Source organism: Candidatus Margulisiibacteriota bacterium (assembly GCA_041661965.1).
Classification (GTDB): domain Bacteria; phylum Margulisbacteria; class WOR-1; order O2-12-FULL-45-9; family XYB2-FULL-48-7; genus XYB2-FULL-45-9.
Map to the genome: position 1 here is coordinate 200833 of JBAZTH010000003.1, position 56417 is coordinate 257249.

Sequence of the window (56417 nt, forward strand, 5' to 3'; positions counted from 1 at the left end):
GCACGGCTTTCTCCCCCGCTCGAAAAGCGCCGCCATCCAAAAGGCCGGGTACAACATTGTCATGTGGTCGGTCAACGCCGACGATTTTTACCATGCCAGCAGCGGGATCCGCAGCCCGACCTCGATCGCCCAGCGGGTCTTAGGACGGATCCACGGCGGCGATATCGTCCTGATGCATGATAATAGCCGCCAGACGGTTGATTCCCTGCCGTATATCATTAAAGCCTTAAAAAGAAAAGGCTACCAATTCGTGACCGTTTCGGAAATAATGAGGCGCGGCGGGGGGCATCAGATCAAGCCGGAGGCATTTTATCGGGAGAGCCCAGATTACGGTTTGCCGCGGTCAGATTTTTTATAAGCGGGTCTGGCCGCGGAGATAGGTGACGTAATCGGCGACCGCCGCTTCCAGCCTGGTTGGCGTATATGTAATACCGGCTCTGGCGAGTTTTCCCATTTCCGCCTGGGTGAAGTATTGGTACTTATCCCGAAGATAATCGGGCATTTCAATGTATTCGATATTCGGTTTCAGTTCCAGGGCGGAAAAGAGGGCGGCGGCCAGATCGTTCCAGCTCCTGGCTTCGCCGGTCCCAAGATTAAAGATCCCTCTGGCCTTGCTGTTTAGGAGCTGGTACATTACTTCAACGACGTCTTTGACGTAAATGAAATCCCGTTTTTGTTCGCCGTCCTGGTATTCCGGACGGTATGATTTGAAGAGGCGGAGCTTCCCTTCTTTTTTGAGCTGTTCGTACCCCTTGAGGACTACGCTGCTCATCTCTCCTTTGTGGTATTCGTTCGGGCCGAAGACGTTGAAGTATTTCAGGCCGACCACTTTGTGGACCAGGTTGTTGCGGATCAGCCACTGGTCGAAAAGATATTTGGAATAACCGTAGATGTTGAGCGGCGCGAGTTTCAGCGAGACCGCGTCGTCGTCCGAATAGCCGAGCGAGCCGTCGCCGTAAGTCGCGGCGGAACTGGCGTAAATGAACGGAATGTTCTTGGCCAGCGCCCACTGGGCGAGGCGTTTGGAGTAGTGATAATTATTTTCCAGCATGTAGCTGGCGTTGGTTTCGGTCGTCGAGGAACAAGCGCCGATGTGGAAGATCCCTTTGAACAGGCTGCCGAATTTGCCGGCCAAAAGCTCTTCGAGAAAAACGTCCTTTTCCAGATAGTCGGCGAAAACTTTGCCGTTAAGATTTTGCCATTTTTCCGAGTTGCCCAGATGATCGACGACCAGGATGTCTTTTTCCCCGGCCTGGTTCAGTTTCCAGACCATCGCGCTGCCGATGAACCCGGCGCCGCCGGTAACGATGAACTTCATTTATTTGCCTCCGAAAATTTCGTTCTCGATCAGCCCGCAGACGATGTGGCCGATGGTGATGTGGCTTTCCTGGATCCGGGCCGTGACCCGGGAAGGGATGGTGATCGCCGTATCGACGATCTCGGCGATCCGGCCGCCATCGCAGCCGAGGAAGCCGATCGTCTTACAGCCGAGCTCCTTGGCTTTTTCCAGGGCGACGATCACGTTGCGGGAGTTGCCGGAAGTGGAGAGGCCGACCGCGACATCGCCGTTTTTAGCCAAGCCTTCGATCTGTTTGGCGAAGACCACCTCGTAGCCGTAATCGTTAGAGATCGAAGTGATGATCGAAGTATCGGTCGTCAGCGCAATGGCGGAGAGGGCGCGGCGGTCTTTGCGGTAGCGGCCGATCAGTTCGGCCGCCAGGTGCTGGGCGTCGGCGGCCGAGCCGCCGTTGCCGAAAAAGAAGATCTTATTCCCGGCTTTCAGCGCCTCGATCATCAGTTTGGCCGCTTGTTCGATCTGGGGGACCAGACCTTTGATGACCTGATTTTTGGTTTCGATGCTTTCTTTCAGTTCAGCGATTATCGTGTTCTTCATGCTCTTCTCCTTTAACAATTTTAATCAGGACGACCCGGGTGCTCCGTTCCCGCTCTGAAAGCTTCAGACCGATGGAGCGGGCGTTCTTTTCCAGTTCCGGAATAACGACGTATTCCAAGGCATTGACCCGCCGCCGGGTCTCGTTCACCTGCGCCGCCAGGAGCCGCATCGCTTTGTTAAGCGCGGCGTAAGCGACCAGATCGGGCAGGATGGCGGCAAAGGCGTCCGCCGCCTCCTTATATTCTACCGTAGTTTTGAGGTCGGAGTACAGTGGTTCTCCCGCGACGGTCAGCGTGTAGGAGGGGAGCTTGACCCCCATCATATTCTTGACCTTGATCGCGACCGAGGCGCGGCTCGGCTTGATGAGCGCCCCGGGTTGGGAGAGAGCGGAGCCCAGGATCGCTTTGGTAAAGATTGCCGCCAGCCGTTTTTCCAGGTTGGCGTGGAGGGCCAGATAATTCTTCTTAGTCGTCAAAAATTGCTGCATCAGTCCGTCAAGCTTGTCTTTAAGCAGTTTGTGGCCGCGCCTGGCCAGTTGGACCCTCCGCCGCAGGCGGAGGAGCTCCATTCGGGTGGGGTTAACTTTGATCCGCATATTTGGCGATTATCTCGTCTTTGATCCGTTTCAGTTCCGTTCGCGGCAGGATCTTGAGCAGCTGCCAGCCGAGGGTCAGAGTTTCGATGATCGTCCGGTTCTCATTTTCCGCCTGGCGGATAAAGCGTTTTTCAAATTCATCGGCGAAGAGGAGATATTTGGTGTCGATCTCCGAAAGGGCGGCCTCGCCGAGAATGACGACCAATTCCCGGACCTCGCGGCCGCGGGCGTAAGCGGCGAAAAGCTGGTTGGCAATGCCCGCGTGGTCTTCCCTGGTTTTACCGGCGCCGATCGCTTTGTCGCGCAGGCGGGAGAGGGAAGGGAGCGGGTCGATCGGCGGGTAGATCCCTTTCCGTTCCAGGTCCCGGCCGAGAATGATCTGCCCTTCGGTGATATAGCCGGTCAGGTCGGGAATAGGGTGGGTCTTATCGTCGTCCGGCATGGTCAGGATCGGCAGGAGGGTGATCGACCCTTTCCGTTCTTTGATCCGGCCGGCCCGTTCGTAAAGGTTCGCCAGGTCGGTGTAGAGGTAACCGGGATAGCCGCGGCGTCCTGGGATCTCCCGCCGGGCGGCCGAGACTTCCCGCAGGCTTTCGCAATAATTGGTCATGTCGGTAATGATGACCAGGACGTGCATTTCCAGGTCGAAGGCCAGGTATTCGGCGGCGGTCAGCGCCAGCCGGGGAGTGGCGATCCGTTCGATCGCCGGGTCGGAAGCGAGATTGATGAACATCACCGAATTTTCGATCGCGCCGGTCCGGCGGAAATTGGAAATAAAGAATTCCGATTCTTCGTAGGTAATGCCGAGCGCGCCGAAGACGACGGCGAACTGGTCGTTTTTGTTGAGGACGCTGGCCTGGCGGGCGATCTGGGCGGCGATGCGCGAGTGGGGCAGGCCGGAACCGGAGAAGATCGGCAGCTTTTGGCCGCGCGATAAGGTGTTGAGCGCGTCGATCGTGGAAATACCGGTCTGGATGAAGTCGTCGGGATAGTCCCGGGCGAACGGATTGATCGGCAGGCCGTTGACGTCGAGCTTTTTCTCGGGCAGGACCGGCGGGGCGCCGTCTAGCGGCCGGCCCAGGCCGGAAAAGATCCGTCCCAGAATATCGCGGGAAACCGGTAGCTCCAGACCCCGGCCGCGGAAGCGGAATTCAAGGCGATTGATTTCCAGCCCTTCGGTCCCTTCGAAGACCTGGATCAGCGCGCGATCGCCATTGACTTCGAGCACTTTGCCGGAGCGGAGTTCGCCGTCGGCTAATTTAATTTCGACCAGCTCGTCGTACCCGACTCCCTGAACTCCTTCGACCAGCACTAATGGTCCGGCGATCTCTTTAACTTGATACATTTGTGCTCCTTAATCCGGCGAACTCGTCCTTGAGCTGCCGCTCGATCTCCGCCACTTCGTTTTCCGTTGAAAATCTGGCCCGGGCGATCCGGCCCATGACTTCAAGCCGTCTGATCGCGTCGATCTCGACCCCGTCGTTCAAGGCTTTTTCCCCCAAGCGATGGAGAGCCAGAATGATCTTGAGGATCAATTGCTGTTTGTTCAGCGAGGAGTATTGATCGACCGGATCGAAGGCACTCTGGTAGAGGAAATCTTCCCGGAGCGATTTAGCGACGAAAAGGACCAGTTGCTCTTTGGGAGAGATCGACTCCAGTCCGACCAAGCGGACGATCTCTTCCAGATCGGCTTCCTGGGAAAGGAGCTTCAGCGCCGTTTCGCGCTGGCGGCCGAACTCTTCAGCGATCGCTTCAGGATAGCGCAGGTTTTCGGCGTACAGAGAATAGGAGAGAAGCCAATTGATCGCCGGAAAATGGCGTTTGTGCGCCAGGGTCTCGTCCAAGCCCCAAAAAACTTTGGCGACCCGCAGGGTGTTTTGGACGACCGGCTCCGACAGGTCTCCGCCGGGAGGAGAGACCGAGCCGATGATGGTCAGGGAGCCTTCCCGTTCGGGGGTTCCTTGGCAAGTGCCGTAGCCGGAACGTTCATAAAAATCGGCCAGCCGCGATCCCAGGTAGGCCGGATAGCCTTCTTCTCCCGGCATCTCTTCCAGGCGGCCCGACATTTCGCGCAAAGCTTCCGCCCAGCGCGAAGTTGAGTCGGCAAAGAGGGCGACGTGGTAGCCCATGTCGCGGTAATATTCGGCGATCGCCGCGCCGGTGTAGACCGAAGCTTCGCGGGCGGCAATCGGCATGTTCGAGGTGTTGGCGATCAGGATGGTCCGCTCCATCAGCGGCCGGCCGGATTTTGGGTCTTTTAGTTCCGGGAATTCTTTAAGGACGTCGGTCATTTCATTGCCGCGTTCGCCGCAGCCGACGTAAACAATGAGGTCGGCATCGGACCACTTGGCGAACTGGTGCTGGATCACGGTCTTGCCGGCGCCAAAAGGTCCCGGGACGCAAGCCGCTCCCCCTTTGCCGATCGGAAAGAGGGTGTCGACGACCCGCTGGCCCGTGACCAGCGGGACGGAAACCGGTTTTTTCTTGGCCAGCTGGCGTCTTTTGCGGACCGGCCATTTTTGTAACAGCGTAATTTGCCGGCCGGCGACCACGGCGATCGTTTCTTCGAGGGTGAACTGGCCGCTTTTGATCTCGTCAACCTGGCCGGCGACTCCCGGCGGGACCATGATCTTAAGAGTGACGAGCGGCGTTTCTTGGACCGTCCCCAAAATATCGCCTTCACGGACCTGTTCTCCTTTGGCGACGACCGGGCTGAATTCCCAGCGGCGGTCGCGGGCGAGCGGCAAGACGTTTATCCCCCGGGGAATAAAAGCGCCGGCCTGTTCTTTGATCTTATCGAGAGGGCGCTGGATCCCGTCGAAAATTGCGCCGATCATGCCGGGGCCGAGTTCGACCGACAGCGGGGCGCCGGTCGATTCGACCGGGTCGCCGACCTTAAGGCCGGCGGTCTCTTCATAGACTTGAATGGAAGCTTTTTTCCCCCGCAGTTCGATGACTTCGCCGATCAGGCGCTGGGGACCGACCAAAACCAGGTCGGCTTTTTTGACGTTCTCCATCTCGGCGATCACTAAGGGACCGGCAACTTTTATTATCATATTAATCCTTCCGCTAATTCTAGCCCCAGACTTCCCCGGTGGTCGGGGAGCAAGACGACATTGAGCCCTTTCTTTTCCGCTGTTTCGATCAGGGTGGTCATTTCCCGGGCCAGCCGTTCGGTCACGAAAATAATGTCGTGCTCGCCGCCGGCGGTCAATTTTTCCAAGTCCCGGCAGGAATGATCGAGCGAACTGCAGGGGAAAATGTCGATCCCGCTTAAAGCGAGCGGTTCGAGCATTTCCTTAGGGCCGATAAAGGCGATCTTAGACATAAATCAGTCTCTCCTTGATCAATTGCGAAGGAATCTTCTGCAGTTTGGCCGTCATGATCAGGCGGATCATTTTTTGTTCCTGCTCCCTGGCGAATAAAAAGCCGAGGAGAGGCTCGATCCCGAAAGTCAGATATTTCGCTTCTTTCATGATCGAAAAAAGGTGATTGTCGGTCTCCCGCTCCAGCGCGAAGAGACTGCCGCTGCGCCGGTACTCTTCAAGTCCGGCGGTGACCGGCCGAGCGAAAGCGGTGAACCGGTAGTGTTCGATTATTTGGTCGGGATCGCTTTTTTCTTTCAACAGGGAGAGCTTTAATCGGTTAAGGGTCGCGTAAGCGAGAACATATCGGCGGAAGAGCGGGCTTTGGACCCGGCCGGCGGTTTTTTCCAGCTGGACGAGATAATCACCGAGCGACAGATCGGAGTATTTCAGCCACATCGCGGCCAGGCTTTCCTCTCCAGGGGCGAGCGAGTCGAGCAGGGCTTTGGTCGAGGACAGTTCCTGGCGGAGCAGGGCTTCGAAATCAAAAGAGTGCTCCAGTTTATCGATCTCGGCGGCGTGGAAAGGATTTTCCCGCAAGATCAGGAACGCGCTGTCTTGGTCCGGCGCTTCCGTCAGGCGGAGGAGGTGGCTGGCGTCGAGCAGTTGCGTTTCGAGCGAACGGATCCGGCCGATAGCGTAAGCGAATTTAACCATAAAGAAGTTTGATAACCTCGCTCTCTTTGTTTTCCCTGACCGCGTCGCTTAGGCCGGCGAAAACCTGATCGATCAGCCGGTGCTTTTCTTCCAGCAATTTTTGTTTGGCCAGAAGCCTGGCTGGAACGACGATCGCTTTTCGCTCTTCCTCGCTTTGGAGACGGGCCGCTGCCAGGATCGACTGGCGTCGCGTTTCGGCTTGTTGGGTTGCCGCCGCGCCGATCTTGGCGCTTTCCCGAGTCCCATCCTCTCTGATCGCCAGGGCTTTGGCCCTGGCTTCGGCGAGGATCTTTTCTTCTATCTCTTTCAACCCCATCTTAGATCTTGATCCAGGAGACCATTAAGATTGTGGCCAAAAGTCCCAAGACCGCGTAAGTTTCGACCATTGCCGGGAGGATGATCGCTTTACCGAGTTCATCGGGGCGTTTGGCGATAAAGAAAATACTGGCGGCTGATGCTCGTCCCTGGTAGTAGGCGGAGACGAAACCAGCCAGGCCGACCGGGATCCCGGCGGCGAGAAGCTGTAAACCGGCCGAAAGTGGAATGGGGGCGCCGCCGCCCACGATATAGACCTTTAACATTATATAAAAAGCGCCCAGAAAGCCGTAAAAACCCTGGGTGCCAGGGAGAGCGAGCAGGACCAGGACCTTGCCGAATTTTTCCGGGTCTTCGCTCAAAACACCGCCGGCCGCTTCGGCCGCGATCGAGATCCCCCAGGCGGAACCCATCGCTCCAAAAACTGCCGCGAATGTCGCGCCAAACAATGCCAGGGCCAAACCAATAGTCATGATTCTTCCTCCTTGTTTATTTGGGACTTATTATAGTATACGCGGTTTCGCGACGAAAGGGCTTAAACGCTTTGCCGCCCCCTTCGTAGAACTTGCCGAAAAACTCGACCAGCTGGAGCCTGGCGGAATGGACAAACGCCCCCAGGACCGAGATGACCAGGTTGAAGAGATGCCCAACGAGCAAGACCGCGGCCATTATAATGTAACCGAGGATCGGGACGCTCCCCCGGGTCAGGTCGGCGATGATATTAATGACCATGCCGATGATCGAAGTCGTCATCATCAGCGCCAGCAGACGGGAGTAGGAGAGGGTGTCGCCGAGAAAGCTGGTTGTTCGATAAAGGCTCAAGATCCCGCTGACTGCTTTTTTCAAGAGACCGCGTTCGTTCCGGCCCTGGGTCAGGACCAACCCCGTTGCGCCGGCGATCGCCAGGCGGCTGAACAACAGACTTGTTTCCCGGCCGAGGGCGGTGGTTACCCCGTACAAGACCAGGGCGAGCAGGAAAAAGATCCAGAGGCCGTAATCGAAGAGCCCGTTTAAGTACTCGCCGTTTTTTAGCTTCCAGTAGAGGCCGAGCGCCAGGCCGGTGATGATCTGGACCAGGCCGAGGAGCAAAGAGATGATCAGCATGTTCAAAGGGTTCTTGACCGGGTCGATCAGCTGGACGCTTTTTAGCGGGCCGCCGATCGACGGCGGGAGGGAATCAAGGCTGACGGCAAAATAACTGCCGGTGATGACGCCGGCAAAGACGGTCGCGATCCCGCCCCAGAAGAGAAGGTTGAGCAGATTCTTTCCTCCTTCGCTCAAGGTCAGGGTCCTTTGGTAGTAGACGGCGATCCCGGCCAGGATCAGGCCGTAGCCGACATCGGAGAGGCAAAGGGCGAAAAATAAAATAAAGAAAAAGGCGAGCGGCCCGGACGGGTCCATATCGCCGGGGGAGGGGGAGCCGAATATTTTAGTGATCAGTTCGAACGGGGTGAAGATCCCGGGATTTTCAATCAGCGAGGGGGGCTGTTCTTTCGGGTCCGGTCCGATCTCCCGCACGGCGATCAGTTTGTCACGTTGCTCGAGATCGGCTTTGAGTTTCGGCAGTTGTTTTTTCGGCAGCCAGCCGGTCAGGATGAAAGTCCGTTCGGTGTGGGCCAGTTGTTCCCCGGCCAGCCGTTCGCCGTTCTTTTGAAGATAATAGTCGTAAACATAGGTCAGCCGCTTCTTGTGTTTGATCAAACCGGCCAGTTCATGGTTGAAAGCGTTCCTTTCGGCGGCGGTTTTTTTAAGCAGGCCGTCGAGCTGTTTGGTCTCGTCCGCCGGGGTTAATTTAGAACTGGGGAGAGAGATCTTTTCCAGCTTAAATTCGTCGAATAAAGCGTTAACCGCTCCAGCTTCCTGATCGGTCGCGATCAGGAAAAGATAAATGGTTTTATCGCCGCCGACAACTTCCAGGTGTCCGGCGGCCAGCTTTTTGACCGCCCCGGTCAAATCGTCCAGGACTTTGGCGCGGCAGCTGCCGGCTAAAATAATTATTTGCTCGCGGCTGCGGAGCGAATCGAGCGGCACCCGGACCTTGGTAAATGGCAGAAGAAGCCGGCGGTCGGCCAAAAGTTTTCCTTCCAGGTTCTTGAGGTTGGCCAGTTCATTGCCGATCCGATTGAGGCCGGCGATCACCTCCCGCCAATTGAATTCTTTGGCGGTTTGGCGGAGAAATTCGCCGCTGATCGTTTCTTTGTACGGAGCGAAACTTTCGATGAAACTTTTTTTGACTCCCGCCGCTGTGTCCAGCGCGGCAATGGCCGCTTTTAGTTCCAATAAGTAAAGTTCGAAATTTTCTGTGGCGGTGGTCGACTGGCCCAATGGGAGCGGGGCGATCTGCATGACCCCGGCTTCCTGGAGAAAATTAAGGAGCGGTTCGCGGCGGTCAAGGTGGCCGATGACCGCCACTTTTTGCATCGCGATCAGCGACATAATTCCCTGGCCGCCTCAATTTTGGGGGCGGTGAGCTGGTTTAACTGTTCGATCTGCCGGCGGTTTTCGGCTTCGAGCGCCGCTTTTTCCGCCCGGGCGGCTTCTTTCGCGTTTTCGATCAAGGTGGCCGCTTCTTTTTTAGCGGCGGCTTCGGTTTCGAGGAGGAGCTGTTCGGCCTGCTTCTGCGCGTGAATAACGGCGAGAATTTTGGCTTTTTCAGCCGCAGTGACGATCTCCGCTGCTTGCGTTTCGATCGAGGTCAATTGTTCAAAAAGAGCTTGGGGCATGATGGGTGAATTGTAACATATTGTGTTCACCTTGTGTCATTGTTCCGCTTAAGATATAATGTACTTCCAGAATGCATATATTTCTACCGAGCTTTCTGGTTGCTCTAATAATAACCATAATTTGCACCCCCATAGTCCGAAAAGTCGCCTTAAAGATAGGCGCCGTCGACCGTCCCAATGCCCGCAAGATCCATACGGAAAATATTCCGCGTATCGGCGGGGTCGCTATTTATACCGGTTTCCTGATAGCGATAACCTTTGGCCTGATCACCGCTTATTTTACCGGCGTCCATCTCAATCCCCGGCCGATCATCGGCCTTTTGGCCGGCGGGACGATCGTTTTCCTGTCCGGTTTGAAGGATGACCTGATGGGGTCCCGTCCTTTAACTAAGCTGATCTGGCAAACCGTCGGAGCGGCGGTCGCGATCTATTTTGGGGTCGAGATCTCCTTCTTTTCCAATCCCTTTAACGGAATCATCCCGCTCGGTTTTGTCGCCATCCCGCTGACCATTCTCTGGCTGGTCGGGATGACCAACGCGATCAACCTGATCGACGGCTTAGACGGCCTGGCGACCGGGGTGATCGCCATTTCGGCCGGGACCCTCTTCTTTGTCGCTTTGCGGACCCACCAAATGGAGGCGGCCCTTTTTATTGTCGCCATTGCCGGCGCGGCGCTCGGTTTTTTAAAATACAACTTTTTTCCCGCTTCGATCTTCTTGGGCGATTCGGGGAGTTATTTTCTCGGTTTTATCGTCGCCGCCGCTTCGATCATCGGGGTTTTTAAGACCACGCTGGTCGTGGCGCTGATCGTCCCGCTCCTGATCCTCGGAGTGCCGATCTTTGACACGACTTTCGCCATTCTCCGCCGGTTAAAGGAGAAGAAAAATCCTTTTGCCGCGGACAATAAACACATCCATCATCTTCTGGTCCGGGCCGGTCTGACCCAGCGTGAAGCGGTCATGTCGATCTATATCGTTTGTTTTTTGTTAAGCGCGACCGCGTTGATCATGTCGTTGCAGAGATAAAAGAAGCTTAAAGCTGTAAGCTGGAGAATAATATATGAACAAGAAAAAAGTAATGTTTGTGTTCGGGACCAGGCCGGAAGCCATTAAAATGGCGCCGGTGATCAAGGAATGCGGCAAATACCAGGATTTTTTAGAGATCCTGGTGGTCGTGACCGGTCAGCATCGCCAGATGCTCGATCAGGTCCTGCGGCTTTTTGAGATCGATCCCGATTACGATCTCGGCATTATGGAAGCCAACCAAACGCTGACCAGTATCGTGACCAAAACCCTGAAGGGGACCGAGGAGATCATCCTCAACGAACGGCCGGACCTGATCCTGGTGCAAGGGGACACCTCAACCGCTTTTGCCGCCGGCTTGTCGGCTTTTTATTACAAAGTGCCGCTGGGGCATATTGAGGCCGGTTTGCGGACTTTCGACAAGTGGCAGCCTTATCCGGAAGAGATCAACCGGAAGCTGTTAACTTCCCTGGCCGATCTTCATTTTCCGCCGACCAAAAGCGCCATGGACAATCTGCTTCGGGAACAGGTTCCCCGCGAAGAGATCTCTTTGACCGGGAACACGGTGATCGATGCCTTGCTGGAAGTGGCCAAGCGGGACTTTAACCTTGCCTCGATCGGGATCCGCTTGACGCCGGGGAAAAAGATCGTCCTGGTCACCACCCACCGCCGGGAAAACTGGGGGGCGCCCCTGCGCGGGATCTGTACCGCGATCAAAATCATCGCCGAACGCTTTCACGAGCAAGTTGAGATCGTTCTGCCGGTCCACAAAAATCCGACCGTTTCCAACGTCGTCAACGAGATTTTAGGCAAGGTTTCCAATGTTTTGTTGACCGAGCCGCTTGATTACGAACCGTTCATTCATCTTCTTAAAGCAAGCTACCTGGTCCTGACCGACTCCGGCGGGGTTCAGGAAGAAGCCCCGTCGCTCGGCAAGCCGGTCCTGGTCATGCGCGATAAGACCGAGCGGCCGGAAGCGGTCCTGGCCGGGACGGTCAAGCTGGTTGGGGCCGATACCGACATGATTGTCGCGGAAGCGAGCAAGCTATTGGGGGATGAGGCGGAGTACGCGAAGATGTCGCAAGCGGCCAACCCGTACGGCGACGGCCGCGCCTCTTCCCGCATTATCTATTCGATCCTCCACTACTTTGGCATGGCCGATAACGGACCGGAGGAATTCAATGCATAAACTGATCGTTCGCGGCGGCCGCCCCTTGGAAGGGGAGGTGACCGTTTCCGGTTCCAAAAACGCCGCCTTGCCGATCCTGGCGGCGACGATCATGCTTCCCGGGCGTTCGGTCATCCGCAATATCCCCAATCTTTCCGACGTTACTACCATCGTCCGCGTTTTGCGGGCGCTGGGCCTTCGGGCCGAATATTCCCAGTCCAATCCCAATACCGTGAACGTTTGGAATTTCCAGGTCCGCCACGTTGCCCCTTACGAGCTGGTGACTAAAATGAGGGCTTCTTTCTTTGTGATCGGACCGATTTTGGCGGTCAAAGGATTGGCCAAGATCCCGCTCCCCGGCGGCTGCGCCATCGGTTCGCGGCCGGTCGACATTCACATCAAAGGCTTGACCGCGCTCGGCGCTGAAGTTCAGCTTGAACACGGCTTTGTCATCGCCAAGACCAAGAAATTGCGCGGCGGCAAAGTTTACCTTGATTTTCCATCGGTCGGCGCGACCGAAACGGTGATGATGGCGGCGGCGCTGGCCGAAGGGGATTCGATCATCGAGAACGCCGCCCGCGAACCGGAGATCGAGGACCTGGCTAATTTTCTGAACCGGGCGGGGGCCAAGATCGAAGGGGCGGGAAAAGAAGTCATTAAGGTCAGCGGCGTCAACTCTTTGATGCCGGTCGATTATTCGATCATTCCCGACCGGATCGAAGCGGGGACCCTGCTCGTTGCCGGCGCAATCACCGGCGGCAAGGTCTTGGTCAAGGGGAGCAATCCCGAGCATATGGAAGCGACGATCGTTAAATTAAGAGAGGCCGGCGTCAGGATTGATCTTGTTCCCGACGGGATCCTGGTCCAAGCTCCCAACGGGATCAACGCGATTGACATCAAAACGCTCCCGTATCCCGGGTTTCCGACCGATATGCAGCCGCAGTTTTCTTCGCTATTGACCCTGGCCAAGGGAACTTCGGTCATTACCGAAACGGTCTTTGAAAACCGTTTTATGCACATCAACGAATTAAAAAGGATGGGGGCGAATGTCCGCCTGGAAGGACAAAGCGCCATTATCAGCGGGGTGCAAAAACTTTCCGGGGCGCCGGTTCGGGTTTCCGACTTGCGGGCGGGGGCCGCTTTGATCCTGGCCGGCTTGGCGGCCGAGGGGGAAACGATCATTGAAGACCGCGATCACCACATCCGGCGCGGGTATGATAAAATTGCCCTGAAATTGACCGCGCTGGGGGCGGAGATCAAGGACCAATGAAGTTTGGGGCTTTGGCCAAAAAGATCATTAAACGGGAAGGGCGAAATGGGACGATCGATGTTTCCGTGGTTGACGATCGAACGATTCGCGCCTTGAATAAAAAGTTTAGAAAAAAAGACCAGCCGACCGATGTCCTTTCCTTTACGTTGAATGAGACCGGGTTCCTGGGAGATGTTATAATCTCTGAAGAGACGACCAGCAAGAACGCCAAACGGTACGGGGTCAGTTACGAAGCGGAGTTCAAACGTTTGGTCATCCATGGCGTGTTGCACGTCTTAGGTTATGACCACGGAAAGAAGATGAGAGATGCCGAAGCGGTTTATTCGCAGCTTTAAGTACGCCCAGGACGGGGTCCGCTACGCGCTGCAATCGCAGCGCAACATGTGGATCCATTCGGTCATGGCCTTTGCCGTGCTGACGGCGGCGGTCTCGCTCCGGGTCAGCCAGACCGAGTGGTTGTTCATTATTACCATGATCGCCTTGGTCTTTACCCTTGAGCTGGTCAATACGGCGATCGAAGAAGTGGTGAACATGCTCAAGCCCGAACCGCACCCGCTGGCGGCCCTGGCCAAGAATTCATCGGCCGCGGCGGTCCTGGTCATTTCCGGCGGGGCGGCGATCGTTGGGCTGATAATATTTTTGCCGAAGCTTATAAATTTGTAGGGGGAGATAAATGCTGGAATTACTGGTGATGATCTTACTGCTGATGATGTCGGCCTTCTTTTCCGCTTCGGAAACCGCTATTACCAGCCTGTCCCGCTTGAAAATAAAAGGTTTGCTGGAGAAAAAAGCGCGCGGGGCGATCGCGCTTAGTTTGTTGAAAGAGAAGCCGGGCGATTTTCTCTCCACCATCCTGATCGGCAACAATTTAGTCAACACGGCGGCGGCCGCGGTGGCGACCTCTTTGACCATTAGTATTTTTGAGCGCTCCGGCGCCGGCGAAATGGCTTACGCCGTCGGGCTTGCGACCGGTTTGATGACCTTCTTCCTCCTGGTGTTCGGCGAGATCACCCCAAAAACGGTGGCGATCCATAACGCGGAAAGGGTCGCGCTAATGGCGGCGCCGATAATTTATTTTCTAAAGTTTCTTTTTCAGCCGATCGCTTTTCTAGTCAATATCTTCTGCCGGCCGCTGGTCTATCTTTTTGGCGGCGGCAAGATGGGTAAGGGCGGTTTTCTGACCGAGGAAGAGATCGAAATGGTCCTGGCGGAGGGAGAGAAAGAAGGGTTGATCGAAGAAGAGGAGCGGGCGATGATCAGTTCGATCTTCGCTTTTGGCGACACGATCGCCCGTGAGGTAATGACCCCCAGACCGGACATGATCGCCTGCGAGGTCAATCAGACGGTCAAAGAAGTGACCAAATTGATCCTCGACAGCGGCCACTCCCGAATCCCGGTCTACGAAGGGAGCCTGGACAACGTGATCGGGGTGGTTTACGCCAAAGATCTGTTGAAAAAGAGCCGGGGGACGATCCGCGAAATGCTTCATTCGCCTTTTGTCATTCCGGAATCGAAAAAAGTGGCCGAACTGCTGCACGAAATGCAGACGGCCCGGACCCACCTGGCGATCATTGCCGATGAATACGGGATGACCTCCGGGATCGTGACCATGGAAGACCTGGTCGAAGAGATCGTCGGGGAGATCCACGATGAGTTCGAGCGGGAAGAAAAGGGGTACGAACACGTTGATGATGGGGCGGCGATCATTGACGGGAAACTGGCAATTGCCGACCTGAACGACCGCCTGGGGGTCGAAATACCGAAAGGGGATTACGATACTGTCGGCGGCTTTGTTTTCAGCCAGCTGGGGAAAGCCCCCTCGGTCGGCGACGTCGTTCATTACGAGAATTTGCTGATCAGCGTCGAGCGGGTCCAGCGGCGGCGGATCACCAGAGTAAAGATCGTGAAATTTCCAGAAAAAATTGAAGAAGAAGGGGTAGGCGGATGAGCACAAAATACATTTTCATTACCGGCGGAGTCGTTTCATCATTAGGCAAAGGGATCGTGGCCGCGTCTCTCGGCCGGATCCTGAAAAGTCGCGGCATCTCCGCCACTATCCAAAAACTTGATCCTTATATCAATGTCGATCCCGGGACGATGAATCCCTACCAGCACGGCGAGGTTTTCGTGACCGAAGACGGGGCCGAGACCGATCTCGACCTCGGCCACTACGAACGCTTTATCGACGTCAACCTCGGCAAATCCAACAATGTGACCGCCGGCATGGTCTACTGGAACGTGATTACCCGGGAGCGGCGCGGCGATTATCTCGGCGGGACCGTCCAGGTCGTGCCGCACATTACCAACGAGATCAAGGACCGGATCCGCCAAGTCACCAAAAACCAGCACTTTGACGTGGTGATCGTCGAGATCGGCGGCACCGTCGGCGATATCGAAGGACTGCCGTTCCTCGAAGCGATCCGCCAGTTTCGCAAAGAGGTCGGCCGGGACAACTGCGTTAACCTGCATGTGACCCTGATCCCGTTCCTCGATACCACCCACGAGTTCAAGACCAAACCGACCCAGCACAGCGTCCAGAAACTGCGCGAGATCGGGATCCAGCCGGATATCATTGTCTGCCGTTCCCGGGAGCCGATCAGCCAGGAAATGAAGGAAAAGATCTCTCTCTTCTGCGACGTTAATAAAGAGGCGGTCATCGGTCTGCCTGATATGCCTTCAATTTACGATGTGCCGCTGGCGATTGAAAAGGAAAATCTCGGCGAGATAGTGGTGAAGTACCTCGATCTGGAATCGAAAAAAGTCGATCTGACCGAATGGGAAAAGATCGTTAAGGAATGGCATTCGCTCCGGCATACCGTTCGGATCGCGATCGTCGGGAAATACACCGAGCTGGAAGATTCCTATTTAAGCATTGTCGAATCGCTCAAGCACGGCGGGATCGCCAACCAGGCGAAGATTGAGATCAAGTGGATCAACGCCGAAAAGCTCGAAGAAGAGGAAGATATCGACGCGATCCTGCGCGACGTCCAGGGGGTCCTGATCCCCGGCGGGTTTGGCGCCAGAGGGGTGGAAGGCAAGATCAAAGCGATCCGCTACGCCAGAGAGAACCGGATCCCGTTTTTGGGACTCTGTCTTGGGATGCAGTGCGCGGTGATCGAATTTGCCCGCAATATCTGTAAAATGAAAGGGGCGAACTCATCGGAGTTTGATCCCGAAACCAAGTTCCCGGTCATCGATTTTATCCCCGAACAGCGGGGGCTGATCGACAAGGGGGGGACGATGCGTTTGGGCGCCTACACCTGTAAGATCAAGAAAGGGACGATGCTCCATAAAATGTACGGCAAGGACGAGGTTGAAGAACGCCATCGCCACCGCTACGAATTCAACAATGATTTCCGCCAACCGCTGGAAGAGGCGGGATTGGTTTACTCCGGGATCAATCCCGATGCCGACCTGGTGGAAGTTATCGAACTGCCGACCCATCCCTTCTTCCTGGCGACCCAGTACCATCCGGAATTCAAGTCGCGCCCCAATCGGCCGCACCCGCTTTTTGCCGGTTTTGTGAAGGCAGCGGTCAGTTGTCTGGAAGAGCAGGTCGCGCTGTTTAAGGAAAAAGGGGTCTAATCCGCCGAAGGCGGACGGAAAGTTGTTTTAACTGCTTTATCGATAACGGTTAACGGCACCCGGTGTTTTCCGGCTAACTTCTTTAGGTCTTCGTATTCCGGCGCGGCGGTAATTACCTGGCCGGCTAGCAAGCCCAATTTAACCTTTACTTTCCCATACTTTGTTTTAACTTTAATAAATTTCCGCCGTAAAACTTCCCGGCTGGCCAGAAAGACCCTGACCCCAAGGGTTGTCGTCAGTTTATAAACCAATTCTAATTGCCGGTCTTTATCTTCCGGCCGGCAAAGAACGGTTAGTTTACTGGCGGTCCGTTCTTTTTTCATCAGAATTGGTTCGATAAAGGCATCGAGCGCGCCTGCCTTCATCAAAGCGGCGATCGCTTTGTTCAAGGTTTTTACTTCCATGTCGTCAATATTCGTTTCCAGCTGAAGGATCGTATCGTTTTCGGTCGGTAACTTTGCTTCCCCAATAAAAACCCGAAGCATTCCCAGGGTGGGGAAGGGCTTTCCTCCGGCGCCGTTGCCGATCCGTTCGACCGCCATTTTGGGGGCCGGGCCAAAGCCGCTGGTTAGAGCACTGATAATCGCCGCGCCGGTCGGGGTGACGATCTCGCCTTCGATGTCGATTCCGTAAGTTGGGATCCCTTTAAGCAGTTCCGCTGTCGCGGGGGCCGGGTTTGGTAAAATACCGTGCGCGTGTTTAATAAAACCGTGACCGTGCGGAATAGGGGAGGCGTAAATTGCTTCGATCCCCAACTTTTCGATGGCGATCGCCGTGCCGACAATGTCGATAATCGCGTCGACCGCGCCAACCTCATGGAAGTGAATTTTATTGATCGGTACGCCATGGACTTTTGCTTCCGCCCCGGCTAAACGGCAGAAGATTTTTACGCTAAGGGCTTTGACCGTTTTCGATAACTTGCTTTTATTGATGAGCCTAAGGATGTCGGCGAGACTACGGTGGTGTTGTTCGTTGTTTATGACTTCGAAATAAGCCCCATTGATATGGTGTTTTTTAATGGCTTTAAGCTTTAAGCTGTAAGCTTTGAGCGTCAGCTTTTTTAATTCTTTTATTAACGAGTTGAAATCTAACCCGGCATCAAGCAATGCCCCCTGCACCATATTGCCGGCGAGGCCGGAAGAGCAGTCGAAATAAGCGATCTTCATATGTCTCATTATAACGTCTTTTCCTGCCAAGTGAAATTCCGGCCTTTAAATAATGATAACGAGTTATGATCGGCAGCAGCCGTCCGCCATATTTACAGTTGATCAATTCCGCCCCCGGATCGGCCACGAAAGCGCGGCCTTTACGGCAAAGACTGCTGAAGGGCGACGGCGACATCGTGCCTCTGTCAGGGGCCAGATTGGGGCCGGAGCGAACGGACTACTTTTATGATTTTTTTAACTCCCGCCAGTTTTATTGGCGCTCAACCCTGGAAGTTTGTGAAACTGTCAGAGTTTTAGTCGGAACGGGAAGAATCGATCGAATAAGAACGACGGTTGATCGGGCGATAAAAGCTGCCGATCGGCATTGCGCGGAGGAGCCAAGAAAAGAACTGGCGGATGAGCTTGCCGCGGAAAACAACTCAATTGCCGAAGAAATAATGTCTGGCGATCCGAGATCCATCGGGACGTTTGCCAAAGATGAGCCGGTTATTGCTGCTTGGCTGTTTTGCAGAACATTAGCAGTCTTACAAGCCGATGGCTGGAATGACTTGGCTGTTTTAGCAAAGCCGCTGGCCTATTATTCTGAAGTTTTAGGCCAAGAATTAGAGCCGGTTGATCGGGTGATTGTTTTGCAAATGGTCCTGCCTCTCATTGCCGAAGATCGGGAACTTTTGGCGAAAAGATTAGCGGAAGCAAAAGAGGCGCTCCGGTTGATTCGCGACCCGGTTAAAAAAGGGATTGAATCCCTAAATATTGCCGGACTGCTAAAAGGGCGGGAGAGCGAAGAGGAGGAGCGTTTTTTTCGAGGCGAGGCCGGGGCCGCCATGCAAAGCACCCTGGACGATAATATTAAACATACGACGATGCTGACGAAACTGCTTATCTGCAACGGCGAAATAAATGAGGCGTGCGCCTTGCTTTTTCCTTTGAGCGAAGCGGTTTGTAAGATTGATGATAAGTTGGAGAGAGTAAACGGTATTTTTAATCTTTCGGAGATTTTGGCCCGGCTTGGTTTGTTTCCGGCGATTAAATATTTAATCGGCCGGGTCAGCGATTGATCAGAGCGGCGCAGACCGCAGCGCCAAAGCCATTGTCGATGTTGACGACGCTGACCCCGGGGGCGCAGCTGTTGAGCATGGTTAGGAGGGCGGAGAGGCCTTTGAAGCTGGCGCCATAGCCGACCGAAGTTGGAACGGCGATGATCGGCTTGTCGATCAGGCCGCCGACGACCGAAGCGAGCGCCCCTTCCATGCCAGCGACGACGATCACCACCCGGCAGTTGTTGATCTTCGGCAAGTTCTTCATTAGACGATGGATCCCGGCAACCCCGACATCGTAGATCCGCTCGACCTTATGGCCAAGATGTTCCGCGGTGACGGCGGCTTCTTCCGCGACCGGGAGGTCGGCGGTCCCGGCCGTAATTATCGCAATCCTATGCTCAACGTTCAACGTTCTACGTTCTGCTTTCTTGACTGTAATAATCCTTGCCATCTCATGATACTTCGCTTTTTTCAGAGATTTTTTAACGGCTTTAAATATTTTCTTATCGGCTCTGGTTGCCAGAACATCATGGCCTTGTTTGGCGATACTGGCCGCGATTTTGGCGACCTGTTCGGGGGTTTTCCCGGGACAGTAGATCACTTCGGGGAAGCCTTTCCGGTGGATCCGGTGGTGGTCGACCTTGGCGAAACCGAGTTCTTCGTAGTCGTTATTTTTGACAAAAGCAGGACTTTTTATTAGGCTCATTATGCGGAATTATAGCTTATTTATTGGTTGCAAACAATTAGCGTAAGCTATGTCAATTAAGGAAGAGCGGGAGCCTGTAACAATAATTTAACCGCGAAGTTATCAGGGAGTAATGTTCTTTAGCTATACTTCAAGCATGGTTAAGGTTGCTTCGGTTCCGCCTAAAGAACCCGGATTTCTTAAAATGGCGGTTCGCCGTCAACGCGCTAGATTTGTCCCGGTGGAGCATTATCGGCCGTCAACAATTTTTTCAGCCAAAAGGCTTGTTTATCATCTTGGTTTGATCGTTGAGGGGCCAAACGCGATTGATTGGGGAAAACTTGTTCCTTATAAAGGGGCAATCTATTCCGCAATTAATGAGACCATAAGTACAACTAACAGCGCCGAACCGATGCAGCGTGTCCCGGTTGAAGAGATCCCGTCGTTGACCTGGGGTGGTTTGTCGATCAAACTGGGTTTAAGTTTTTGGGCAATGCTGGGGCAGGTCAATCTGTCGAATCTGAATATTATACTTGGCGTGCCGACTGATTTTTATCATGCTTTTGCTTATTTGTCTTTGAATGCCGCTAGAAATGTCGCGGCCGATCTGGTCGCAAAGCATGGACGGGATGTCACGGTTTGGTGGAAAAATGCCGACCATATCAAGTGGGACAAATTAACTGATTCGCTATTGGTGACCTCCGGCGCCTATATGTTCCTTTCCACGCTGAAAGATATACTTCATGCCCATTATGGCGGGGCCAAGATTGAATGGCTAGTTACCCCTTTTTTAATCACAACATTGGACGGTTTTATCAATTCAGTGACTAGAAAATACCGGGGGTTTAACGGCAAAGTTGTTTATTATGATTGGTTTCGTCCTTTAGTCGGCGACCTGGCGGCGACGCTCTGTTTATTAGTAGCTGGTAGTGACTTGAAATCGGGGTTCGCCTATTTAATGGTTAGAAAAGTATTTTGTGAGCTTTGGTCCGGCCATTGGGAGTCAGCGGAAAAACGGCGGGAGAAAATTGACGATCGCTTTAAGGACTATGAGAAGATCTTTGATTTTGACGCTTACCAGGTCCCTGATCCCCAAGCCATGGCTGCGGTCAGTCTGGTATTCGTTGTCAATAATAAGACCCAGGCGAAAACCGCCCTAATTAAGAAATTCTTTCCAGCTTATTTGGCGGAAAACAAAAACAGGGAACGAGTTTTATCGTTGCACTGGGCAATGCTTGAAGATGAGCGGGTTTTGGCGGCGATCAAATGGCTGCTCCCTCACGAAAAATGGGTGGCCTATCGGGAAGCCTTATGGCGGCAGTTCATTGAGAACCGTAATAATTATTTGAACTGGTTGAGACAAGAAGAACCTTTGTTTTTTGCCTTAAGCGGTGAGCGTGAGGCTACGAAGAACCCTTAAATTCTCGACGTCTTCCTTCATTTCTGGTCCTTTTGGTGTTTCCAGGATCATTGGCAGCTTTTCAAAACGCAGGTCATTCATCAAGAGGCGAAACGGTTCCAGCCCCAGCTCCCCCTGGCCGATCTGTTCATGGCGGTCTTTTTTGGCGCCGAGGCCGGTTTTAGAATCGTTCAAATGGAAAGCCAGGAGCTTATCTAATCCGATTGTCCGCTCAAATTCTTTCCAGGTTGTTTGATAATCTTCTTTTAGATTGTACCCGGCGGCAAATGAATGGCAGGTATCAAAACAGACCCCGAGCCTTTCCGGCGCTTTAACTCCGGCGATGATCTCCGCCAGATGAGAGAATTTATAACCAAGGTTTGAGCCCTGGCCGGCGGTCGTTTCCAAGGCAATTTTCACTTTAAAGCCTTTAGTTTGTTCGATCAGTTCATTAAGATGTTTAATCACCAAGCCTAGGCCTTGGCCTTCGCCTTTCCCCAGGTGGGAGCCGGGGTGGAGGACAATAAAAGGGAGCTTAAGCCCTTCGCACCGTTCCAGCTCGTCTTGCATTGAGCGAAGCGATTTTTCAAGATTATCGGAGGGTGGGGCGGCAAGGTTAATTAAATAACCGGCGTGAGCGAAAACAAAAAGGCTGCTTTGATCACGGGCGGATTTGAAACGTTCAACTTCGCCGGGCGCGAACGGTTTCCCGACCCACTGGTTGTTGTTCTTAACGAAAATTTGGATCGCGCTGCAGCCGATCGAGAGGCCCCGTTCGATCGCTTTATCAACGCCGCCGGCGATCGACATATGAGCGCCAAGAAGACGGGTAGACATGCCCTCACCCCCTTTCTCCCCCTCTCCCATTGGGAGAGGGGGACGGGTGGTGAGGGAGATTCTTAAGTTCGTCCATCCTCGCTTTGATCTTCTTCTCAAAACCGATCTCTTTCGGTTCGTAATATTTTTTCTTTTCGGCCAGATGGTCTTGCTTGACCACGCCCCCTTCGAAACTGTGGGCGTATTTGTAACCCTGGCCTTTCCCCATCTTCTTTTCACCTTCATAAGTCGCGTTCTTCAGGTGGAGCGGGACCTCCAGGGTCGGGTTTTCTTCCACGTCTTTAAGCGCGGCGTCGATCCCGAGGTATGAGGCGTTGCTCTTGGGAGCGGTGGCGACATAGACTGCCGCCTGGGCGAGAGGGATGCGGGCTTCCGGCATCCCGACGAACTCGGCGACCTGCATGGCGGAATTGGCGACGACGAGCGCCAGAGGATCGGCGTTGCCGACATCTTCCGCCGCGCAGATGACGATCCGGCGGGCGATGAAGCGGGGGTCTTCCCCGGCGTAGATCATCTTGGCCATGTAGTAAAGAGCGGCGTCGGGGTCACTGCCGCGCATCGATTTGATAAAAGCGGAGATGGTGTCGTAATGCTGGTTGCCTTTCTTATCATAGACGACCGCTTTTTTCTGGATCGATTCTTCGGCGACCGCGAGCGTAAAATGGATCCGTCCGTCTTTCTCCGGAGAGGTGGAGAGAACGCCGAGTTCCAGGGCGGTCAGGGCGCGTCGGGCGTCCCCGTCGGAAAGCTTGGCCAGGTGATCGAGCGCCGCTTGTTCCATCTTGATCTTGAGCTGGCCGAGCCCTCGTTCGGTGTCGGTCAGAGCGAATTTTAGGACTTCTTTCAGTTGTTCTGTGGTCAGAGGTTTCAACTCGAAAATATTGGAGCGGGAGACGAGGGCTGAATTAACGTAGAAAAACGGATTTTCCGTCGTTGCGCCGATCAGGATAAGGTTTCCTTCTTCGACATCGGGAAGGAGTGCGTCCTGCTGGAGTTTATTGAAACGATGGATTTCGTCAAGAAAGAGGATCGACTTAGTCCCGTAATGTTTGATCCGCTCCTTCGATTCCAGGCTGACCCGCCGGATATCCTCGACTTTAGCAACCGTGGCGTTAAGCCATTCAAAATGTCCTTTGGTCGAGTTGGCGATTACCCGGGCGATAGCGGTCTTGCCTGTTCCCGGCGGCCCGTAAAGAATAACCGAGGAGACCTTGTCAGTCTCGATCAGGCGGCGCAGGAGCTTCCCTTTCCCCAGGATCGGCTCCTGGCCCACGATCTCATCGAGGCCGCGGGGGGCCATTCGGTGGGGGAGCGGCGCGTTCTTTTCCTTGTAATGCTTGAGATTGGCGTCAAAGAGGTCCATGGCTGAATTATACTATATTGACAGGGTGAGCGATAACTATTATGCTCATTATGTGAAAAAAATTGCGACCCTGATCATGATCGCCGGACTTTTGGCCGTTCCCGCTCTGGCCGAGCTTAGCCCCAAAAACCTGACTCCGGAAGGTCGTCGTGAAATGATCAAAGTCTTAAAATCGCGCCTTTATAACCTGGAACACAGTTTAGGCGTTAAAGAAACTTATACCGCGGCGGAACGAAAGCAGGAGATCGAACGGATCAATGCCGAGCTGGAGATCCTTTATGCTTTGCCGAAGATCGAAACTTTGGCGGTTGCCGCCCTGACTGCCGAAGCCGTCGCGACCCCTGAAGTTACGGCAGCGGCGCCAACCCCGGAGCCGGTAATCGCTTATGATCCGCTGGGCGGGCTTCCGAAAGTCCTAAAACACCCGGTTAAAGTTGCCAGTTTGCCGGCCCCGGCGAAAGCTGCCTGGGCCGGTCAGTTCGCTTTTGCCGCCGGTTACTTTGCTAATCTGGCGGCGGTCAGAGGCGAATGGGGCCTGCCGGTCGGCGAGCTTAATGTTCGGGGCGGCGGCTTGCTTGCTTCAGGGTCCGGCACCCATTTAGCCCTATTTACCGACGTGTATTATTACCTTAACCCGCCGGAGACGGTTGGAATGCGGTCGTACGTTGGCGCGGGGGTTAATCTGCCGCTAATCTCCTCGGCCGGTGGAGGGCGCTCTTTGGGGGGCGGGCTCATTTATGGCGGCGAGACCAAACTGGCTGACGGCCGGCTTTTCTTTGAATTCGGCCTGGGAACGCTTCGGTCGGGGACCGATCGGTCCGGCTTGACCGCGTTGGTTGGCTACCGCTTCTAAGTCCGCTTGATTTTCCCTGAAATTATTGTCGTTCTTTTCCGATAAAGTAACGGTAAATTATGAAGGGAGAGATCGATGAAGATTGAAGTTCGTAAATCAACCGCTTATGTTTCCCCTTGGTGGCAGCCGCGCGCCTTTGATCATTGGGATCGGAAGGTCGGCCTGGGGAACCGGATCGAGATCCAGATGGCGCAATGGAGTAAATATCCGCTGCGGGCCTTATCCGTTGTTCCAGGAATGACGACCACGAAGATGATGCTTTGCCGTTTGGAACACAGGATAGAAATAATCAACCGGACGATGACGGAACTTTCCCAGATGCCCGACAATTTTAAGCTGGCGGTCAACCGGGCCGGGAAATTCTATAACCGGCTGATGGCCCTGACCTTCGCCTTCTCCCTCACTTTTTCCGCTCATGGTCTGATGACCGAGGAACGACAAAGTTGGCATCATTCCGTCAAAGATATCGCTTTGTTCTTTGTCCCGACCTTTGTCGCGCTGGGCCTTGGTCATGCCAGGAAACGAGCCAGAATTATGGAAATGATCAGCTGGGAAGCGCAGAAAGAATTAGCCCAACTTAAGTCTTTTCGCCAGGCATTTCAACGGATCGGCGGGGTGGCGCACGACCTGAATAATTTGCTTGGCGGGATCATGCTGGTTGCCGGGGCTCCCGACATTGAGCGCTTAACCGTTGGACAAGCCGGCGAAAGGTTCCGGATTATTAAGGAGCGGTCGCGGGATATGAAAGATATCATTAAAGAATTGCTCGATGTTACCCGGCCGGTCAAAATCTCCGCCGAGCCGCTGTCGGTCATGCGGACCATTAATTGGGCGGTTTATACCTTTAGCCACCTTAAAGATTTGGAAAAAAAACGTGTTGTTATCCTGATCAATGGAAACGGCGAAAATCCGCAGGCCAAATTCGATGAGAACAAATTCAAGCTGGTCTTGCTCAATCTGCTGATCAACAGTTATGACGCGCTCCGGGACAACGGTCAGGGCGAGATCGAACTTTCCGCCTACTATGTCAATTCGGCAAAAGATCAGGATATCATTCGAAACTCCATGCCGGATGCCAACTATGTTCGGATCGACGTTCGCGATAACGGCAGCGGGATCCCTGCCGAATTCCTGCCGAAGATCTTTGATTTCGGTGAGACGACCAAGGGGCAAAAAGGGTCGGGGATCGGTTTGGCCATCGTCAAGAACGCGATCGAAGGACACAAGGGTTTTGTTACCGTCGCGACCGATTGCGAACCGGGAAAGAGCGGCACGACGTTCTCCCTGTATTTGCCGGTATGATCGGTCGGCTGCAAGCCCAACAATATATCCCCGCCTACATGAGGGCGAAGTCGGCTTGCGTCAATCTGGCGCGCCGGCCGGACCTGCAGGTTTATCCGGATGGGAAGATCCCTTTTTCCACTGCCAATTTACGAGGCACTTTCGAGTTGTTCCCGTCTTTCAAATTGCCGCTTGGTTGCTTGAAACAAAAAGCAATCCCGGCGATAAAAGCCAATTTGGAGTGCGTAACTACGGCGGCCGAGTGTGGCCTGGCGGTGCAAATCGGGGAGGAAGCCGATTTTTTGACGCTTCATCGATTGTTGCGTCGACGTCACGGGGTCGACTGCCCGCCGGACTTTCCGGTTAAAATTCTTGATATCCAGGCTTTTTCTCCTTTTTTGAGCTTTGAACTTTGGTTGAGCAATCAGACCGGTAACAAAGCGTCCTCGATTCTTGGCATTGGTGGCGTATTTGACCGCTCCGATCGGGTCTTTCGCGGGACCAACGTTTATGATTTATTTAAAAGAACGGGCGAGGGAATTTTGAGCGGCGAGCCCGGGAACTATCGCGCCGACCTTGATTTTTATTTAATGCCGAACAGCCATTGCCGGGAGATCTTATTGTTCCAATTAACGGTTACGATCTCGGAGCAGAACTTCGAACCGGTTTTTTGATCATTCTTTGATCGTCAGCGTCACCTTGAAAATACCGATCGGGCTGACGTTCTTTTCCCAGGGCCGCCGGTAAACCAGACCAAGAGCGCAGGTTCCGGGAGCGATGGCTTTAAAAGTAAAGGTCATCTTTCCAGGCGCGCCGATTGCCTGGCTTTGCGCGTGGAATTGCGCTTGGCCGCGTTGTTCAAGCAGCAGCGGGTTGAGCGATTCAATTTCCCAGTTGTAGCCGGTCGTCGGATTGGCGTTAAGAGTGATGATCAGCGTGTCGCCGACGGTCAGGTGAAGGTCGCCGCCGTTGTCCTTTTCGCTTAGCCGTTCCGTGCCTCCCGGCAGGGAGAGACAACCGGCAATCAGGGCGAAAAGCGCGAGAGCGAGCAGAAAAACGGTCAAGATGTTTCTTTTCATTAACTTTTGCGTTCGACCGAGATCGTGCATTCGGTGACGAGCGCCGCGACGGCGCCGACCGCGGCCAGGACCGGAGCGAGGGCCGCGCCGATCACGCCGAAGGTCAGGGGGAAAGAAATGATCGCTTTCCCTTCCTTATCCTTGATCGTGATCTGCCGGATATTTCCTTCCTTGATCAGTTCGTTGATCTTTTTCAGTAATTGTTCGCCGGATACCTTGAACTCTTCTTTTAAATTTTCATTCATGATTGTTCCTCCCGGGAAAAAGGGGGGACCCGAACAGGCCCCCCCCCTAAGATTATAGTCGATAAGCGACGCTGGCCGCGATTTCTCCGCCGGTGTAGCTACTCCCCGCCTGCGGGGTGATCGATTGCATGCTGTATTCGATCATGACCGCTCCCTGCATCGACCAGGCGATGGCGGTGCCGACCGTCAGGTCCAATTGGGTGGAATTGGAGTTGGCGGTGCTGACATTGGTACTGCGGTAGGCGATCGCGCCGTAAGGGACGAAAGGCGCCATGATCTTGCTGACGCCGACGCCGATCATCATTTGTGAGCTGGTCGAAGTGATGTCACCCAAACCGGTGATGGTGACTTTGTTGGAGAAAGACTTGTAGCCGCCGCCAAGGGCAACGGAGACCGGCATGGAAACGCCTTCATCCAAGATGGTGTATTTTAAGCTGGCGCCGTAACCGGTTCCGGACATCCCGCCGATGCCGGTTGGAATCGTGCCGCCGGCAGTCCCCTGACCGTATTGAAGATAAGTGTCGAGTTTGTCGGTTATGCCGTAGCCGAAATAGCCGCCGATTGTTCCCAGGGTCAAACCAGTACTGTTCTGATAATTGCTGTCCAAGACGTAGGCGCCGGCAAAGGCCATTTTTCCCTGGCCGAGCGGATTGGCGGTTACAAGCAGCTCCGCGGAAGCCAGAGAGGCAAAACAAAGCGCGAGCAAAAGCGACATGGTAATCTTTTTCATTGGAAACCTCCTGATAAGTTCGATCCGCAACTTTTTTGTTTCTTGCTCGCACCTCCTTGGCAATGAAATCAGGGGCCGTTTTACTTTTGTTTGAGCCCGACCAACGACGCGACCGGGAGTTCCCGGCCGTCGGTCAGGACGACCGATGGGACGGCGGTACTACTGACTAATATTTTATTAACGGTTCCCGTTTCTTGTTGGCCGGTCGTGGAGTTGTAAAAAATTACTTCCTGGCCCAAAAGCTGCGAGTTCTGCTCCAGGATCGACAGCCGCTGCTGGTCGAGCAGGGTCGAACTGCCGGTCGAAGTGTCGGCGCTTTCGGTCGTGCTTTTTATCAGCGAGGAGAGGGTGTCGGAATCGGAAGAGCTTTTGCTGTCCGAGCCGCTGACCAGATCGTTGAGCATGGTGTTGAAGTTCTGCTCCATGCTTAGGATGTACTGCTGGTATTCTTTGGCTACGTTCGGTTTGCTGGCATTGTCGGAGCTTGTGTTTTGGAAGATTGGTCCGCTGACCCCGTTTAATCCGGTCATTGTTATCCCTCCCGCTGCGAAATAAGAATCCGCAAGGAATAATAGCTTAAAAAAACTCTGAAATCCAGAGATAAATTCGCGGCGGGTAATTTGACAAGCCGGAACGACAGGAGTAAAGTTAATGTTGAAATCAACATTTTCTGCCGTTGGCGACAGAATAGAAAAAGGCGCTAATGTTCAATTGGGAATTCTTGCTTGATCCGCTGGCTTTCTTTTTCCTCGCTCTAATAGTAGCTATTGCTTTGCCCGTCATGCTTTATTCGTTTGGTTATTTATCGGGTAAATATTCGCGCCGTAAGATCATGGTCGGCCAGTTGTTGGCCCTGGCCTTTATCGGCTCGATGTTGCTGGTCGTTTCGGTCCGGAGCGCGCTGACTTTTCTGGTCTGTTGGGAAGTAATGACCCTGTTGTCATATTTTCTGGTCATGTTCGAAACGGAGTCCGAAAAGTCGATCAAGGCGGCGACGATCTATATTGTCATGAGCCACGTCGGGGCGGCCTTTATTGCCGCGGGAATATTTTTAATCCATCATTATACCGGCTCTTTCGATCTCCTGGCTTGGCACTCCGCGGTCTTGCCGGCGGGGAGCCGGGACCTGTTGTTTTTCTTTTTTCTGATCGGTTTCGGGATCAAAGCGGGGATCGTCCCGCTCCATCTCTGGCTTCCTTACGCCCATCCCCAGGCGCCGAGCCATATTTCCGCCCTAATGTCCGGGGTGATGATCAAGGTGGCGATCTACGGCCTGTTGCGTTTTGTCTTTTTTGTTTTGGGGATCCAGGCCCTCTTCTGGGGCGGGATCGTTATCCTGCTGGCCTGTTTGACCTGCCTGGTCGGGATAATTTATGCTTTGATCGATAACGATCTCAAGACCGTGCTGGCGTATTCCAGCATCGAAAATATCGGAATTATTATGCTTGGCCTGGGGGCGGCGATGCTCTTTATTCCGCTCGGCCAGTCGGGGCTGGCGAGCCTGGCCATGATCGCCGCTTTATACCATCTTATTAACCACGCCGCCTTTAAAAGCCTTCTTTTCCTGGGAGCGGGGAGCGTCTATCGCTCGGCCGGGACGAAAAACCTGGAAAAACTCGGCGGGTTGATCAACAAGCTTCCCTGGACGTCGGCCTTTTTTCTGGTCGGCGCGCTGGCGATCGCGGCTCTTCCGCCGCTCAACGGTTTTATCAGCGAATGGCTGACCCTGCAGGTCTTGTTCCTGGGAGCGCTGACCGCTCCGGCCGGTTTGAAAGTTATCCTGGCCCTTTGTGCCGCCGTCCTCGCTTTGACCGGCGGACTGACCGCCGCTTGCATGGTCCGGACCTTCGGCTTAACCTTTCTTGCCCGGGCAAGGAGCGCCAAAGCGGAAAAAGCCAAAGAAGCGCCGCTGACCATGCTGCTCGGAATGGGGTGGCTGGTGATCTTAATAATTGGGCTTGCTCTGGGGGCGGTCCCGATCGTTAAGTTGTTGGCGAAGGTTGCCGCTTCGACTGCCGGGCTGCCAATCCCTTTATTTGCTTTCAACCAGTACATCTTACGCCTGCCGGGGGCCAATTTGTCTTCCCCCCTGGCCGCGCTGGCGCTTTTTACCGCTTTCGGGCTGGTGATCGCGGCGACCTTTTTGTTCTTTGGCCGGTCACGGCGCGCTATCGTTCCGACCTGGGATTGCGGTTATTATCAGTTGACCCCGCGCCAGGAATATTCCGCGACCGGTTTTTCCAAGCCGTTCCGGATTGCTTTCGGCTTTTTCCTGCGGCCGTCTCGCAGTACCCAGACGACCAGGGATTCTCATTACCATGTCCGGTCGCTGGTTTATGAAGCGCGGACCGCCAAGATCTTTAAGGAATTCTTTTATCTGCCGTTCGTCGGCGGACTGTTCCAGACGGCGAAGGGGATGAAGCGTTTCCAGGCCGGGAGCATTCAGATCTATTTGGCCTATATTCTGGTCGTCGTTTTATTATTGCTCCTTTTTATAGGCAGGTTTTAATTATGGAGATCGTTATTCAGTTAATATTGTTGCTGGCGGTCGCGCCGCTGATCAGCGGCGTGATCACTAAGGTGAAAAATAATCTGCGGCTGCGCCGCGGACCGGGGCTCTTCCAGCCTTATTTCAATCTCATTAAATTATTCCGCAAGGACGAATGCTTTTCCGAACATTCCTCCTGGCTGATGAAACTGACGCCGTACGTTGTTCTGGGGGCGACGCTGACCGCGGCCGCAATGTTGCCGCTCTTCGGCGGCGGCGCGCTGGCCCAATACGCCGGCGACCTTATTTTGTTGGTCTTTGTTCTCTCTCTGGGCCGCTTCTTTCTGGCCCTGGCCGGGCTTGATCCCGCCAGTGCCTTTGGCGGGCTCGGCTCTTCGCGGGAGATGTTCTTTGCCAGTTTTCTTGAGCCGATTATTTTGTTGGCGGTCTTTGCCGTCGCGTTGGTTGCCGGCGGGACCGGTCTTTTTCAGATTGCCGCCGGCGGGGTGGGAGTTCCGGCTATTCTGGCGGCGGGAGCCCTGTTCCTGGCGACCCTGGCGGAAACTTCCCGGCTGCCGGTCGACAATCAGGAAACTCATCTCGAGCTGACGATGATCCATGAAGCGATGACCCTGGAATATTCCGGCCGCTCGCTTGCTTTGCTTGAACTGGCCTCTTACCTAAAACAAGCGATTTTCTTTTCCCTGGTCCTGCTGGTTGCCTGGCCGTTTCTGGTCAGCCAGGCTGGCTGGTTTTTGCTCTCGCTTCTTGTGCTGGCCGTGATCGTCGCTTTTACGGAAGTTTCGCTGGCCAAGATGCGGCTTTTCCGAGTGGTCGATTTTCTTTTCTTTGCCGGAATCCTGGCTCTGCTGGCGGTCATTTCGGCCGCTCTGGGGGTATAAATGACGACCTTTATTTTATACGGAATATTACTGACCGCCTTCGCGTTGGTCGCGGCCAAAAGATTCAGCGCCCTGATCGGGATCTTCCGATTGCAGGCGGTTTTTTTGGCGGCGCTTGCTTTTCTTGAGGCTTGGAAAGGGGGCGGGATCGGGATCTATGTCATCGCCGTTCTCCTTTTGGTTGTCAAAGGGGGCGTTATCCCGTATTTGCTGGTTAAGATCCTCAAAGAGATCGGCGCCTCGGAAGACCTCGGCTTCTTTTTGTCGGCGCAGCTCTCTTTGCTCCTGGCGGTGATTTTTGCTTATCTTGCCTGGCAATTTTCCGGCCAACTTTTCCCCGGCGGGGTGGTCTTGCTGAAGGTCGCCGGCACCGCCGCTTTTACCTTGTTATTGGTCGGACTGCAGATCATGATCTTCCGGCTCAAAGCGCTGGCGCAGATCATCGGCCTGCTGGTCATGGAGAACGGGATCTTTCTCTTGGGGATCGCCCTGGCTGGCGGCTTGCCGTTCCTGGTCGAGATCGCGGTCTTCCTGGATGTTTTTGTCAGCGTCATGATCCTGGGGGTTTTTGTTTACCGGATCAACCGGCTCTTTACCAGTATTGACGTCAGCCGGCTGAACAGGTTGAAAGGCTGATGGAACTTTATTCGCTCTTAATAATTCCGTTGCTTCTGGTCCTGGCCGCTCTTTTGATCGGCCGCTCCAAGTCGTTCGGCTTGATCAATGTGCTGGGCTACGCGGCGGAGTTCGGCTGCGGGCTGGTCTTTCTCTTTGCTTTCCTCGAGCGCCGGACGCCGTTTATTCGCGGAATATTTTACGTCGACGCTTTGACCGTCTTTTTTATCCTGGTCATTACGGTCGTGGCCCTGGCGGCGGCGCTTTACTCGATCGGTTTCCTCGATCGCGAGCGGCGGAAAATGACGGTGACTGATAAAAAGAGCGGTTATTATTACCTGCTTTTTAACTTGTTTATCCTGGCGATGCTGCTGGCGACGACGGTCAACAATCTCGGCTTCCTCTGGGTGGCGATCGAATTGACGACCCTTGTCTCCGCCTTCCTAGTCGGTTTTTACAATACCAAGAGCTCGGTCGAGGCGGCCTGGAAGTATTTGATCATCTGTTCGGTCGGGATCATTCTGGCCCTGCTGGGGACGATCCTTTTCGCATACTTGTTCTCTTTGACCGGCGGGATCAGCCTGAATTGGTCTGATCTCTCGGCCGCCGCCGGCGGTTTCAATCCCGCGCTGGTCAAGCTGGCTTTTGTTTTTATTATTGTCGGTTACGGCACCAAGGCCGGGTTGGCCCCGATGCACACCTGGCTTCCCGACGCCCACAGCCAGGCGGTTTCGCCGGCCAGCGCCCTTCTTTCGGGCTTGCTCCTAAAGATCGCTCTTTACGCGATCATCCGCTACGGTCTGATCGTCGTCCAATGCGTTGGTTTTGGCTTCTTCAGCCATCTGATGATCCTTTTTGGCTTACTTTCTTTACTGGTCGCGGCCGGGTTTGTCCTGGCGCAGAAAGATCTCAAGCGGCTTTTGGCCTACAGCAGTATTGAACACGTGGGGATCATCGCGGTCGGGATCGGGCTGGGGGGGCCGCTCGCCCTTTACGGCGCCTTTCTGCATATTCTTGGCCATGCCGCGACGAAGTCGATAATGTTTTTCGGCGCCGGCAACATTATTCAGGCTTACGACCGCCACAACATGAATTCGATCCGCGGCGTGATCCGCGTTCTTCCTTTCACTGGTCTTTTCTTCCTGGCCGGTTTGTTTGCCTTGGCCGGATTTCCGCCTTTCTCTATTTTCCGGAGCGAGATCATGATCTTAATGGCCGCTTTTAGCCGCGGCTCATACCTGACCGCCGGCCTGGTCCTATTCTTCATGACGGTGATCTTTGGCGCGCTGGTCTTTCACGCCGGCAAGATGCTTTTCGGCCCGCGTCCGCCCGAATTACTGCCGGTTAAGGAAGACCTGGCCGGCAAACTGGCTTTCCTTTTCCTTTTAACGATCATCGTGATACTTGGTCTCTGGGTGCCGGGGCCCCTCAATCGCTTGATCTTATTGGTCGTCGATACTCTGCGGGGGATGTAGGATGGAAAAACTGTTGTTTGAATTAACCAGGCTTGGAATTGTCCCGGTCAAACAGACCAACGACAATGAAATTTATTTTGAGGTCGCGCCGGCCGATTTTAAGCCGGCCTGTCTGGCCCTGCATAAATTCCTCCGCTCGACCGTGATGCTGATGTTCGCCGAAGACCGCCGCGCGAGCGAGGGGGCGTTCGTGGTCAGGGCCGGCTTCATCGGCGTGAAACAGAGCCAATGGTTTTTTGTCGAACAGAAAGTGACAGGAACAGCTTTCGCTTCGATCGCCAAAGAGATCTACTCGGCCAATCTTTTTGAGCGGGAGATCAAAGAAATGTTCGGTCTGGAACCGGAAGGAAATCCGGATGGCCGGCGCCTGCGGCTTCATGATGAGGTCTGGCCGCTGGGTAATTATCCTTTAAAAAAAGATTTTGTTTCCGTTCCGGGGCGGACCGGAACTTACCCGTTCATGCCGGTGGCCGGGGTTGGGGTCTTTGAGATCCCGGTCGGTCCGGTCCACGCCGGGATCATCGGTCCGGGGCACTTCCGCTTTAGCGTCGCGGGAGAACCAATTATCAATCTGGAAAGCCGGCTTGGCTTTACCCACCGGGGAGTGGAAAAACTGCTCGAGGGGCGGGACGCCTCCGAAGCGGTAAAGTTGTCCGAGTGCGTGGCCGGCGACGCCGCTTTTGCTCACAGCCTGGCTTGCTGTCGGGCGGCGGAAAGAGTCGGGGGGATCATTGTCCCGCCGCGGGCTAAATATTTAAGGGCGATTTATCTGGAGCTGGAGCGCCTTTATAACCACGTGGCCGATATCGGGACGATCGCCCTGGATGTCGGGTTCACTTTTCCGGCGGCGGAGTCTTCGATCCTTAAGGAAAATCTGCAAGCCCTGAACGCGGACTTGACCGGCAGCCGCTTTCTGAAACAGGTTAACCTTCCGGGCGGGGTCGGCCGCGATCTGGACCAGGCCGGCGTCCAAAGATTATTGACCGAGCTGACGGCGGTTGTCCGTGATTTCCGGCGCCTGCGCGAATTGCTCTTGGCCAGCGTCTCTTTCCTTGACCGGGTTGAAACGACCGGCGAATTGAGCAAGAAGACGGCGGAGGACCTTGGCGTCATTGGTCTGGCCGGTCGGGCTTCCGGCGGCAAGCTTGACCTGCGCGACGTTTTCCCCGGCGTTTACGACGGTTTGAAGGTCGTGAGGAGAGAGAAGGGGGATGTTCTGGCCCGGCTGGAAATCCGCTTTGACGAATTTGAGGAATCGGCCCGGCAGATCGAGCGCCTGGCCGGAAAGCTCCCTGAAGGAGCGATCGCTGCCGGCGAAGTTTTAGTTGGGAGCGGACGAGCGCTGGGGTGGGCGGAGAGCTGGCGTGGCCCGGTGCTATGCTGGCTTCGCTTTACGGACGGTAAAATTGAACGGGGAAAGATTGTCGATCCTTCGTTCCATAACTGGATCGGCCTGAACGCGGCGGTCCAAGATAATATCATCCCTGACTTTCCGGTCTGCAACAAGAGCTTTAATCTTTCTTACGCGGGGAATGACCTATGAGCGTTTTTGATAAAGTAATTGCCGCCCGTTTGTCCCGGGGGATAGTGACCCGATCGATTGAGTACGAAAAATACGGCGCGGAATTGAAAGATTTGGTCGCCGCCAAATTCCGCCGTTCATTGTTTATTCGGGAGGTTGATACCGGATCGTGCGGGGCCTGCGAATCGGAGATTATCGCCGCGACGAATCCATTTTACGATCTCCAACGGTTCGGCGTCAGCTTTGTCGCTTCGCCGCGCCACGCCGACGCCTTGCTGGTGACCGGACCGGTCTCGAAGAACATGGAGCTGGCCTTGAAGAAAACTTACGCCGCGATGCCGGAGCCGAAGTTTGTTGTTTCGGCCGGTGATTGCGCCCTGAACGGCGGGGTTTTTAAGGACTCTTATTATATCGCCGGCGGGGTCAATGCCGTTTTGCCGGTCGCGCTCCATATTCCCGGCTGTCCGCCGACCCCGCTGACGCTGATCAAAGCGCTGCTTCGTTACCTTTCGTCCGCCCCAATATCGTAAAGACCGCTTCTTGTTTGCTTGTCGATATCGTAAACGACTTGGGAGAGCGTTTCCCCGGCATCAACGCAGGGACTGCCGCTGTTCAGATGATAAGTGCTGTCGAGAGTAGGATCGCCTTCCGTGCTGTTGGTCTCCCCGGAAAGATGGCTTTTCCAACCTGCCAGATCGCCGTTGAAACTGCCGGCCGGGCGCTGATCGACAAAAACCAACGAGCCGCCTCCCGGCTTATAATAACGGTTATGGTCCATGGCCGGCATGCCGCTATAGGCATTTAATCCGCCCAGATCGCCGGTATAACGGATAAAGACCCCGTAGGAATCGGGGCTGGCGGAAACGGCGATATTATTTTTAATGATCGCCCCTTCGCAGGCCGGTCGGCCGGCGGCCGCGTCCCAGTCCTGGAAAGAGATCCCGAAATAGATCGGACTATGCGCCGTTTGGGCGGCGTTGACGATCGTGTTGTTCAGGACCCGGGGATTTTTAGCGGCGTACATTCCGATCCCGAAGTATTGCGTGTTATAGATGACGTTATTACGGACGATCCCGTTGATGTTCTCGAAATATTCGGGATTGGCGGTCAGGTCGAAAAATTCCGGGCTGGTGTCGTAACCGAGGCCGATCCCGCCGCCGCCGCAATTGTAAATATAATTGCGTTCAGCGACGCAATCGGTCGCCCCGCCTTTAAAATATAAGCCGTTGGTGGCGATGTCGTGGATGACGCAGTCGGCGACGATCGCCCGGTCGCCGTTGACGTTGTCGATCGCTTCGGCGTTGCTGTTGTCCCGAACGCCGGAGTTGTAGATCTCGCAATTGACGACCCTGATGTCGTCGCAGTTGGGGGTGATCTTGACGCAATCCCGGCCGGTGTCGTGGATCTTGCAGGCTTCGATAGTCACGTTGGAAACTCCGCTCCGGTCGGCGCCGCCCCAGTCCCACATCGTTTCGAACTTAACGGCATAATAGTAGCCGCCGACCAGTTCCAGCCGGTAGAGCTTGGCTCCTCCCGAGGTCCAGCCGGTGTCGATGTTGAACCTGATCGTTTCGGTAATAGTGTCGTCGGTGGTGGGCGTCTGGATGACCGCCCATTCGTCGTTCTTGGAACGGATGGTCAGAGGCGTTCGGATATCGACGCTTTCATTGTAGGTGCCGGTCCTCAAGACAATGATCGATCCGGCCGGAGCAAGATTGACCGCGTGCTGGACCGTCCGGTAAGGATTGCCGATTGTTCCGTCCCCGGCCGTATCGCTGCCGGCTGTAGAAACGTAAAGCCCGACGGCGTCGTCGTAGGTGCTGTCCGACGGAAAAGATTCATTGTCGGGCGGAGTTGCGGGGAGCGGTTCGTTCAAGACTTGGGCGCAGCCGGCCAAGAGCGCGACGCAAAATAAAGTTAAGAGAATGTTTTTTATCATAATTTACGCGAACGTGCTGAAAGTCGACGGGTCCCATTTGTTCGATTGAAACCTGGGGTAGTCCGGAGTTTGACCGGCGATCATGGCGTCGATGTCGTGGGCGAGCTTGTCGGCGGCCGCTTTAGTGGCGTTGGCCATTAGCTTCGGCTGGCCGGTATGAATGTCGACGACCGTAACCCCAAAATCGCTGATGATCTTAATGTCTTCCTGCGTGACCCGCCCGTTTTCCACCCGCCAGGCGTATAACTCCGGATTGCGCCGGTCCTGCAGGCCGATGATGAAAAGATATTTTTGGTTGTGCGAGAGATCTTGGGAAGAAGGATAGGGGATCCCGCGCGGATGGGTGTGATAAACCCCCAGATATTCCAACCGGTTCTTGACCAGAAAACGGTAAGCTAGCTCAATATCATCGTCGGACAAAGCGAAGGTTGAGGTTTGATCGCCGGGATTTTTGTTGGGAATAGGGAGAACCCCCAGTATTTTATTCTCCTGGCCGCCAAGAAAACCGCCGGTCTCCGTCGGCCAGTTGTCCTGGGCCTGTTTCATGATGATGTTGTATTGCCGTTCGGTAATGATAAACATTGTTGAATTGAATTATAACATGTACTATGATTGCTCAGAAAACTAACATAAAGGAGCAATGACATGGGATATATTTCCTGGTCGCTAATTGCCGGAGGGGTTGGGTTCCTTTTTGCCTGCTATTTGTTTATTTTTATTCTGCGCCAGCCGCTTGGGACTCCCAAAATGAACGAGATCTCCGGCCTGATCCATCACGGGGCGATGGCTTATCTTAAGCGCCAGACCTGGACGATCTTTATTTTTATGGTTGCCGTCTTTATTGTTCTGACCTTGCTGTTAAATCTTCAGGTCGCGCTGGCTTATGCCTTTGGCGGCTTCTGTTCGATCATAGCCGGACTGATCGGGATGAACGCCGCGACCAGGGCCAATGTCCGGACGACCCAGGCGGCGCGCAAAGATGCTTCCTTGGCTCTCGACGTCGCTTTTTCCGGCGGGGCAGTTATGGGGATGGCGGTCGCTTCGATCGGCGTTCTGGGTTTGGGCTTGCTCTTCCTGATCCCTGGCGTGGCGAACAAGGTGGCGATCGTGACCGCTTTTTCGATGGGGGCTTCTTCGATCGCTCTTTTTGCCCGGGTCGGGGGCGGGATTTACACCAAATCGGCCGATGTCGGAGCGGACTTGGTCGGGAAACTTGAGGCCGGGATCCCGGAAGACGACCCGCGTAATCCGGCGGTGATCGCCGACCAGGTCGGCGATAATGTCGGTGACGTGGCCGGGATGGGGGCTGATTTGTTTGAATCGTACGTTGGCGCGGTCGTGGCGACCGTGGCGATCGGCGCGCTGATGTCGGTCAACCAGTTCGGCTGGATGGTTCTGCCGCTGATGCTGATCGCGGCGGGGACGATCTGTTCGATCGTCGGCGTGGTTTTTATCCAGCTCTTCCACCGGATGAATCCCCAAAAAGCGCTCCGCAACGCGACCTATGTTGCCAGCGGCCTCTTTGTGATCGCCGCTTATTATTTGACCATTTTGACGGTCCACGATCGTGGTGTTTTCTGGGCGATCCTTTCCGGGATCGTTGTTGGCGGCGTGATCGGTCTGATCTGCGAATTCTACACTTCCGGCAAGATCTTGAAAGGAATTGCCGACGCCTGTAAGACCGGGGCGGCGACCGATATCATCAGCGGGCTGGCGGTCGGGATGCGCAGTACCGTCCTGCCGGTCCTTTCGATCTGTCTGGCGATCTATGTTTCCTTCTTATTCGGCGGGTTGTACGGGATCGCGATCTCCGCGGTCGGGATGCTCGGGACGATCGGAGTGATCATGGCGGTCGATGCTTACGGCCCGATCGCCGATAACGCCGGCGGGATCGCGACCATGGCCCATCTCCCCGCTAAGGTTAGAAAAATAACCGACGAGCTTGATTCTCTTGGTAATACCACCGCCGCGATCGGTAAAGGCTTCGCGATCGGTTCGGCCGCCTTGACTGCCTTGGCTCTTTTCACCGCTTATACCCAGACTGTTCAGCTGCAGTCGATCGATATTCTTAAACCCCAGGTCATCATCGGCCTGTTTATCGGCGGTTTGATCCCCTTTGTTTTTGTTTCCCTGACCCTGCAGGCGGTCGGCCGGGCCGCTTACAAGATGGTCGAAGAGGTCCGCCGCCAGTTCAAGAAGATCAAAGGCTTGCTTGAAGGGAAGGCCAAGCCGCAGATCGAACAATGCGTCGATATCAGTACCGCCGCCGCCCTTCAGGAAATGATCGTTCCCGGCGTGTCAGCCGTTCTGATCCCGTTGGTCGTTGGGTTGTTGTTGGGGGCTGAAGGGTTGGGGGGGATGCTGGCCGGCGCTCTGATCGTTGGCGTGCCGATGGCTATCATGCTGGCCAATTCCGGCGCCATCTGGGATAACGCCAAAAAGCTGATTGAAGGGGGGTACCTGGGAGGGAAGGGGACGGCGATCCACGCCGCTTCCGTTGTCGGCGATACGGTTGGCGACCCATTCAAAGATACCAGCGGCCCCGCGATGAACATCCTGATCAAACTGATGTCGATTGTTGCCCTGGTCCTGGGGCCGGTGGTCATCCACTATCATCAGGTGTTGTTTAAGTAAAACACCTCACCCCTTTCTTCCGACTTCGTCGGAATTCATTCCCCTCTCCATCTTTGATGGAGAGGGGTGTCACGAACAAAGTGAGTGACGGGGTGAGGCTTTCTTCTCGCCGACGCCTCGTTTTTATGTTATTATTATAGTTGAATTTTGCGCCCATAGCCCAGATGGATAGAGCGCTTCCCTGCGAAGGAAGAGGTCGTGCGTTCGAGTCGCACTGGGCGCATTTTTTAGGAGGGGTGTCCGAGTGGTTGAAGGAGCACGCCTGGAAAGCGTGTGTACGTTAACCCGTACCGAGAGTTCGAATCTCTCCCCCTCCGCCAGTTGGAGGAGTGGCCGAGTGGTTGAAGGCGATCGTCTCGAAAACGATTATACCTTAACGGGTATCGGGGGTTCGAATCCTCCCTCCTCCGATTCTCTTCAGTTTTAGGCATTTTGGAGGTGACCTGTGATGGCAAAAAAAGTTGAGTCCAACGTCAAGATTATTATGGATGAAGTCGAGATGAACCGGGCCCTGCGCCGGATCGCTCACCAGATTATTGAAGCCAATAAAGGGGTCGAACATATCGTTTTAGTTGGGGTCTTGCAGCGCGGCGTACCGATTGCCAAGCGGTTGGCCGAGATCATTAACCAGCAGGAAAAGAACAAGGTGCCGGTCGGGGTGCTGGATGTTTCCCTCTATCGCGACGACCTCAATGAAAAAGGCTCCTACATCGAAATCAAAAAGTCCGATATCCCATTCAAAGTTGACGGCAAAGTTGTGGTCTTAGTTGACGATGTTATCTATGCCGGGCGGACCGCCCGGGCGGCTTTGGACGGCCTCAAAGACTATGGCCGGGCGGCGAAAGTCCAGCTGGCCGCTTTGATCGACCGCGGCCACCGCGAACTTCCCATTCACCCGGATTTTACCGGTAAGGTGATCCCGACCTCAAAAAAGGAAGACGTTCGGGTCGAGATCATGGAGATCGACGGGATTGATCGGGTAATTATTAAATAATAAAAGCCATTCGGAAGGGTTTATTTATCGGTGTAAGCGAATAATATGACATACCGGCCGTTGGGATAACGGATTGAATTAAGGCCGCTTGACGGAAGGTCCAAGTGCTCAAGGGATAGATAAATGGTTTGAACGGTCGCGATCAACTCCGGTAAATAGAGGTCGACTTCCACATAATTGTCGCCGAGTATCCTCCTTAACGCTTTACCGTTGCTAAAGTTTTCTTTGTCCGGGAGTGGGACCAAATTATTGTGGTGGGCGCCGGTGTAAGTTATGATCCGCCGGCCGGCCAGGGAATTAATGGTCGAAAGCATTCGCTCATTGATCAATTGGGAAATGGAGGGGTTGTTGCTTTGGTTTGCTTGTTCATATTCCTGGCGGTTTTGCGCGTGGATGCCGTGGAGATTGAATTCCTGGCCTTTGATCTTTAGTTTTCTTGCTTGTAAAAGTATGGCCATGATCCCTTCTTCGTCGGGATGGCCGATAATATAATCGCTAAGCAAGGGGCCGAGCGTCCTGGTTTGGAGATACTCAACGACTTCTTTCTTGCCGTTTTCCCCAAAGGGAAGAAACTCAATGATTAGATCGCGATAGCCGGCGTCGGCCAGGAGCGGGAGCGTGTCGGCAAAACGGCGGGAGGTGGAAACGATCGGGTTGGGCGCCAGTTTATGGATCTCCCCGAAAGCGATCAGGGTTGGTTGCTGTTTGACGATTGCCGCGACCGCTTGATTAAGGTTCGGGTACGCGGTAATTGTCGGTTGATGGAGCGGGGTCGCGAGTGTTTTTATCACGGCAACCGTCTGTCCGGCTGGTTTTCTTGCGGAAGCGCAACCGAGGGTCAGCGCCCCGGTCGATAATAGGAAATTGCGTCTGGTTTGGAATAATACCGTCACAGGCTGTTATCGGTTGGAGCCGATTAAGATTTCAGGCTTTTATTTTAGCGGTTCGTTATTGTTGAGAAATTAAAGGCACGGGAACGGCAAAGCTTTTAGTTCGATTGTCCTGACTGATATTTTCAGGAATAAACCGGATACCGCCCAATTGCCTGCGAACGGCCGTTATTAACCGTTGCGGCCTATTTTCCAAGTGCTCTTTTCTGCCGAAGCCGTCAATTGTGTAAGATTTTACTTGAGAAACGTCCAGGTCGTAAACCGGCTTTGAGACGTCCCCATTAGTGAAGGAAACAGTTACTATTAATCTTCCGGAATAAGTAACGCGGCTGTCATTAAATTCAAGGCGCAGGGCGTTGGCGATTGCGGGCTGGACCGACGCGGTAACATGCGCTTCGTCTTTCGCTCTGGCTCTCCTGTCGACAGGCGCTTGCGGCGACAAGGGTGTGGCCGCGATGGCGGCGGGGAGAGGGGCTTGATTGCTGATTATTGGACTGTTTTGGGCAAGTTGAATTTGATTTTGGGAGGGAACGAAGTTGACCGTCCCATTCTGTTCGATTGTCGCGATGATCCTTCTTTGTTGGTCGACGATTACTCTTTTGCCTGCCAAAGTTGGTTGGCCGTCGGCGGCCGTTAATGGTTCGGAGAGATAGAAGTTCCGGCTGCCGGTACCCGGCTTGTTGACGCTGAAGATGGTTGCTTTGCCTAATGTACTTCCTCCTCTGGTAACACCTTCGCCGGTAATGTTGGTTAAGCGACCGGACACATCAAAGGTTATGGTTATCGGGCGGCCGTAATAAGCATCATTGGCCGGGAGCGTTACGTTGCCCGCCAAAACAGTTGGCGGGGTTGTTTGGCGCGGCGCCGGTTGAGCGGGTGCCACGCGGGTAGGGGTTGGTTTTCTGACGGCAGTGTTTGGGACGGCAGTTCCGTCGGTAAGATTATATTCGCTATAGCTATTTGCGGACACAATGTATAGCTTATTGCCGACCAGCAGTCCCGCCCGGTCGGTTCCGTTCGTGAAGGTAACGGTTTGAGCGGTTGGCTGTTCTGGTTTTCTTTGCACGGGAATAACCACGTTTTGCCTGTTGATCGAAGCGACATATTGCAGACTGCCGTTGGGTCCGATCTTGAAGAAAGACCCGGCTTTCAAAGCGTGGACATTTGGGGTTCCGGCCGATAATTGAATCGGTTTGTCGGGTGAGCGGCCGACCAGGGTATATTCTTCGCGCTGACTTTCAGGGACGTACGCTTTCCCGGTGATCGCTTCAACCGAATTGCTCGTTGGATTGTAAGCGGCCAGAACCCTGCCGCCCGGAGCGACTAAAATAGTTTCACCCGCGTTAATCGTTTTACCGTTGGACAGAGTGATCGCGGCCGGTATGGTGTGTTGAAAGGTGACCAATGCCGGGTGTTGTCCTCTTGGCGGATTGACACTTAATTCAAGGCCTTCCCCGGTTTTCCTGGCGACATAGGTCGAGCCTTGCGGGATGGTTCCGCCTTCGGTTGAAAGTGCGTTGGCCAGAGGACGGGAAGAAAAACTGGCTTGAGATCGATCTTGTTTTAATAAGCCGGGAGTTGAAGTATCGACGAAGGCGTTGTTCCCGGCAAAAGTGTAGGTCGCGTCCCCTCTGGTCAGGCTGGCGACTTTATTGCCTTGAACCATGATTTTGTCTCCAGGCTGAAGGTTGTACACGGCAACTTTATTGGGATCTTGAGGGTAGATCAATAGGCGGCCGGCAGTATTAACGGTGTATGTTCCATTGGTCGGGCTGGTTTGACTTTCAATATAGCCTCGGCTGCTATCCGCCTCTTGGCTCTTAAAGGCCAAGTCTGGGGGAAGAGAACCGGCAACTCTAACCGGTTGGTCACTGGTTGGTTGTTCTTTTGCGATTGGCGGTCGAATCAAGGTCGTCCGGACCGGCCCCGGCCGAACCCTGGTTGAGGCTTCGGTCGGACCAAAGTCGTCGGCGGGGATCTTCTCTTCTTGGCTAGGAATGAAGACAAGGCCGATCTCGTCAAGCGTTGGTTCTCTAAGCGTCGCTGTTCTTGTGGTTTGAGGTTGAGCCGGAGTTTGGACCGGGGCCGCAGCCGTTGCTGTGGCTGGCACGCCAAAGTAAGTTCTGGATTCGTTAGTGGCAAAGCGGCCGGTTTGTTGGACACCGTCGCCATAGAATACCCGGTGGGTTGGATGACCGGCCCCGTCAAAATAAAGGGTTTCATTCGGATGGAGGGTGTAGGTTTTCGGCCCGCTGTCTTCCTGGACGGTGAAAGTCATGGTAGACCTGCTGCCGGCCGGGATTGAGATCCGGCGAACGTTTCCGCCGCTTTTGTCGACAACGGCGTCATTGGGGACGACGTAGTTGGAGATTGGCAGATTGGGATCAAAAGCCGGTTGCCGCGGTTGGGTTGGCGGAACTGGGGTCTGCGGGCTTCTTGGCGCCGGTCTTGGTGTTCTGGGGGGTGTTTGATCGGTCGGCGGGTTAAGTCCGGGTTGCGAGTCTTCCGGGATTTGGAGTGAACCGGGGAGAACCTCGCCGGAGACATGACCGCGGGAAACGGGCGGTGCCGGCCGTTCCGGGATCGTTGGTTCAACGAAGGCGGCGACTGGGGTCCGTCCCCGGGCGGCGACATGTTCCAGGCTGGTGATCGGGATCGTTCTGGTCCGGGTGGACGTGATCGGCCCAGTGTCAAAGCTTTCTCCTCGAACGTGAGCGCTTCGGCTGCGATCAACCTCATAGGTTTCAGTCAGGCAGACCTGGGGAAGGCCGCCAGCTTCGTTCCGAAGGAATGTTCCTTGAGGGAGAGAACCGGAAGCCAAGTGCCAATCGCCATTTTGATATTGGGCAACGGCGGCGTAGTTTTTGCCTTGATGCGTAAAGGTTAAAAGCCGCTGATTGGCCGGCAGATATTCCTGGATGAACGGCTGTAGCGGTCCCTTGACGGCGGCAAGTTCAGCTGGCGTAGCTTCCGGATGGGCGCTGGTCAATAAATAAACCGCCCGCTGGCCGATCAAGCGCCGGGTGTTGATGTCGTCGCTGACCATTCCCTTGACCGCCGGATGATCGAAACGGGCGAACCTGGTGTTTGCCGCAGGGTTTTGGACCAGGGTCGCCAATTCGGCGATATTGTTGGTATGATGATCGACGATCCGGGGGAATTCGTTTTTGAGTCCGGTGGTCCGTTCCTCTTCCCAGGCTTCTTTTCGGGTTTCAATATCCTGCCTTGTTTCTTGCGCGATTCTGATCCGCTGGTTCGCTCCGTCGACAATTCCTTGTTGGGACGCGTTAAGGTCGACCTTGTCATGGAAAACCAGGTAAAGTGCGCCGCTGGCCGTGTTGAGCGCGGCAAGCTTGGCTGCCCGCTGGTCGGCGGGGGCGTTATCGTATTCGGCGACCGCTTTTTCCAGATCGGCGACTTTTTTTTCAACCTCGATTTTGAGCTGGTATTTATCGCTGGAATTAGTGACGCTTCTTAGATCAATAACATGTTCAGCGATTCCTTTGGCCTCTGTTGTAGTTCGGCGGTTAGCCGGTAAGCCGCTGGCGACCGAAGCGGCCAGAGGTTTAAGATCAATTACCATTGGTTGGCTGGATGTGGGGTGGGGTAAATTCGGGATCTGGGAAAGACGGCTTAAAGAAACGGTCAAGATATTGGGTTGGGTCTCACGGCCATAATGGCTTTTCAAGATTTGGCGGAGATCAAGATTGTCGGTCTTTTTCCAACTCCCGTCCGCTTGCCTGACTTCGGCGTTAACGGCTATTTTGCCGTCCGGGTCGGCGACCGCGCTAAGCCGGACCACACTTCTTCCCGGCCCTTCGATCCCATTATCAAGGATGATCGGGAGGTCGGTATTGGTAACGAAATAAATGGCCAAGGCGGACGTTGTTGAAGCGTATTCCCCAGACCGGGGTGCTTTGACTCCAGCCCAAGCGACCGTTTGGGATCCAACCGCCATCATTCTCGCGTCTGAGGGAATATTCAGGCTTTTTACTTTGCCATTAACTATGGTGACTTCAGTTCCGGCCGGCACCGCGACCCGCCCCCCGGCTAATTGGACCTCAACCCGGGCGCCGTTGGCCTGGTTTGGCGTGACGAAAGAAGCGATCTTTCCGTTCTCGATCCGGACTTCGGTGCCGGGTGGGAGGGTGGTTTGGCGGCCATTGATGGTCGTGGTTACCGGCTTGGCCAGGACGGAAGCTTTAGTGTCGCTGCCGAAGAGATAAACAGTGACCCCGCCGCGCAACACGGTTTCGTAAACATTGTGGCCTGGTTCATAGATCGCGGCCGCTTCGTTCTCTTGCGATTCAGAGAAAACAGTTGGATCTTTTTTCTTTTCTTCGACAACCTTCATCAGTTCTTTGGCGTCGAGCAGGCCGTCCGGGCCCATTTTTTCTTTTAAAGCTTTGGCGTCATCGATGGAGATCAGCCCTTGTTCAACCGCTTTGTCGATCTCTGTGGCGTCCAGTCTGCCGTCGCGCGAGGTGTCAACTTTGGATAAAAAGCTAATGATCTTTTGTCCGGTATTTAAGCCGCTGATATCAACCATTGTTTTTCCTCCTCTTCTAACACAAAAAGCCCATCAACCTTTGGCCTCGGGGGCCTGGGTCGATGAGCCTGCATTTTGGGAATAATAACAACAAATACTGCCGTTCAGTAACAGGCGAACTGAAGGGCGGGTTCCATTATATTATCGTCATTAATCTGATAATTCTTGCGCCTGGTTAAGGACGGTAGTAATTCCGCTTAGTTTCGCTTCCGGAGGAATGATATAACGCTGTTGGGAGGAATGCAAGAGGGAAGGTCTTGCTTTCCCTCACCCAAGCTAATACAACGACCTTGGCTATCTTTTACAACCCTCTCCCAAAGGGAGAGGGGGTTGATATTTACTCCCTCTCCCAGACTGCGAAGCAGTCGTTGGGAGAGGGCTGCTAATTCTAACTTATCTCGTAAAAAGACTTGGGTGAGGGCTGTTTTGTCCCGTTCCAAGTATTACTATAAGTATAGTATAATCCCCCCATGACCACCGACATCCTAGCTGGCCTTAACCCAGAGCAAACTGCTGCCGTGACTCACGTTAAAGGGCCGCTCCTGATCGTGGCCGGAGCGGGGACCGGGAAGACGACGGTCATTACCCGGCGGATCGCCTGGCTGATCGCCGAGAAGCTGGCCAAACCGGGGGAGATCCTGGCGCTGACTTTTACCGACAAAGCGGCCAGCGAGATGGAAACCCGGGTTGACATGTTGGTTCCTTATGGCTACATTGATATTTCCATTTCGACCTTTCACGCTTTTGGCGACCGGATCCTGCGCGACCACGCCATCGATCTTGGTTTGCGGCCCGATTATCGGGTTTTGTCGCGGCCAGAACAGGTCGTTTTTTTCCGCGAGCATCTCTTTGATTTTCCGCTGAAGCATTTTCTTTCTCTGGGCGATCCGACCCGACATATTGAGGCGTTGATCGGAGTGATCAGCCGGGCGAAAGACGAAGATATCACGCCGGAAGAGTACGTCGCTTGGGCGAAGAAAGTAGTGGGGAGAAAGGCTAAGGGAAAGGCGAAAGGCGAGGAACAGCTCGAGCTGGAAAAACAGCTGGAGATCGCTCTTGTTTACCAGAAGTATCAGGAGCTGAAAGCGGCAAAGGGGTTCCTTGATTTCGGCGACCAGGTTTCCCTGGCTCTCAAACTATTTCGTGAGCATCCCGATATTCTGAAAAAGCTTCGGGATCGCTATAAATTCATCTTAGTCGACGAATTCCAGGATACTAACTTTGCCCAGTTCGAACAGCTCAAATTGCTGGCCCCCAAAAAAGCGAACCTGACTGTCGTGGCCGACGACGACCAGGCGATCTACCGCTTCCGGGGCGCGGCGATCAACAACGTCCTTGGATTCGAGGACCATTACAAGTCGAGCCGGAAGATCGTCCTGACCAGGAACTACCGTTCCACCCAGCTGATCCTCGACACCGCCCGGCGGCTGATCAAGCATAACGACCCGGAACGGCTCGAAGTTAAAGCGGGGATCGATAAGCGGCTGATTGCCGAAGGGGGCGGGGTTGGCCAGCCGGTCGCGCACTGCCATTTTGACACTTACTCTTCGGAAGCCGACTGGGTCGCCCGGACGATCAAAGAAAAGTTCGATGCCGGCGACTACAAGTACCGCGACTTTGCCATCCTGGTCCGGGCCAATTCCGACTCCGAACCTTTCCGCCAGTCGCTCAACATGATGAGCATCCCATTTGTTTTTTCCGGCGGGGGAGGATTGTACGTTTACCAGGAGATCCGACTGGCGGTTTCTTTTTTACGGGTGATCGGTGATCTAGGTGATTCCCGATCTCTTTACCAGTTGGCGGTTTCCGAGCTTTACCAGCTTGACCCGTTAGATCTTCAGAAGCTCAACACTTTTGCCAGCCGCCGCAACTTCACTCTCCACCATGTTTTCACCAATCTGGAAAAAGCGGGGGTCCCCGGTTCCGGTTTCGAGGTCCTGGCCGACATTAAAGAGAAGAGCCAAAAGATCGTCGCCAAAATCATGAGCGACATTAATTATTACGTTAACTTCGCCAAGGACAAAACGACCGGCGAAGTCCTGTATCACTTTCTGAAGCGGTCCGGTTACCTGGCGCAACTGGCCAAAGAACAAAGCCTGGAGAACGAGAACCGGATCAAGAACCTGGCCAAGTTTTTCGATAAGGTCCGGGCCTTTAAGGAAGTGGCCGAAGTTGACCGGGTCAGCGAGTTCGTGCAGTACCTCAATATTCTTAAAGAAGCGGGTGACGATCCGGAATCGTCCCAACCGGATGTCGATGCCGACGCCGTCAGCATTATTACCGTCCATAAATCAAAAGGGCTGGAATTTCCGGTAGTTTTTATGGTTTCGCTGGTCGCTGAGAAATTTCCGGCCCGCAACCGCCGCCAGCCGCTGGAGCTGGCCGATGGCCTGCTCAAGGAAAAACTGCCGTCGGCCGATCTCCACGTCATGGAAGAGCGGCGGCTTTTTTACGTCGCGATGACCCGGGCGAAAAAGGAGCTCTATCTTTCCTCGGCCGTTGATTACGGGGGGAAACGGGAGCGCAAAGTTTCTCAATTCGTGCTGGAGGCGCTCGACTTGCCGAAAGCCGATCTTTCGGTCATCAAGCGGCCCGCCTTGTCGCAATTAGAACTGTTTGCCCCTCATGACGAGATCCCGGTCCCGGAGCGGGCGATCGCGCCGGACGAACTGGTCCAGCTTTCCCCCTATAAGATCGACGACTATCTGACCTGTCCGCTGAAGTACAAGTTTGTTCATATCCTGCGGGTCCCGCTGTTGCCGAACCATCAGATCATCTACGGTTCCGCTCTCCATAAAGCGGTCCAGGCTTATCTGACCGCTAAGAAGAACGTCCAGCAGTTCGGGGAAAAAGAACTGCTTGATGTTTTTACCCACAACTGGTCATCCGAAGGCTTCATTTCGCGGGAACACGAAGAACAGCGTTTTGCCGCCGGACAGGCGGCCCTCCGTTCTTTTCTTAAAGCGGATAAAAAAAGAGGGCGGGAGCCGCTCTTTATCGAAGAGGAATTCGCCATCAATCAGGATAATATCCAGGTGCGCGGGCGTTTCGACTTGATCGAAAAAGTCGGGGAGAAGACCCATATCGTTGACTTTAAATCGTCCGACGTCAGGACCCAGGAAAAAGCCGATAAGAAGGTCAAAGACAGTTTACAACTTCTCCTTTACGCCCTCGCCTGGCAAAAGATGTTCGGCCAGCTGCCGGAGTTCGTCGAGCTTCATTTTCTGGAGAGCGGGATCATCGGCTCACTCCAGCCGGAAGCCAAGAACCTGGACGGCGCCTGGAAAAAAGTGGTCAAAGTGGCCGATGGTATCCGGGCGGCTTATTTCCCGCCGCAACCGAATTCGATCGTCTGCAATTATTGCCCGTTCAATGAACTCTGCCCGTCATCGGCGGTTTAAGGGAGCTGTAGGTTTAATAGATATTGCAGGGCGAAGGCATCTTTTTCCGCTTGAGTAAGAAACCGGCTGACCGCTTTTTCGTTGATTATTAATTGCCCGAGCAGCCAGCCAATTGTTCGGCTTAGCTCGTCCGCCGAACTGACCTTGCCGCCCTCCCCGATCAAGCTGACAAACATCGTCTTTTCCATCGGCAGAGGGAAATTGGCGGCCGCCAAAGCGTTGATCGTTTCCGGTGAGCTGATGAACCCGGTGATTATTTCACCTTCGCTCAAGACCCCGGGCAAAAAGATCGTCGTTTCGCAGATGGTTAGTAATTGCCTGACCCCAGCCGGTTTGAAAGCGGCGGTTAGCTCCGCCGGGAGCTGGCGGCCTTCAACGGCTACTCCGGCCGGGTCGGGCTGGCCGGCGTGGAGATAGATATCGTCCATGGTTAAAGCGGAAAGCGGACTGAAGTGACCAGCCTTTTCCAGTTTCCGCAAGGGAAGCTGTTCGAATTGGTGCAATTCGAATTTGCCGAGTCTGCCCGGTAAATTACCAATATGTCTGACGCTGTAGTGCGGCGGCGCGGCGACGATTCTCATGAGGATTCATCCGGAAAATATACCTGGAATTTCACTGGATTTACAATTAGTTGGAGAGAGGGGGCGTTTGTCTTAAGGCGGAGAGCTCGTTAAGCACCGTTTCTAAATTAGGCGAGCGGTTTTGCTTATTTGGATGGGTCATCCGGATAATTAAATCCGCTAATTGATCGGGAAGATGGGCCGGAAATGACTTGGTCCTGACTTTCCAGTTTCTTTGAAGGATGGCTTTATTTTCAGTCAGATCGGTTCCTGATAAAAGATCGTACATTGTTACGCCGATGGCGAAGATATCCGCCCTTTCATCGACGGCTTTCTTCTGCAATTGTTCCGGCGGAGAAAAAGCGGGCGAGCCGACCAGGGCCTGGTTGTTGGTCGCGACCGCTATCCCCAGGTCGATGACGGTCGCTTTTCCGGCCGCTCGGTCGTAAAGTATATTGTTCGGTTTGATATCGCAATGGACAATTCCCTGGTCCCTAAGATAAATTAGGGCGGAGCAAACTTGTTCCATGATCATTAACGTTTCGTTTATCGTGAGCGGACCCCTGGTTTGCAATTCTGAATCCAGGGTCTGGCCGGGAATGTACTCGAATATTTGGTAAGGTTTGCCGGAGGGACCATTGACCAACCCTAAGAAACGGGCGACGTTCGGGTGAACGTTCGGGCCATAGGCCGCCCAATACCCAATCATGCTTTCATGTTGGACCAGGTCTGGTCGGTCTTGATGATAAATTTCTTTGATGACGATCGGCGTATTATTTTTCAGGTCAGTTCCCTGGTAGATATGGCCTAATCCGCCTTTGCCGATCGGCTCGCCCAGAGTGTAGCGATCGCCGATAATTTTGTCGCTGATCGCGAGGCTTGGCGGGCCGGGGGGCAGGATCGCTTGCGCTAAGGCCGGGGGGCGTCCTTTTACCTGAATTTTCCCTCCCGGTGAGAACAATCTCCCGATAATGGGGAAATGGCGAACTCTTTCTGTAATGCTTATAGCCATTACCTATATATCGGAATTGGCGGGGGAAAACTTGAGGGTTTAGGTCAATTGGAGCGGCTTAGGTTCTTGCTTATCTTCCAGCGCGTCGAGCTTGTCGTTGAACTTAAAGATCCGTTTTTCGGTGTCGTCGTATTTGGTCGCCAGGTCTTTCAGATGTTTTCCCATGGTAGTGAAATCGTTCATCACTCGTTCAAAGTCGCCTTGCAGGCGGGAGATGTTCTTTAAGATCTCTTTGGCCTGCTCTTCGATCTTCATGCCGCGCAGGCCGAGCAGGATCGTTTGCAGATAGCCGTAGAATGAGTTGGGGGAGACCGGTATCACTTTGTTCTCGATGGCGTAGCGGAAGATGCTTTTGTCGTCTTCCAAGTCCTCGTCCTTGATGATCATCTCGTAGTAAACGTTCTCCGCCATGACGTACATCAGGGCGAAGTCGAAAGTCCCTTCGTCCGGCAAAATATATTTGCGGCGGATATCGTCAATATGTTTTTTGACGTCCCGCACGAACTGCTTTTTGGCCGCCAGTTTTGAGGCGTCGTCCGGCGATTCGATCACCCGCTTGAAGTTTTCCAGCGGGAACTTGGAGTCGACCGGGACCATCCCGTCCTTCAGCACGATGACCGCGTCGACTTTCTCGCCGCTTTTGAACCGGTACTGTTCCTGGTAGCGGGAGGGGGGCAAGACCTGTTTTAAGAGGTCGCTTAGAAAAAGCTCCCCCATGCCGCCGCGCAATTTCGGCGCGCGCAAAATTTCCTGCAGGGAGGCGATGTCTTTGCCGATCTCCTGGACCCGCTTGGTCGTTTCGTGGACCTCGCCGAGCTTGCGGCTGACGTCGCTGATGACCTTGGCCGCGTTGTCGAGCCGGTTGTTGACGTTCTTATCGACGTTTTGCAGGGTTTGGGTAAAATCGGTGTTCACTTTCTGCAGGATCGTCTGGTTGTCGGCGTACAAGCGGGTGATCGAGCCGCGGATCTCTTCCATTTGCTTCTGCATCATTTCCAGACCCTTGTCGTTTGCCGGTTCTTTCGGCTGATTCAGCAGCTTATAGGCGATCAGGCCGAGGAGCGCCAATATAATAATTGATAAAGCGAGCGCGATTACTTCCATGGTCATGATTTTAACAGATTTGCTTGACTTATTCCACGGATTTGATACCCTTTAAACTTGATAATGAAAAGAGCTTTTTTGATCGCCTTGTTGCTTCTTGCCTCCCTGCAATTCGCTTTTGGGTATACCCAAGAGGAACTTGGTAGTTTTCAAGCCCGTTTAACTTCGATCCAGACCGAGATCAACACCCTTAACAGCAAACTGGCCGGGACTGCCGATGAAAAAAGCCGCCAGGAGCTGATCGATAAGATCCAATTTTACCAACTTCTGGCCGACGATCTCGACCGGAAGATCAAAGGGGGGAGCTCGGCGACCTCGGCCTCCGGGGCCGGTTCGGAAAAGGCCGCTAAAGCGGCGGCTGATCCGGCAAAAATCAAAAAAGATAAACAGCGGCTGGCCGCGCTGCAAACCGAGATCGCTAAATTGAACAAACGCCACTCCAGGGCGAAAAGCGCGGCCGAAAAGAAAAAATTGGCCGATCGGATCTTGATTTATAAAAGTGAAGTCGCGGCGATCAAAAATCGTTTATACCCGAAGCCGAAGCGCAAGCCGGCCTTAGCTTCGCCGCCGACCTTTGAAGCCGCGGCGGCAAAGCGAAGCACTCTTCTAACTTTGGAAGCGGAAGATTTTTTGTATTATCCTCCAGAGACCAAAGAGCTGAAGCCGAGCGCTTTTAAACGCTCGGTCGGCGTGAACGGCGGTTTTTTCGGCGGCGCGACTGCTTTTCTTGGCGAGGCCAGGGTTCCTTTGAGAATGGTTTTTGGTCCGGCGCTTACATCGTTAAGGATCTCGGCCGGACTGGCTCAAAGCCGCGATACCGGGACCCGTTATTATCCGGCCAACTTGGACCTGTTGTTTAATTTCCCGCCCGGCTGGTTTACCGGAACGGACAATTACATCGGTTTCGGCTTGAACTACGTGGTCTCAACGACGATGGGTAAACCGGGGACCGTGGGGGGGGAGCTTTTTTACGGCGTGGAAAGCGAGGGGTTTGGCGGCACGGTTTTCGGCGAAGTCGGTTACGCGATTTTGCGGACCGGTTTCTCCCCCAGCCATAAAGGGGGAACGGTTTTGGTCGGTTTGCGGAAAACCCTTGGCCAGTAAGGGGAATATTGGGTATTGACAAAAAGCGGGGGACTGCTAAAATTTACAAGAAATAAGGAGGTGAAAAAATAATGAAGAAATTTGTTGTTTATCTTTTTGTCGTGGCGTTCGTCGCTTCCGTGGCCACAGTTGCTTATGGCCGCACTCTTGAAGAAGAGAAAACCGCGGTTCGTTCCTACCTGAAAGTAGTTGATGCCAAAATCATCAAATACCGGAAGGCTGGAAACAAAGCCAAAATGACCCAGCTGCAAGCCGAGAAAAAAGGCACGCTGGCTCGTTGGGAAAAACTGAAGGCTTCGATGGAAGCGGCTCCTACAACGCTGCCGCCACCACCACCGCCGCCACCACCAGCGCCGATCAGCGTCAAACCTGCTCCGGCACCGATGGCTGGATTGTTCGGTTGGGGGATTAAATCCGACGTTACCGGCATCTATATGATGACTGGGAAAGGCAAGATCAGCGGAGGTTTAGCGCTCAGAGGGGATATCGTCCTGGACGATCCTATGGCGCTCGGCTCCATGATCGGGTTATCAGCTAACGCTGTTAACTACAAACTCGGGTTAGGTGGTCTGTACGGGGTTGACGTTAACGGAAACAGGATCAAAGCGATCCCGGTTTTCGCCGATGTTGTTCTTAACCTGCCGGCAGACGCGATGGGTGGTATTCCTTCCTATATCGGTGGAGGTCTGAACTACACCGTTTATGGGTCAGGTCAGACCAGCGGGTCCTATGGTGCGCAAGTCTATTATGGACTTATGTTCGACCTCGGACTTGGTCTGGGCAAAACTGGATTTGAAATCGGTTGGGGTGCGATCAGAGCTAACGGTGCTACACCGAAGCTGTCGTCCAAAGGTTTCACTTTCTCGGTTAGCCAGCCGTTTGTATTATAAAGAGCGGGGCCCCTATTACTTTTAAAGAGAACTTGGATACTTTAAGAGGAGGGGGGCCTCCTCTTTTTTTTCTCCTCTCAAATTCAACTGAAATTTTTTAATTCCGGCGGCGATAACATGAGGTATGAGAATTTATGACGGATCGCCGCGTTCTTCGCCAAGTTGCCGCCCGGGGGCAAAAACCGCTTTCTGGCAGCTGGTCCGTGACCGGGGGATTGATATCCGGGGGAATAAGATCCTCTTAAACGGTCTGATGATCCCGGCCGAGCATTTCGAGTCGATTGCCGGCCGCTTGACCGCCGGGCTCCTTGTGGTCAGCCACCATCTCCGTTTTGATCAACTCCTTGAATTGGTCGAGGACCCGATAAAGTTTTCTCACCATTTATGGAGCGGTCAAAATAAGATCGAGTTGTTAAGCTCTCAAGAGATCGAGCGTAGGATTGGCGAGCGGTTTTCCACGGCCTCCGTGGAAAAAGCGTTGACTGACTGGAGCGAGCATCGTTTGGCGGTCTCTCCAGCCGGCGAAACTGACCTGTTGCGCGGCCATTTGGCCAGGATAATATCCGACTTGGCGGCCGGCGGCCGCGGCGGAACCTGGGAAACGTTTAAAAAACTTTTAGAGATAGCGGCGGAATTCGAGCGGGACCAGGTCCGGTTCGCTATCATCAACGAACTCGAAAACTGCGACCCGGAGTGGGGAGCGGAAGCGATTGAAACCTTCAGACAGCGGTATCCGGCCGTTATCGACTATCATTTAGCCGCTTACAACTTCTACCTGCGCTTCGGGAACTGCGATCGCGCCCTTGAGGCCTGCCGCGCCGCCGCCGCACTGGGCCTCTCGGCTGTATCTAACGCCAAAATGGCAGCTGACGCGGGGGAACTTGCCCTGGCTAAAAAAGATTATAAGACGGCGATTGCCGCGTTCGAGCACGCTCGGGCGGTTGCCGAAGTAAAAGCGAAACCGGAACTGGCTAAAAAGATAAAAAAGACGGAACAAGCTTTTTCCCAGGCGAAAAAAAACGAGGCCGACGAGCGCAAATTCAAGATCGGCCGGTTGTTTCGGGGGGCGGCCAACGATCAGGCAATGGTGGCCGAACTGGTCGAATTGGTCAGATGGCATCAGGATGAATTCGACGCCTTGATCGGGAAAAACCCTTTAAAAAGCGCGCTCGATCTGGAAGATGCGATCACCGCTTTTATCAACTTGGAAGCGGCGGCGGTTAATCAAGGAGAGGGAACAATAGCCGAATATTTTTGGCAGATCAATAACCGGTTGTTCGGCATCCTTTTTGAAAGCGCTGCGACCAAGAAAGAAATTCCCGTGACCTCCGTGCGGATCGCCACGAAGCTGTTTGACGATGACCTGGTCCATACAATAGAAGAAGATCTTCTGGCCAAGATCGAAGCGAACCTTGGGTCTCCCAATCCAAACCAGCGTTTTCTTTGCCGGGTGATCTTGTGGCATGTCTATTACAAACAGGCGGAGAAAGCGTTTGAGAGTGAGAACCTGGACCTGGCGGTCGACCGCCTTCTGGCGGCGAGAAGAATCGCCCCTGATAACCGCAGAGTTGCTTTTGCTCTGGCGAATATCCAGTGCGATAAAGCGGCGAGGCTTCTGGAAAAAAGGGATGACGCCGGCTCTCTGGCCGAAATACAACGCGGCCTGACGTTCAGTAAAAAAGCCCTCTCTACCTGGCTGCAATACGGGATCCATGCCATCTACGAAGAAAAAATTGACCAGGCCCTGCGGTTTGCCGATCTGGCCGGGCGGATAGTTTTGCCGCTTGATATTAAGCCAGCGGACAAAACAAGATGGTTTTGCTCGGTCAGCAGTTTCCACGGCCTGGCCTTGCTGGAAAAATACCTGGCAACCGGGGAAGAGAGATATTTAAACCAGGCGGAAGAAAGAGTGACCGCCGCCCTGGCTCTTGACCCGACCGAACCGACCACGCCGCTCAATCAGGCCAGAAATAAACTGTGGCGAGGCGACAATACGGCGCTGCTCCCCGCGATAAATGATTATTTGGCCCAAAGTACCCATCCGGAAATAATGTTATTGGTTAGAATCGTTAAGGATGTCTTTCACGTTATAAAAGAGGGGGACGAGAGCGAAACCCTGCCGGCGGTTTTAAAGAGACTATCTGATTATATAGTTGGATCCAGGGGTAACGATAATTATGAGAAAGCGATCGCTTATCTGCGCGCTTATTGTGAAGTTTACGAAGTGCCGTTAGAGATGGTCGGTCTTACTCCAGCTCGTACATAATCGTCGCTATCGCGGCCAGCCCGGCCGTTTCCGTCCGCAAAATCCTCTTGCCTAAACTGATCGGTTTGAAGCCGCTTTTGATCGCCAGATCGACTTCCAGGCGGCTAAACCCACCTTCTGGTCCGATCAAAAGCAGGATCGATTGGGGGAGTCCTTTTAAGATCTCTTTGAGGCTTAATTCTTTTTCCAATTCCCAGGGGATCAAGGCGAGCTCGTACTGCTCCTTTAGTTTTAGCACCCCTTCAAATTGGTGTAACGTCGTAACTTCCGGGACGATCGCCCGGCCGCACTGTTCCGCCGCTTCTTTGGCCAGCTTATGCCAGCGTTCCAGCTTGGCCTGTTTCGGGAGAGTCCGTTCCGTGACCATTGGAATGATCTTGTTTACCCCAAGCTCGGTGCATTTCTCAACGATAAAGTCCATTTTCTGCCCCTTGGCCAGCGCCTGGGCGATCGTGACCTTAACTTTTGGTTCGGTTTCGGCCAGCTTCCGGTTAATGATTTGGCAGGTGATGATTGTCTTGGTGATGGTCTCGATCTTAACGTGATAGAGATAGCCGTCGCCGTTAAACAGTTCTAAATCGTCACCCGGCTTTAAGCGGAGGACATCTTTGACATAATGTAAGTCGCTGCCGATGATACTCTGGAGCTGTTCTTTGGGGACGAATAGGCGGTGCATTTAGATTTTTCCCTCACCCACCGTCCCGCTACGCGGTCCGGTCCCCCCTCTCCCTATGGGAGAGGGTTGGGGCGAGGGTTATTTAAACTCCTTAAATTTCTTTAGTAACTCTGCCTGTTCAGAA

General features: G+C 54.1%; 53 protein-coding genes and 3 tRNA genes (2 of these 56 only partly in view). 28 read left to right on the forward strand and 28 right to left on the reverse strand.

The annotated features are described in order from the left end of the window. Positions 1–358 carry the 3' end of a polysaccharide deacetylase family protein gene (locus tag WC772_06760; protein ID MFA6170454.1) on the forward strand. Its footprint begins 389 nt before the window's first position, so only the last 358 of its 747 coding nucleotides appear in the window; its start codon lies beyond the left edge, outside the window; the stop codon is at positions 356–358. Here WC772_06760 and rfaD read toward each other — a convergent pair. Genes rfaD through WC772_06815 form a run of 11 tightly spaced genes read right to left on the reverse strand, consistent with a single transcriptional unit; the run spans position 353 to position 9579 of the window. Then, positions 353–1318, reverse strand: coding sequence for an ADP-glyceromanno-heptose 6-epimerase (rfaD, locus tag WC772_06765; GenBank protein ID MFA6170455.1), 966 nt, complete (start codon positions 1316–1318; stop codon positions 353–355). The genes WC772_06760 and rfaD overlap by 6 nt on opposite strands. Continuing rightward, a complete protein-coding gene (locus WC772_06770; GenBank protein ID MFA6170456.1) occupies positions 1319–1894 on the reverse strand; it encodes a D-sedoheptulose 7-phosphate isomerase in 576 nt (191 codons plus the stop codon). Next, complete coding sequence (locus tag WC772_06775; protein MFA6170457.1) at positions 1872–2489, reverse strand: V-type ATP synthase subunit D; 618 nt, start codon at positions 2487–2489, stop codon at positions 1872–1874. Before WC772_06775 ends, WC772_06770 begins: the two co-directional genes overlap by 23 nt. Then, positions 2473–3834, reverse strand: a complete 1362-nt coding sequence (locus tag WC772_06780) for a V-type ATP synthase subunit B (GenBank protein MFA6170458.1) — start codon at positions 3832–3834, stop codon at positions 2473–2475. The genes WC772_06775 and WC772_06780 overlap by 17 nt, the downstream gene beginning before the upstream one ends. Continuing rightward, positions 3821–5545, reverse strand: coding sequence for a V-type ATP synthase subunit A (locus tag WC772_06785; protein MFA6170459.1), 1725 nt, complete (start codon positions 5543–5545; stop codon positions 3821–3823). Before WC772_06785 ends, WC772_06780 begins: the two co-directional genes overlap by 14 nt. Continuing rightward, positions 5542–5817 (reverse strand): V-type ATP synthase subunit F, encoded by a 276-nt coding sequence (locus WC772_06790; GenBank protein ID MFA6170460.1) that lies wholly within the window; start codon positions 5815–5817, stop codon positions 5542–5544. Before WC772_06790 ends, WC772_06785 begins: the two co-directional genes overlap by 4 nt. Then, on the reverse strand, positions 5810–6511 hold the full coding sequence (locus tag WC772_06795; GenBank protein MFA6170461.1) for a V-type ATPase subunit: 702 nt from the start codon (positions 6509–6511) through the stop codon (positions 5810–5812). The genes WC772_06790 and WC772_06795 overlap by 8 nt, the downstream gene beginning before the upstream one ends. Continuing rightward, positions 6504–6827: a V-type ATP synthase subunit E family protein gene (locus WC772_06800; GenBank protein MFA6170462.1), complete on the reverse strand. Its 324-nt coding sequence runs from the start codon at positions 6825–6827 to the stop codon at positions 6504–6506. The genes WC772_06795 and WC772_06800 overlap by 8 nt, the downstream gene beginning before the upstream one ends. A 1-nt stretch (position 6828) precedes the next feature. Next, positions 6829–7299, reverse strand: coding sequence for a V-type ATP synthase subunit K (locus WC772_06805; GenBank protein MFA6170463.1), 471 nt, complete (start codon positions 7297–7299; stop codon positions 6829–6831). A 16-nt stretch (positions 7300–7315) separates the two neighbouring features. Next, positions 7316–9262: a V-type ATPase 116kDa subunit family protein gene (locus tag WC772_06810; protein ID MFA6170464.1), complete on the reverse strand. Its 1947-nt coding sequence runs from the start codon at positions 9260–9262 to the stop codon at positions 7316–7318. Next, the gene (locus WC772_06815; GenBank protein ID MFA6170465.1) at positions 9253–9579 is read right to left on the reverse strand and encodes a hypothetical protein; all 327 of its coding nucleotides are present in this window, start codon (positions 9577–9579) and stop codon (positions 9253–9255) included. The genes WC772_06810 and WC772_06815 overlap by 10 nt, the downstream gene beginning before the upstream one ends. 41 nt (positions 9580–9620) lie before the next feature. On the opposite strand from WC772_06815, the gene WC772_06820 reads away from it, so the two are divergent. Genes WC772_06820 through WC772_06850 form a run of 7 tightly spaced genes read left to right on the forward strand, consistent with a single transcriptional unit; the run spans position 9621 to position 16594 of the window. Next, complete coding sequence (locus tag WC772_06820; GenBank protein MFA6170466.1) at positions 9621–10574, forward strand: MraY family glycosyltransferase; 954 nt, start codon at positions 9621–9623, stop codon at positions 10572–10574. Positions 10575–10608: 34 nt separating this feature from the next. Beyond that, positions 10609–11760, forward strand: coding sequence for a UDP-N-acetylglucosamine 2-epimerase (non-hydrolyzing) (wecB, locus tag WC772_06825; GenBank protein MFA6170467.1), 1152 nt, complete (start codon positions 10609–10611; stop codon positions 11758–11760). After that, positions 11753–13009 (forward strand): UDP-N-acetylglucosamine 1-carboxyvinyltransferase, encoded by a 1257-nt coding sequence (murA, locus tag WC772_06830; GenBank protein ID MFA6170468.1) that lies wholly within the window; start codon positions 11753–11755, stop codon positions 13007–13009. The genes wecB and murA overlap by 8 nt, the downstream gene beginning before the upstream one ends. Further along, a complete protein-coding gene (ybeY, locus tag WC772_06835; GenBank protein MFA6170469.1) occupies positions 13006–13344 on the forward strand; it encodes an rRNA maturation RNase YbeY in 339 nt (112 codons plus the stop codon). The genes murA and ybeY overlap by 4 nt, the downstream gene beginning before the upstream one ends. Then, complete coding sequence (locus tag WC772_06840) at positions 13316–13672, forward strand: diacylglycerol kinase family protein (protein ID MFA6170470.1); 357 nt, start codon at positions 13316–13318, stop codon at positions 13670–13672. Before ybeY ends, WC772_06840 begins: the two co-directional genes overlap by 29 nt. A 10-nt stretch (positions 13673–13682) precedes the next feature. After that, entirely contained in the window at positions 13683–14957 is a 1275-nt protein-coding gene (locus tag WC772_06845; protein ID MFA6170471.1) for a hemolysin family protein, read from the forward strand. After that, positions 14954–16594 carry a CTP synthase gene (locus tag WC772_06850; protein MFA6170472.1) on the forward strand — a complete coding sequence of 547 codons (1641 nt, stop codon included), beginning with the start codon at positions 14954–14956 and terminating at the stop codon, positions 16592–16594. Before WC772_06845 ends, WC772_06850 begins: the two co-directional genes overlap by 4 nt. Here the strand turns inward: WC772_06850 and larC are convergent. Further along, the gene (gene larC, locus WC772_06855; protein ID MFA6170473.1) at positions 16591–17760 is read right to left on the reverse strand and encodes a nickel pincer cofactor biosynthesis protein LarC; all 1170 of its coding nucleotides are present in this window, start codon (positions 17758–17760) and stop codon (positions 16591–16593) included. The genes WC772_06850 and larC overlap by 4 nt on opposite strands. Positions 17761–17825: 65 nt before the next feature. On the opposite strand from larC, the gene WC772_06860 reads away from it, so the two are divergent. Next, entirely contained in the window at positions 17826–18818 is a 993-nt protein-coding gene (locus WC772_06860) for a hypothetical protein (protein ID MFA6170474.1), read from the forward strand. Here the strand turns inward: WC772_06860 and larB are convergent. Next, positions 18808–19506: a nickel pincer cofactor biosynthesis protein LarB gene (larB, locus tag WC772_06865; GenBank protein ID MFA6170475.1), complete on the reverse strand. Its 699-nt coding sequence runs from the start codon at positions 19504–19506 to the stop codon at positions 18808–18810. The two genes, WC772_06860 and larB, sit on opposite strands and share 11 nt — an antisense overlap. Positions 19507–19642: 136 nt before the next feature. Between larB and WC772_06870 the strand changes: the two genes are divergently transcribed. Further along, entirely contained in the window at positions 19643–20905 is a 1263-nt protein-coding gene (locus WC772_06870; GenBank protein ID MFA6170476.1) for a hypothetical protein, read from the forward strand. Here the strand turns inward: WC772_06870 and WC772_06875 are convergent. Next, positions 20870–21721, reverse strand: coding sequence for a deoxyribonuclease IV (locus WC772_06875; protein ID MFA6170477.1), 852 nt, complete (start codon positions 21719–21721; stop codon positions 20870–20872). The two genes, WC772_06870 and WC772_06875, sit on opposite strands and share 36 nt — an antisense overlap. 4 nt (positions 21722–21725) lie before the next feature. Beyond that, positions 21726–23084 (reverse strand): replication-associated recombination protein A, encoded by a 1359-nt coding sequence (locus WC772_06880; protein MFA6170478.1) that lies wholly within the window; start codon positions 23082–23084, stop codon positions 21726–21728. 52 nt (positions 23085–23136) lie between these two features. Here WC772_06880 and WC772_06885 point away from each other — a divergent pair, with 52 nt between their 5' ends. From WC772_06885 to WC772_06895, 3 genes are all read left to right on the forward strand, one after another. Next, positions 23137–23937, forward strand: coding sequence for a hypothetical protein (locus tag WC772_06885; protein MFA6170479.1), 801 nt, complete (start codon positions 23137–23139; stop codon positions 23935–23937). Positions 23938–24012: 75 nt separating this feature from the next. Beyond that, the gene (locus WC772_06890) at positions 24013–25239 is read left to right on the forward strand and encodes a HAMP domain-containing sensor histidine kinase (protein MFA6170480.1); all 1227 of its coding nucleotides are present in this window, start codon (positions 24013–24015) and stop codon (positions 25237–25239) included. Then, a complete protein-coding gene (locus tag WC772_06895; GenBank protein MFA6170481.1) occupies positions 25236–25892 on the forward strand; it encodes a hypothetical protein in 657 nt (218 codons plus the stop codon). The genes WC772_06890 and WC772_06895 overlap by 4 nt, the downstream gene beginning before the upstream one ends. Here the strand turns inward: WC772_06895 and WC772_06900 are convergent, their stop codons facing one another. The 4 genes from WC772_06900 to WC772_06915 form a co-directional block, all read right to left on the reverse strand. Continuing rightward, on the reverse strand, positions 25893–26297 hold the full coding sequence (locus WC772_06900) for a protease inhibitor I42 family protein (protein ID MFA6170482.1): 405 nt from the start codon (positions 26295–26297) through the stop codon (positions 25893–25895). It abuts the gene before it with no gap. Next, positions 26297–26542 carry a DUF4342 domain-containing protein gene (locus WC772_06905; GenBank protein MFA6170483.1) on the reverse strand — a complete coding sequence of 82 codons (246 nt, stop codon included), beginning with the start codon at positions 26540–26542 and terminating at the stop codon, positions 26297–26299. Before WC772_06905 ends, WC772_06900 begins: the two co-directional genes overlap by 1 nt. 52 nt (positions 26543–26594) lie before the next feature. Continuing rightward, positions 26595–27272, reverse strand: coding sequence for a hypothetical protein (locus WC772_06910; GenBank protein MFA6170484.1), 678 nt, complete (start codon positions 27270–27272; stop codon positions 26595–26597). Between the two features lie 80 nt (positions 27273–27352). After that, positions 27353–27802 (reverse strand): hypothetical protein, encoded by a 450-nt coding sequence (locus WC772_06915; GenBank protein ID MFA6170485.1) that lies wholly within the window; start codon positions 27800–27802, stop codon positions 27353–27355. A 173-nt stretch (positions 27803–27975) separates the two neighbouring features. On the opposite strand from WC772_06915, the gene WC772_06920 reads away from it, so the two are divergent. The 6 genes from WC772_06920 to WC772_06945 are packed head-to-tail and all read left to right on the forward strand — an operon-like array spanning position 27976 to position 34804. Then, a complete protein-coding gene (locus WC772_06920; protein ID MFA6170486.1) occupies positions 27976–29781 on the forward strand; it encodes a proton-conducting transporter membrane subunit in 1806 nt (601 codons plus the stop codon). Positions 29782–29783: 2 nt separating this feature from the next. Then, entirely contained in the window at positions 29784–30662 is an 879-nt protein-coding gene (locus tag WC772_06925; GenBank protein MFA6170487.1) for an NADH-quinone oxidoreductase subunit H, read from the forward strand. Continuing rightward, a complete protein-coding gene (locus WC772_06930; protein MFA6170488.1) occupies positions 30663–31298 on the forward strand; it encodes a hypothetical protein in 636 nt (211 codons plus the stop codon). Next, a complete protein-coding gene (locus tag WC772_06935) occupies positions 31298–32752 on the forward strand; it encodes a hydrogenase 4 subunit F (GenBank protein MFA6170489.1) in 1455 nt (484 codons plus the stop codon). The genes WC772_06930 and WC772_06935 overlap by 1 nt, the downstream gene beginning before the upstream one ends. 1 nt (position 32753) lies before the next feature. Next, positions 32754–34295, forward strand: a complete 1542-nt coding sequence (locus tag WC772_06940; GenBank protein MFA6170490.1) for an NADH-quinone oxidoreductase subunit C — start codon at positions 32754–32756, stop codon at positions 34293–34295. After that, positions 34292–34804, forward strand: a complete 513-nt coding sequence (locus tag WC772_06945; protein ID MFA6170491.1) for an NADH-quinone oxidoreductase subunit B family protein — start codon at positions 34292–34294, stop codon at positions 34802–34804. Before WC772_06940 ends, WC772_06945 begins: the two co-directional genes overlap by 4 nt. Here WC772_06945 and WC772_06950 read toward each other — a convergent pair. Both WC772_06950 and WC772_06955 read right to left on the reverse strand, forming a co-directional pair. Then, positions 34777–36213, reverse strand: a complete 1437-nt coding sequence (locus WC772_06950) for a right-handed parallel beta-helix repeat-containing protein (GenBank protein MFA6170492.1) — start codon at positions 36211–36213, stop codon at positions 34777–34779. The two genes, WC772_06945 and WC772_06950, sit on opposite strands and share 28 nt — an antisense overlap. A 3-nt stretch (positions 36214–36216) precedes the next feature. After that, positions 36217–36795 (reverse strand): Mov34/MPN/PAD-1 family protein, encoded by a 579-nt coding sequence (locus tag WC772_06955; GenBank protein ID MFA6170493.1) that lies wholly within the window; start codon positions 36793–36795, stop codon positions 36217–36219. 63 nt (positions 36796–36858) lie between these two features. Here WC772_06955 and WC772_06960 point away from each other — a divergent pair, with 63 nt between their 5' ends. The 5 genes from WC772_06960 (at position 36859) to pyrR (ending at position 39841) form a co-directional block, all read left to right on the forward strand. Beyond that, positions 36859–38847: a sodium-translocating pyrophosphatase gene (locus WC772_06960; GenBank protein MFA6170494.1), complete on the forward strand. Its 1989-nt coding sequence runs from the start codon at positions 36859–36861 to the stop codon at positions 38845–38847. Between the two features lie 149 nt (positions 38848–38996). Next, positions 38997–39070 (forward strand) — tRNA-Arg (locus WC772_06965). 7 nt (positions 39071–39077) lie between these two features. Then, positions 39078–39167 (forward strand) — tRNA-Ser (locus WC772_06970). Between the two features lie 3 nt (positions 39168–39170). Further along, positions 39171–39257, forward strand: a tRNA-Ser gene (locus tag WC772_06975). A gap of 38 nt (positions 39258–39295) precedes the next feature. Further along, positions 39296–39841, forward strand: coding sequence for a bifunctional pyr operon transcriptional regulator/uracil phosphoribosyltransferase PyrR (pyrR, locus tag WC772_06980; protein ID MFA6170495.1), 546 nt, complete (start codon positions 39296–39298; stop codon positions 39839–39841). Between the two features lie 20 nt (positions 39842–39861). On the opposite strand, the gene WC772_06985 is transcribed toward pyrR, so the two are convergent. Beyond that, the gene (locus tag WC772_06985) at positions 39862–40734 is read right to left on the reverse strand and encodes a hypothetical protein (GenBank protein MFA6170496.1); all 873 of its coding nucleotides are present in this window, start codon (positions 40732–40734) and stop codon (positions 39862–39864) included. A 55-nt stretch (positions 40735–40789) separates the two neighbouring features. Then, positions 40790–45280 (reverse strand): hypothetical protein, encoded by a 4491-nt coding sequence (locus tag WC772_06990; protein MFA6170497.1) that lies wholly within the window; start codon positions 45278–45280, stop codon positions 40790–40792. A gap of 470 nt (positions 45281–45750) precedes the next feature. Between WC772_06990 and WC772_06995 the strand changes: the two genes are divergently transcribed. Then, on the forward strand, positions 45751–48681 hold the full coding sequence (locus WC772_06995; protein ID MFA6170498.1) for an ATP-dependent DNA helicase: 2931 nt from the start codon (positions 45751–45753) through the stop codon (positions 48679–48681). Here the strand turns inward: WC772_06995 and WC772_07000 are convergent. The 3 genes from WC772_07000 to WC772_07010 are packed head-to-tail and all read right to left on the reverse strand — an operon-like array spanning position 48678 to position 51357. After that, entirely contained in the window at positions 48678–49262 is a 585-nt protein-coding gene (locus WC772_07000) for a hypothetical protein (protein MFA6170499.1), read from the reverse strand. The genes WC772_06995 and WC772_07000 overlap by 4 nt on opposite strands. 46 nt (positions 49263–49308) lie before the next feature. Continuing rightward, positions 49309–50253: a serine/threonine-protein kinase gene (locus WC772_07005; GenBank protein ID MFA6170500.1), complete on the reverse strand. Its 945-nt coding sequence runs from the start codon at positions 50251–50253 to the stop codon at positions 49309–49311. Positions 50254–50292: 39 nt separating this feature from the next. Further along, the gene (locus WC772_07010; GenBank protein MFA6170501.1) at positions 50293–51357 is read right to left on the reverse strand and encodes a DNA recombination protein RmuC; all 1065 of its coding nucleotides are present in this window, start codon (positions 51355–51357) and stop codon (positions 50293–50295) included. Between the two features lie 63 nt (positions 51358–51420). Here WC772_07010 and WC772_07015 point away from each other — a divergent pair, with 63 nt between their 5' ends. The 3 genes from WC772_07015 (at position 51421) to WC772_07025 (ending at position 55617) form a co-directional block, all read left to right on the forward strand. Further along, positions 51421–52461, forward strand: coding sequence for a hypothetical protein (locus WC772_07015; GenBank protein MFA6170502.1), 1041 nt, complete (start codon positions 51421–51423; stop codon positions 52459–52461). A gap of 71 nt (positions 52462–52532) precedes the next feature. Further along, a complete protein-coding gene (locus WC772_07020; protein MFA6170503.1) occupies positions 52533–53351 on the forward strand; it encodes a hypothetical protein in 819 nt (272 codons plus the stop codon). 124 nt (positions 53352–53475) lie between these two features. After that, positions 53476–55617 (forward strand): hypothetical protein, encoded by a 2142-nt coding sequence (locus WC772_07025; protein ID MFA6170504.1) that lies wholly within the window; start codon positions 53476–53478, stop codon positions 55615–55617. On the opposite strand, the gene WC772_07030 is transcribed toward WC772_07025, so the two are convergent. Together WC772_07030 and dnaJ are read right to left on the reverse strand one after the other, a co-directional pair. Beyond that, positions 55598–56293, reverse strand: a complete 696-nt coding sequence (locus tag WC772_07030; protein ID MFA6170505.1) for a 16S rRNA (uracil(1498)-N(3))-methyltransferase — start codon at positions 56291–56293, stop codon at positions 55598–55600. The two genes, WC772_07025 and WC772_07030, sit on opposite strands and share 20 nt — an antisense overlap. A gap of 78 nt (positions 56294–56371) precedes the next feature. After that, positions 56372–56417, reverse strand: the final stretch of a protein-coding gene (gene dnaJ / locus WC772_07035; GenBank protein ID MFA6170506.1) for a molecular chaperone DnaJ. It continues 1025 nt past the right edge of the window; the window shows 46 of its 1071 coding nt (coding positions 1026–1071); its start codon lies off the right edge, out of view; its stop codon occupies positions 56372–56374.

Excerpts from the sequence above, each read along its gene's own strand:
- rfaD (MFA6170455.1), bottom strand. The coding sequence starts at position 1,318 with ATGAAGTTCATCGTTACCGGCGGCGCCGGGTTCATCGGCAGCGCGATG.
- WC772_06770 (MFA6170456.1), bottom strand. The coding sequence starts at position 1,894 with ATGAAGAACACGATAATCGCTGAACTGAAAGAAAGCATCGAAACCAAA.
- WC772_06775 (MFA6170457.1), bottom strand. The coding sequence starts at position 2,489 with ATGCGGATCAAAGTTAACCCCACCCGAATGGAGCTCCTCCGCCTGCGG.
- WC772_06780 (MFA6170458.1), bottom strand. The coding sequence starts at position 3,834 with ATGTATCAAGTTAAAGAGATCGCCGGACCATTAGTGCTGGTCGAAGGA.
- WC772_06785 (MFA6170459.1), bottom strand. The coding sequence starts at position 5,545 with ATGATAATAAAAGTTGCCGGTCCCTTAGTGATCGCCGAGATGGAGAAC.
- WC772_06790 (MFA6170460.1), bottom strand. The coding sequence starts at position 5,817 with ATGTCTAAGATCGCCTTTATCGGCCCTAAGGAAATGCTCGAACCGCTC.
- WC772_06795 (MFA6170461.1), bottom strand. The coding sequence starts at position 6,511 with ATGGTTAAATTCGCTTACGCTATCGGCCGGATCCGTTCGCTCGAAACG.
- WC772_06800 (MFA6170462.1), bottom strand. The coding sequence starts at position 6,827 with ATGGGGTTGAAAGAGATAGAAGAAAAGATCCTCGCCGAAGCCAGGGCC.
- WC772_06805 (MFA6170463.1), bottom strand. The coding sequence starts at position 7,299 with ATGACTATTGGTTTGGCCCTGGCATTGTTTGGCGCGACATTCGCGGCA.
- WC772_06810 (MFA6170464.1), bottom strand. The coding sequence starts at position 9,262 with ATGTCGCTGATCGCGATGCAAAAAGTGGCGGTCATCGGCCACCTTGAC.
- WC772_06820 (MFA6170466.1), top strand. The coding sequence starts at position 9,621 with ATGCATATATTTCTACCGAGCTTTCTGGTTGCTCTAATAATAACCATA.
- wecB (MFA6170467.1), top strand. The coding sequence starts at position 10,609 with ATGAACAAGAAAAAAGTAATGTTTGTGTTCGGGACCAGGCCGGAAGCC.
- murA (MFA6170468.1), top strand. The coding sequence starts at position 11,753 with ATGCATAAACTGATCGTTCGCGGCGGCCGCCCCTTGGAAGGGGAGGTG.
- ybeY (MFA6170469.1), top strand. The coding sequence starts at position 13,006 with ATGAAGTTTGGGGCTTTGGCCAAAAAGATCATTAAACGGGAAGGGCGA.
- WC772_06840 (MFA6170470.1), top strand. The coding sequence starts at position 13,316 with ATGCCGAAGCGGTTTATTCGCAGCTTTAAGTACGCCCAGGACGGGGTC.
- WC772_06845 (MFA6170471.1), top strand. The coding sequence starts at position 13,683 with ATGCTGGAATTACTGGTGATGATCTTACTGCTGATGATGTCGGCCTTC.
- WC772_06850 (MFA6170472.1), top strand. The coding sequence starts at position 14,954 with ATGAGCACAAAATACATTTTCATTACCGGCGGAGTCGTTTCATCATTA.
- larC (MFA6170473.1), bottom strand. The coding sequence starts at position 17,760 with ATGAAGATCGCTTATTTCGACTGCTCTTCCGGCCTCGCCGGCAATATG.
- WC772_06860 (MFA6170474.1), top strand. The coding sequence starts at position 17,826 with ATGATCGGCAGCAGCCGTCCGCCATATTTACAGTTGATCAATTCCGCC.
- larB (MFA6170475.1), bottom strand. The coding sequence starts at position 19,506 with ATGAGCCTAATAAAAAGTCCTGCTTTTGTCAAAAATAACGACTACGAA.
- WC772_06870 (MFA6170476.1), top strand. The coding sequence starts at position 19,643 with ATGGTTAAGGTTGCTTCGGTTCCGCCTAAAGAACCCGGATTTCTTAAA.
- WC772_06875 (MFA6170477.1), bottom strand. The coding sequence starts at position 21,721 with ATGTCTACCCGTCTTCTTGGCGCTCATATGTCGATCGCCGGCGGCGTT.
- WC772_06880 (MFA6170478.1), bottom strand. The coding sequence starts at position 23,084 with ATGGACCTCTTTGACGCCAATCTCAAGCATTACAAGGAAAAGAACGCG.
- WC772_06890 (MFA6170480.1), top strand. The coding sequence starts at position 24,013 with ATGAAGATTGAAGTTCGTAAATCAACCGCTTATGTTTCCCCTTGGTGG.
- WC772_06895 (MFA6170481.1), top strand. The coding sequence starts at position 25,236 with ATGATCGGTCGGCTGCAAGCCCAACAATATATCCCCGCCTACATGAGG.
- WC772_06900 (MFA6170482.1), bottom strand. The coding sequence starts at position 26,297 with ATGAAAAGAAACATCTTGACCGTTTTTCTGCTCGCTCTCGCGCTTTTC.
- WC772_06905 (MFA6170483.1), bottom strand. The coding sequence starts at position 26,542 with ATGAATGAAAATTTAAAAGAAGAGTTCAAGGTATCCGGCGAACAATTA.
- WC772_06910 (MFA6170484.1), bottom strand. The coding sequence starts at position 27,272 with ATGAAAAAGATTACCATGTCGCTTTTGCTCGCGCTTTGTTTTGCCTCT.
- WC772_06915 (MFA6170485.1), bottom strand. The coding sequence starts at position 27,802 with ATGACCGGATTAAACGGGGTCAGCGGACCAATCTTCCAAAACACAAGC.
- WC772_06920 (MFA6170486.1), top strand. The coding sequence starts at position 27,976 with ATGTTCAATTGGGAATTCTTGCTTGATCCGCTGGCTTTCTTTTTCCTC.
- WC772_06925 (MFA6170487.1), top strand. The coding sequence starts at position 29,784 with ATGGAGATCGTTATTCAGTTAATATTGTTGCTGGCGGTCGCGCCGCTG.
- WC772_06930 (MFA6170488.1), top strand. The coding sequence starts at position 30,663 with ATGACGACCTTTATTTTATACGGAATATTACTGACCGCCTTCGCGTTG.
- WC772_06935 (MFA6170489.1), top strand. The coding sequence starts at position 31,298 with ATGGAACTTTATTCGCTCTTAATAATTCCGTTGCTTCTGGTCCTGGCC.
- WC772_06940 (MFA6170490.1), top strand. The coding sequence starts at position 32,754 with ATGGAAAAACTGTTGTTTGAATTAACCAGGCTTGGAATTGTCCCGGTC.
- WC772_06945 (MFA6170491.1), top strand. The coding sequence starts at position 34,292 with ATGAGCGTTTTTGATAAAGTAATTGCCGCCCGTTTGTCCCGGGGGATA.
- WC772_06950 (MFA6170492.1), bottom strand. The coding sequence starts at position 36,213 with ATGATAAAAAACATTCTCTTAACTTTATTTTGCGTCGCGCTCTTGGCC.
- WC772_06955 (MFA6170493.1), bottom strand. The coding sequence starts at position 36,795 with ATGTTTATCATTACCGAACGGCAATACAACATCATCATGAAACAGGCC.
- WC772_06960 (MFA6170494.1), top strand. The coding sequence starts at position 36,859 with ATGGGATATATTTCCTGGTCGCTAATTGCCGGAGGGGTTGGGTTCCTT.
- pyrR (MFA6170495.1), top strand. The coding sequence starts at position 39,296 with ATGGCAAAAAAAGTTGAGTCCAACGTCAAGATTATTATGGATGAAGTC.
- WC772_06990 (MFA6170497.1), bottom strand. The coding sequence starts at position 45,280 with ATGGTTGATATCAGCGGCTTAAATACCGGACAAAAGATCATTAGCTTT.
- WC772_06995 (MFA6170498.1), top strand. The coding sequence starts at position 45,751 with ATGACCACCGACATCCTAGCTGGCCTTAACCCAGAGCAAACTGCTGCC.
- WC772_07000 (MFA6170499.1), bottom strand. The coding sequence starts at position 49,262 with ATGAGAATCGTCGCCGCGCCGCCGCACTACAGCGTCAGACATATTGGT.
- WC772_07005 (MFA6170500.1), bottom strand. The coding sequence starts at position 50,253 with ATGGCTATAAGCATTACAGAAAGAGTTCGCCATTTCCCCATTATCGGG.
- WC772_07010 (MFA6170501.1), bottom strand. The coding sequence starts at position 51,357 with ATGGAAGTAATCGCGCTCGCTTTATCAATTATTATATTGGCGCTCCTC.
- WC772_07015 (MFA6170502.1), top strand. The coding sequence starts at position 51,421 with ATGAAAAGAGCTTTTTTGATCGCCTTGTTGCTTCTTGCCTCCCTGCAA.
- WC772_07020 (MFA6170503.1), top strand. The coding sequence starts at position 52,533 with ATGAAGAAATTTGTTGTTTATCTTTTTGTCGTGGCGTTCGTCGCTTCC.
- WC772_07025 (MFA6170504.1), top strand. The coding sequence starts at position 53,476 with ATGAGAATTTATGACGGATCGCCGCGTTCTTCGCCAAGTTGCCGCCCG.
- WC772_07030 (MFA6170505.1), bottom strand. The coding sequence starts at position 56,293 with ATGCACCGCCTATTCGTCCCCAAAGAACAGCTCCAGAGTATCATCGGC.